General features: G+C 63.3%; 50 protein-coding genes, 8 pseudogenes and 1 riboswitch (2 of these 59 only partly in view). Of the genes and pseudogenes, 31 read left to right on the top strand and 27 right to left on the bottom strand.

Features of this window, described 5'->3' with window-relative positions:
• Positions 1-916 (top strand): annotated as a pseudogene (locus AC5Y2L_RS25200) (site-specific integrase) (it extends 490 nt beyond the left edge of the window).
• Positions 898-1299: a class I SAM-dependent methyltransferase gene (locus AC5Y2L_RS25195; protein WP_499945055.1), complete on the top strand. Its 402-nt coding sequence runs from the start codon at positions 898-900 to the stop codon at positions 1297-1299. Before AC5Y2L_RS25200 ends, AC5Y2L_RS25195 begins: the two are co-directional and overlap by 19 nt.
• 552 nt (positions 1300-1851) lie before the next feature.
• On the opposite strand, the gene AC5Y2L_RS25190 is transcribed toward AC5Y2L_RS25195, so the two are convergent.
• Complete coding sequence (locus AC5Y2L_RS25190) at positions 1852-3816, bottom strand: SIR2 family protein (RefSeq protein ID WP_499945052.1); 1965 nt, start codon at positions 3814-3816, stop codon at positions 1852-1854.
• Between the two features lie 173 nt (positions 3817-3989).
• Positions 3990-4940, bottom strand: a complete 951-nt coding sequence (locus tag AC5Y2L_RS25185; protein ID WP_499945049.1) for a zeta toxin family protein — start codon at positions 4938-4940, stop codon at positions 3990-3992.
• A gap of 374 nt (positions 4941-5314) precedes the next feature.
• Between AC5Y2L_RS25185 and AC5Y2L_RS25180 the strand changes: the two genes are divergently transcribed.
• The 3 genes from AC5Y2L_RS25180 (at position 5315) to AC5Y2L_RS25170 (ending at position 7937) form a co-directional block, all read left to right on the top strand.
• Positions 5315-6043, top strand: a complete 729-nt coding sequence (locus AC5Y2L_RS25180; protein WP_499945047.1) for a cysteine desulfurase family protein — start codon at positions 5315-5317, stop codon at positions 6041-6043.
• A gap of 317 nt (positions 6044-6360) precedes the next feature.
• Complete coding sequence (locus AC5Y2L_RS25175) at positions 6361-6768, top strand: ArsR/SmtB family transcription factor (RefSeq protein WP_499945045.1); 408 nt, start codon at positions 6361-6363, stop codon at positions 6766-6768.
• Positions 6765-7937 carry a cation diffusion facilitator family transporter gene (locus AC5Y2L_RS25170; RefSeq protein ID WP_499945043.1) on the top strand — a complete coding sequence of 391 codons (1173 nt, stop codon included), beginning with the start codon at positions 6765-6767 and terminating at the stop codon, positions 7935-7937. Before AC5Y2L_RS25175 ends, AC5Y2L_RS25170 begins: the two co-directional genes overlap by 4 nt.
• Positions 7938-8828: 891 nt before the next feature.
• Here the strand turns inward: AC5Y2L_RS25170 and AC5Y2L_RS25165 are convergent.
• The 5 genes from AC5Y2L_RS25165 to AC5Y2L_RS25145 all read right to left on the bottom strand — a co-directional run bounded on the left by AC5Y2L_RS25165 (position 8829) and on the right by AC5Y2L_RS25145 (position 14522).
• Positions 8829-9971: an NAD(P)/FAD-dependent oxidoreductase gene (locus tag AC5Y2L_RS25165; protein ID WP_499945041.1), complete on the bottom strand. Its 1143-nt coding sequence runs from the start codon at positions 9969-9971 to the stop codon at positions 8829-8831.
• A 275-nt stretch (positions 9972-10246) separates the two neighbouring features.
• Positions 10247-10432 carry a hypothetical protein gene (locus tag AC5Y2L_RS25160; RefSeq protein WP_499945040.1) on the bottom strand — a complete coding sequence of 62 codons (186 nt, stop codon included), beginning with the start codon at positions 10430-10432 and terminating at the stop codon, positions 10247-10249.
• Positions 10433-10496: 64 nt separating this feature from the next.
• Positions 10497-10733 carry a YgaP family membrane protein gene (locus AC5Y2L_RS25155; protein ID WP_499945138.1) on the bottom strand — a complete coding sequence of 79 codons (237 nt, stop codon included), beginning with the start codon at positions 10731-10733 and terminating at the stop codon, positions 10497-10499.
• 490 nt (positions 10734-11223) lie between these two features.
• Positions 11224-14061 (bottom strand): MMPL/RND family transporter, encoded by a 2838-nt coding sequence (locus tag AC5Y2L_RS25150; protein ID WP_499945136.1) that lies wholly within the window; start codon positions 14059-14061, stop codon positions 11224-11226.
• Positions 14062-14090: 29 nt separating this feature from the next.
• Positions 14091-14522, bottom strand: coding sequence for an MmpS family transport accessory protein (locus AC5Y2L_RS25145; RefSeq protein WP_499945038.1), 432 nt, complete (start codon positions 14520-14522; stop codon positions 14091-14093).
• 506 nt (positions 14523-15028) lie between these two features.
• Between AC5Y2L_RS25145 and AC5Y2L_RS25140 the strand changes: the two genes are divergently transcribed.
• Positions 15029-15349, top strand: coding sequence for a metal-sensitive transcriptional regulator (locus AC5Y2L_RS25140; protein ID WP_499945035.1), 321 nt, complete (start codon positions 15029-15031; stop codon positions 15347-15349).
• 744 nt (positions 15350-16093) lie between these two features.
• Complete coding sequence (locus AC5Y2L_RS25135; protein WP_499945033.1) at positions 16094-17482, top strand: HAMP domain-containing sensor histidine kinase; 1389 nt, start codon at positions 16094-16096, stop codon at positions 17480-17482.
• Here the strand turns inward: AC5Y2L_RS25135 and AC5Y2L_RS25130 are convergent.
• Positions 17471-17821: pseudogene (locus tag AC5Y2L_RS25130) on the bottom strand (winged helix-turn-helix domain-containing protein); the annotation flags it as partial. The gene AC5Y2L_RS25135 and the pseudogene AC5Y2L_RS25130 overlap by 12 nt on opposite strands.
• On the opposite strand from AC5Y2L_RS25130, the pseudogene AC5Y2L_RS25125 reads away from it, so the two are divergent.
• The 3 genes and pseudogenes from AC5Y2L_RS25125 to AC5Y2L_RS25115 form a co-directional block, all read left to right on the top strand.
• Positions 17814-18437, top strand: a pseudogene (locus tag AC5Y2L_RS25125) (DUF190 domain-containing protein); the annotation flags it as partial. The pseudogenes AC5Y2L_RS25130 and AC5Y2L_RS25125 overlap by 8 nt on opposite strands.
• 182 nt (positions 18438-18619) lie before the next feature.
• Positions 18620-19309, top strand: a complete 690-nt coding sequence (locus AC5Y2L_RS25120) for an ATP-binding cassette domain-containing protein (protein ID WP_499945029.1) — start codon at positions 18620-18622, stop codon at positions 19307-19309.
• 55 nt (positions 19310-19364) lie between these two features.
• Positions 19365-20032: pseudogene (locus AC5Y2L_RS25115) on the top strand (NUDIX hydrolase).
• Between the two features lie 130 nt (positions 20033-20162).
• On the opposite strand, the gene AC5Y2L_RS25110 reads toward AC5Y2L_RS25115, so the two are convergent.
• The 3 genes from AC5Y2L_RS25110 to AC5Y2L_RS25100 all read right to left on the bottom strand — a co-directional run bounded on the left by AC5Y2L_RS25110 (position 20163) and on the right by AC5Y2L_RS25100 (position 24930).
• Positions 20163-21494: a VTT domain-containing protein gene (locus tag AC5Y2L_RS25110; RefSeq protein ID WP_499945026.1), complete on the bottom strand. Its 1332-nt coding sequence runs from the start codon at positions 21492-21494 to the stop codon at positions 20163-20165.
• 207 nt (positions 21495-21701) lie between these two features.
• Entirely contained in the window at positions 21702-22244 is a 543-nt protein-coding gene (locus tag AC5Y2L_RS25105; protein ID WP_499945023.1) for a Chromate resistance protein ChrB, read from the bottom strand.
• A gap of 25 nt (positions 22245-22269) precedes the next feature.
• Positions 22270-24930, bottom strand: a complete 2661-nt coding sequence (locus AC5Y2L_RS25100; protein ID WP_499945021.1) for a cation-translocating P-type ATPase — start codon at positions 24928-24930, stop codon at positions 22270-22272.
• A gap of 123 nt (positions 24931-25053) precedes the next feature.
• On the opposite strand from AC5Y2L_RS25100, the gene AC5Y2L_RS25095 reads away from it, so the two are divergent.
• Complete coding sequence (locus tag AC5Y2L_RS25095) at positions 25054-26115, top strand: hypothetical protein (protein WP_499945019.1); 1062 nt, start codon at positions 25054-25056, stop codon at positions 26113-26115.
• Between the two features lie 656 nt (positions 26116-26771).
• On the opposite strand, the gene AC5Y2L_RS25090 is transcribed toward AC5Y2L_RS25095, so the two are convergent.
• Complete coding sequence (locus tag AC5Y2L_RS25090) at positions 26772-27755, bottom strand: FHA domain-containing protein (protein ID WP_499945017.1); 984 nt, start codon at positions 27753-27755, stop codon at positions 26772-26774.
• A gap of 97 nt (positions 27756-27852) precedes the next feature.
• Between AC5Y2L_RS25090 and AC5Y2L_RS25085 the strand changes: the two are divergent.
• Both AC5Y2L_RS25085 and AC5Y2L_RS25080 read left to right on the top strand, forming a co-directional pair.
• Positions 27853-27969, top strand: a pseudogene (locus tag AC5Y2L_RS25085) (response regulator); the annotation flags it as partial.
• Positions 27970-28031: 62 nt separating this feature from the next.
• Positions 28032-28184 carry a hypothetical protein gene (locus AC5Y2L_RS25080; protein WP_499945143.1) on the top strand — a complete coding sequence of 51 codons (153 nt, stop codon included), beginning with the start codon at positions 28032-28034 and terminating at the stop codon, positions 28182-28184.
• Positions 28185-28213: 29 nt separating this feature from the next.
• On the opposite strand, the gene AC5Y2L_RS25075 is transcribed toward AC5Y2L_RS25080, so the two are convergent.
• Entirely contained in the window at positions 28214-29377 is a 1164-nt protein-coding gene (locus tag AC5Y2L_RS25075) for a fatty acid desaturase family protein (protein WP_499945014.1), read from the bottom strand.
• A gap of 420 nt (positions 29378-29797) precedes the next feature.
• On the opposite strand from AC5Y2L_RS25075, the gene AC5Y2L_RS25070 reads away from it, so the two are divergent.
• A complete protein-coding gene (locus tag AC5Y2L_RS25070; protein ID WP_499945012.1) occupies positions 29798-30475 on the top strand; it encodes a response regulator transcription factor in 678 nt (225 codons plus the stop codon).
• On the opposite strand, the gene AC5Y2L_RS25065 is transcribed toward AC5Y2L_RS25070, so the two are convergent.
• A complete protein-coding gene (locus AC5Y2L_RS25065; RefSeq protein ID WP_499945010.1) occupies positions 30459-30575 on the bottom strand; it encodes a hypothetical protein in 117 nt (38 codons plus the stop codon). The genes AC5Y2L_RS25070 and AC5Y2L_RS25065 overlap by 17 nt on opposite strands.
• Positions 30521-31120, bottom strand: a complete 600-nt coding sequence (locus tag AC5Y2L_RS25060; protein WP_499945008.1) for a sensor histidine kinase — start codon at positions 31118-31120, stop codon at positions 30521-30523. Before AC5Y2L_RS25060 ends, AC5Y2L_RS25065 begins: the two co-directional genes overlap by 55 nt.
• Before the next feature lie 759 nt (positions 31121-31879).
• On the opposite strand from AC5Y2L_RS25060, the gene AC5Y2L_RS25055 reads away from it, so the two are divergent.
• Both AC5Y2L_RS25055 and phoU read left to right on the top strand, forming a co-directional pair.
• Complete coding sequence (locus AC5Y2L_RS25055; RefSeq protein ID WP_499945006.1) at positions 31880-32125, top strand: hypothetical protein; 246 nt, start codon at positions 31880-31882, stop codon at positions 32123-32125.
• A gap of 465 nt (positions 32126-32590) precedes the next feature.
• Complete coding sequence (phoU, locus tag AC5Y2L_RS25050) at positions 32591-33292, top strand: phosphate signaling complex protein PhoU (protein ID WP_499945004.1); 702 nt, start codon at positions 32591-32593, stop codon at positions 33290-33292.
• 1090 nt (positions 33293-34382) lie between these two features.
• Here phoU and AC5Y2L_RS25045 read toward each other — a convergent pair.
• The 6 genes from AC5Y2L_RS25045 to AC5Y2L_RS25020 all read right to left on the bottom strand — a co-directional run bounded on the left by AC5Y2L_RS25045 (position 34383) and on the right by AC5Y2L_RS25020 (position 39700).
• The gene (locus tag AC5Y2L_RS25045; RefSeq protein ID WP_499945001.1) at positions 34383-36053 is read right to left on the bottom strand and encodes an NRAMP family divalent metal transporter; all 1671 of its coding nucleotides are present in this window, start codon (positions 36051-36053) and stop codon (positions 34383-34385) included.
• Positions 36050-37402, bottom strand: coding sequence for a magnesium transporter MgtE N-terminal domain-containing protein (locus AC5Y2L_RS25040; RefSeq protein WP_499944999.1), 1353 nt, complete (start codon positions 37400-37402; stop codon positions 36050-36052). The genes AC5Y2L_RS25045 and AC5Y2L_RS25040 overlap by 4 nt, the downstream gene beginning before the upstream one ends.
• Before the next feature lie 79 nt (positions 37403-37481).
• Positions 37482-37766 (bottom strand): WXG100 family type VII secretion target, encoded by a 285-nt coding sequence (locus AC5Y2L_RS25035; protein ID WP_499944997.1) that lies wholly within the window; start codon positions 37764-37766, stop codon positions 37482-37484.
• A gap of 25 nt (positions 37767-37791) precedes the next feature.
• A complete protein-coding gene (locus AC5Y2L_RS25030; RefSeq protein ID WP_499944995.1) occupies positions 37792-38088 on the bottom strand; it encodes a WXG100 family type VII secretion target in 297 nt (98 codons plus the stop codon).
• Positions 38089-38142: 54 nt separating this feature from the next.
• A complete protein-coding gene (locus tag AC5Y2L_RS25025) occupies positions 38143-39387 on the bottom strand; it encodes a PPE family protein (RefSeq protein ID WP_499944994.1) in 1245 nt (414 codons plus the stop codon).
• 13 nt (positions 39388-39400) lie between these two features.
• Positions 39401-39700, bottom strand: a complete 300-nt coding sequence (locus AC5Y2L_RS25020; protein ID WP_499944990.1) for a PE family protein — start codon at positions 39698-39700, stop codon at positions 39401-39403.
• 290 nt (positions 39701-39990) lie between these two features.
• Positions 39991-40161, bottom strand: a riboswitch (M-box (ykoK) riboswitch).
• A gap of 329 nt (positions 40162-40490) precedes the next feature.
• Between AC5Y2L_RS25020 and AC5Y2L_RS25015 the strand changes: the two are divergent.
• From AC5Y2L_RS25015 to AC5Y2L_RS24985, 7 genes and pseudogenes are all read left to right on the top strand, one after another.
• Positions 40491-40765, top strand: a pseudogene (locus AC5Y2L_RS25015) (copper-transporting ATPase); the annotation flags it as partial.
• A 426-nt stretch (positions 40766-41191) separates the two neighbouring features.
• Positions 41192-41501: pseudogene (locus tag AC5Y2L_RS25010) on the top strand (IS21 family transposase); the annotation flags it as partial.
• 520 nt (positions 41502-42021) lie between these two features.
• A complete protein-coding gene (gene nicT, locus AC5Y2L_RS25005; protein WP_499944989.1) occupies positions 42022-43164 on the top strand; it encodes a Nickel transporter NicT in 1143 nt (380 codons plus the stop codon).
• Between the two features lie 233 nt (positions 43165-43397).
• Complete coding sequence (locus tag AC5Y2L_RS25000; RefSeq protein WP_499944987.1) at positions 43398-43661, top strand: hypothetical protein; 264 nt, start codon at positions 43398-43400, stop codon at positions 43659-43661.
• Positions 43662-43852: 191 nt separating this feature from the next.
• Positions 43853-45064: pseudogene (locus AC5Y2L_RS24995) on the top strand (NRAMP family divalent metal transporter).
• 8 nt (positions 45065-45072) lie between these two features.
• Positions 45073-45285, top strand: a complete 213-nt coding sequence (locus AC5Y2L_RS24990; protein ID WP_499944985.1) for a hypothetical protein — start codon at positions 45073-45075, stop codon at positions 45283-45285.
• Positions 45286-45431: 146 nt separating this feature from the next.
• Positions 45432-45743 (top strand): ArsR/SmtB family transcription factor, encoded by a 312-nt coding sequence (locus tag AC5Y2L_RS24985; protein WP_499944983.1) that lies wholly within the window; start codon positions 45432-45434, stop codon positions 45741-45743.
• 463 nt (positions 45744-46206) lie between these two features.
• Here the strand turns inward: AC5Y2L_RS24985 and AC5Y2L_RS24980 are convergent, their stop codons facing one another.
• The 3 genes from AC5Y2L_RS24980 to AC5Y2L_RS24970 all read right to left on the bottom strand — a co-directional run bounded on the left by AC5Y2L_RS24980 (position 46207) and on the right by AC5Y2L_RS24970 (position 48347).
• On the bottom strand, positions 46207-47376 hold the full coding sequence (locus tag AC5Y2L_RS24980) for a fatty acid desaturase family protein (RefSeq protein ID WP_499944981.1): 1170 nt from the start codon (positions 47374-47376) through the stop codon (positions 46207-46209).
• A 364-nt stretch (positions 47377-47740) separates the two neighbouring features.
• Positions 47741-48073, bottom strand: coding sequence for a TFIIB-type zinc ribbon-containing protein (locus AC5Y2L_RS24975; RefSeq protein ID WP_499944979.1), 333 nt, complete (start codon positions 48071-48073; stop codon positions 47741-47743).
• Between the two features lie 139 nt (positions 48074-48212).
• The gene (locus tag AC5Y2L_RS24970) at positions 48213-48347 is read right to left on the bottom strand and encodes a hypothetical protein (RefSeq protein WP_499944977.1); all 135 of its coding nucleotides are present in this window, start codon (positions 48345-48347) and stop codon (positions 48213-48215) included.
• A 129-nt stretch (positions 48348-48476) separates the two neighbouring features.
• Between AC5Y2L_RS24970 and lpqS the strand changes: the two genes are divergently transcribed.
• The 5 genes from lpqS (at position 48477) to AC5Y2L_RS24945 (ending at position 53535) form a co-directional block, all read left to right on the top strand.
• Complete coding sequence (gene lpqS, locus AC5Y2L_RS24965) at positions 48477-48878, top strand: putative copper homeostasis (lipo)protein LpqS (RefSeq protein WP_499944975.1); 402 nt, start codon at positions 48477-48479, stop codon at positions 48876-48878.
• A gap of 442 nt (positions 48879-49320) precedes the next feature.
• On the top strand, positions 49321-50385 hold the full coding sequence (locus AC5Y2L_RS24960; RefSeq protein ID WP_499944973.1) for a PPE family protein: 1065 nt from the start codon (positions 49321-49323) through the stop codon (positions 50383-50385).
• 395 nt (positions 50386-50780) lie between these two features.
• Positions 50781-51401, top strand: a complete 621-nt coding sequence (locus AC5Y2L_RS24955) for a cation efflux transmembrane domain-containing protein (protein WP_499944971.1) — start codon at positions 50781-50783, stop codon at positions 51399-51401.
• A 104-nt stretch (positions 51402-51505) separates the two neighbouring features.
• Positions 51506-52468 (top strand): cation diffusion facilitator family transporter, encoded by a 963-nt coding sequence (locus tag AC5Y2L_RS24950; RefSeq protein WP_499944969.1) that lies wholly within the window; start codon positions 51506-51508, stop codon positions 52466-52468.
• A 398-nt stretch (positions 52469-52866) separates the two neighbouring features.
• A complete protein-coding gene (locus AC5Y2L_RS24945; protein ID WP_499945134.1) occupies positions 52867-53535 on the top strand; it encodes a YoaK family protein in 669 nt (222 codons plus the stop codon).
• Between the two features lie 205 nt (positions 53536-53740).
• Here the strand turns inward: AC5Y2L_RS24945 and AC5Y2L_RS24940 are convergent, their stop codons facing one another.
• A complete protein-coding gene (locus AC5Y2L_RS24940; RefSeq protein WP_499944967.1) occupies positions 53741-53953 on the bottom strand; it encodes a methyltransferase family protein in 213 nt (70 codons plus the stop codon).
• Between AC5Y2L_RS24940 and AC5Y2L_RS24935 the strand changes: the two genes are divergently transcribed.
• Positions 53952-54182 (top strand): hypothetical protein, encoded by a 231-nt coding sequence (locus tag AC5Y2L_RS24935; protein WP_499944965.1) that lies wholly within the window; start codon positions 53952-53954, stop codon positions 54180-54182. The genes AC5Y2L_RS24940 and AC5Y2L_RS24935 overlap by 2 nt on opposite strands.
• A 176-nt stretch (positions 54183-54358) precedes the next feature.
• On the opposite strand, the gene AC5Y2L_RS24930 is transcribed toward AC5Y2L_RS24935, so the two are convergent.
• Both AC5Y2L_RS24930 and AC5Y2L_RS24925 read right to left on the bottom strand, forming a co-directional pair.
• Positions 54359-54910 carry a class I SAM-dependent methyltransferase gene (locus AC5Y2L_RS24930; RefSeq protein WP_499944963.1) on the bottom strand — a complete coding sequence of 184 codons (552 nt, stop codon included), beginning with the start codon at positions 54908-54910 and terminating at the stop codon, positions 54359-54361.
• Positions 54911-55020: 110 nt separating this feature from the next.
• Complete coding sequence (locus tag AC5Y2L_RS24925; protein WP_499944961.1) at positions 55021-55719, bottom strand: YHS domain-containing protein; 699 nt, start codon at positions 55717-55719, stop codon at positions 55021-55023.
• 111 nt (positions 55720-55830) lie between these two features.
• Between AC5Y2L_RS24925 and AC5Y2L_RS24920 the strand changes: the two genes are divergently transcribed.
• Both AC5Y2L_RS24920 and AC5Y2L_RS24915 read left to right on the top strand, forming a co-directional pair.
• Complete coding sequence (locus AC5Y2L_RS24920; protein ID WP_499945133.1) at positions 55831-56223, top strand: ArsR/SmtB family transcription factor; 393 nt, start codon at positions 55831-55833, stop codon at positions 56221-56223.
• Positions 56220-56273: the 5' portion of a heavy metal translocating P-type ATPase gene (locus AC5Y2L_RS24915; RefSeq protein WP_499944959.1), read on the top strand. The gene runs 1911 nt beyond the window's last position; the window shows 54 of its 1965 coding nt (coding positions 1-54); it begins with the start codon at positions 56220-56222; its stop codon lies beyond the right edge, outside the window. Before AC5Y2L_RS24920 ends, AC5Y2L_RS24915 begins: the two co-directional genes overlap by 4 nt.

Here is a 56273-nt window from a genome sequence, read left to right as displayed (position 1 = left end):
GCACCACGGTCTGCTCCCCCACCGCGATGAATACCTAGCACGTTTCGAAATCTGGCTTGCCGCCAAACTCGACGCCGTCTCCGAGCCGGCCGTCCGAGCTCCCGTCGAACAGTTCGCCACATGGCACCATCTGCGAAGGCTGCGCGGAAACTCCACACCAGGGCAAGCCTCCGAAAGATCTGTGCTATCGGCCAAGCAACAAGTGACCGAGACGATCAAATTCCTCACCTGGTTGCATGACACCCACCATCGGACTGCAGCTGACTGCCGCCAGCAGGATCTCGACGAATGGCTCGCCAGCGGGCCCACTACACGTCACAAAACGCGCGCATTCTTCGCCTGGGCCAAGAGCAGCAAGATCAACACCTCGGTGCGATTCGAAACCCAACAGCCCAAGCACACTCCTGTGCTCACCCAGGACCAACGGTTGACCTGGATTAAGGCGCTTCTCACCGGCAACCCGGAATCCCTTCACTACCGCGTTGCCGGCCTCCTCCTGCTGCTCTACGCCCAACCCCTGATCAGAGTCGCTGCACTGCCAACCACCGCCGTCGTCGTAACCCCGCATGAAGTGCGGATATCCCTCGGGGCTGAGCCTGCCCCTGTGCCAGAGCCCTTCGCCAGCATGCTCACCGAGCTCGTGCACCGCAGACCCAACCTCAGAACCGTTGGCGGTATGGTCGCCAACCCGTGGCTATTCCCAGCCCGTCGGCCCGGGAAGCACCTGGACACAATAACTTTGGTGCACGACCTCACCCGCGCGGGCGTCAACGTCCTCGCTGCACGCAACTCCGCGCTGCGCAGCCTCGTCGCTGAGATGCCCCCTCCGGTCGTGGCCAAGCTTCTAGGCTTCAGCGACAACTGCACCCAACGCCACGCTGAACTGGCCGCGCAACCATGGGCCCGATACGTCTAATGAGCAGTTCAATTCATTATTCTTCGTATGACCGCATCGGTGCAGGTTATGCACGTTTTCGCCAACCCGACCCGCGAATAGCGGTCAGAGTCTTGTCTGCTCTCGGCGATGCTCGCACCGTTGTTAATGTCGGAGCGGGTAGCGGTTCTTATGAGCCCAACGATCGCGTCGTTCTGGCTGTGGAGCCCTCAGAAGAGATGGTCATGCAGCGGCCGGCAGATGCGGCACCCTGCATCCGGGCGGCCGCCGAGCGTCTACCACTTCTCGACCAGAGCTTTGAAGCGGCTATGGCGATCCTGACGATTCACCACTGGTCCGATCCCGCCGAAGGACTGCGAGAGCTCGGACGCGTCGCTCGCCCGAGTCGTCCTCTTCGCCTATGAACCGGCTATCCACAGCACGTTTTGGCTCTGGCAGGAGTACTTCCCAGCCGCCGCTAACACCTCGGCGTCCTCTGAATTGCCTGTCGAGCAGGTGGCCAAGGTCGTCGGCGCCGACCGAGTCGAGACCGTCCTGGTGCCCCACGACTGCTCAGATGGCTTCGGGCCAGCGTATTGGCGTCGACCGGCCGCCTACCTTGACCCCGCCGTGCGCAGTTGCATCTCAGGCCTAGCACGACTTTCCGCCAACGAGCTTAAACCGGGACTCAGGCGCCTACGCCGGGATCTCGACACCGGCACTTGGCGGACCCGCCACCGAGATCTCCTGAACCTCAACGCCATCGACGCCGGCCTTCGCCTCATCGTGCGCGATGGCTCGTGACTGAGCTCATCCCCGCCACAGAAGAGGCCTTTTTTTGACGGTCAAGATCAGCAGTCAGAGAACGAGAAGCTTTACCCGCTTTAATTTTTCGATACTGTGACTGTGCCGCGACCGCGGACGTGCCAACCCTGTTAAGTTCACGTGGCAACCAGCCCCCCGCTGGCAGGCCCTATCTATCGGAGGTGGGTACCTCCCGTCTCGGGAGGTCGGCCGGTGTCAAGCCACAGTTCGTCGGGTAGCACGCCAGCGCTGCCCGCAGGTATTGCCTGCCACTCGAGCTGATTGGCGGCGCGGCCGGCGGCCGCGCTCACGCCTTTTAGCGCCAGCCACAAGCTATCCGAGGCCACGTTCCATCCGATCACGAGCGGGTGCTTTTCGCCGAGTCGTTTGACGTCATCAGCTAGGCGCTCAGCGATGGGACTTCTCCACCGACGCATACCGTCGTCTTCGGATGCGGTCTCCGCGGTGAAGATGTGGGCCAGGTGCACAGCTCTGCTGCAGGAATCGGCGCATCGGCCGAGCACTCGATCGCGATCGATCCATGCAGCCTGTCTGGTCTCGTCATTCGCTCGGCTGAGTTCATCGTCGCGTTGCGCATACTCCTCTACCAGTGCATGGTGACCATCAGCGGCGAGAGCCACTGAACATGCGCGGAGAACTTCAAATGTCTGTAGGGCGTCGTGAATGGGTCCGTCGCCAAGACCGAGCGCCTCGCTGACAACCTTGACTACCTCGTCATGGTGGCGAGGTGCGGAGATCGCGCCGTCGCAGATGCGGGGCGGTGATAGCAGTGTCGCTAGGGGCTCAGACTTTAGCAACGTCCCGAAGCCACGCAGGGTGAACAGTTTTCCAATCAGGTCGAAACGCTGCGAGGCCGCTCCGGCCACGCCTGCGCAGTAGAACATCAGTGCGCCTGCCACTAACGGCAATTCAAGGAGCGCGACGGCGCCGCTAACCCGGCGCGCCGGTCGAGCGAACCGTTCAATCTCCGGCAACCACCATTGGTCGGTTCTGTTGTAACCCCAGTATGCGAAGGCGGCGATGCTGGCAGCTGGAATGCGTGTGCTCTCGATGATCCGCTCAATGAGCTCTGGCAGATCCGAGGTATCGGAGTAGTTGCTGAGGTGGAACTCCGGCAGATTGCGCAGGCGCGTGAATTCGCTGGATAGCATGTCGTGGGCTGGTATTGCCGGACCGTCGCCCGCCAGCTCCCGCTTGATGCAGCTCACCGCGACGGGCGCGGATAGCGGGTGACGCGCGCGGCGGATGCGCATGGCGTCGATCTGGTCGGCGAGGTGTCCGAACGCATCGTCCGCTGTCGCGGCCAGGATGAGCGCCCGTTTGTTCGCCACAAGTGTCTGGGCAGCCGGGGAAAGCTCGCCAGGAGCTACCCAGCCCATCGTGAAATGTGGATTATGGTGTGCTGCAACAGCCTCGCGTAAGGCGTGGTCATGTTGAACTGACCAGCCGGCTACGATCAACCCGTAGTCGGACATGACGCGGCTCAGCAAGGCCTGCATGCTTGCGCCGTAACCGCTCAGTTCGACCGCAGTATTCCGCATGGACGTTGCGTTCAGATAATCGCCGTGGAGATGGATTATGCAGTGCTGCAAGGTGTGCAATGGAGGCAGCCCTTCAGCGTCTGCTTCTGTGGCAACGATGGTGGGCTCGATGCCGAGTTCGCGAAGTGCCTGCTCAAACAGTCTGTCGAAGTTCATGGTGAGCACGACGCGCACTGTGCCGCTCCGCATCATCCGAGCCACTGCGCGATGTGCAACGGACGGACCAGGCATCGTGACGTTGCCGTCTTCGTCGGTCGACTCAAAGTACCGCCGCAACAGCGTTTGCCGTTCGGTTGGCGTGAGGGCAAGTTGCTCTATGACGTCGCTATAGGTCGGCGTTCTGCCGAACCGGCTTTCGTACCAACCCTCAGCCGTAGCTGCGTCGATGTTGGCCGCCTCGTCATCGCCACCTATCTGCTGGATGAGATCCACAACGATGTCCCAGGCAGTCGGCAATCCAGCACCTCGGGAAACACCGGCTCCGGCCAGAACCGCGTACGCGCCAGCATTCGAGAACAATGAGAACGCCAACGGAAGGAAGCGATCGTCGGAAGTGGCAGGGCCTGAAGCAGTCATCAGAAACGACCGTACAAGTTGCTGCCGACAGATCGCGGCCTCACCCTGCGTTAAAAGTTAACTGATGCACTGCTTGGCGCGGGAGCAATACGACGGAATCGAATATGCAGCTTTACCGGTATAGACGATTCGGCACCTTCATCACAGACGCAGTGAAGGGTCGTTGGCCGCTGTCAGGACCTGTAGACGCGACTTCGTCCAACGCCTGTCCCGATTGCGGTTGGGTTTGTGAGTATCGCCCCACTTTTGATGCACACTGCGCCTAGGGGGGCGCCTTGCGAAGGGTCGATATCGCCGTCGGGTCTGAGCCAGGCCCGGTATTCCCTACCGGTCGACGTGCGACTGACAATGAGAAGGTCGGTTTCGATGCCCGCATGGTTGGCGTCGCTACGGAGCTTGCGGGCATTGACAGCGCATTTTGAGACGCGGCGCTGCCGAGTGTAAAAGCCTTCGAGGGCGGCTTGCGCGATGAATCGGCCGCCGAGCTCGACATCATCCACGATTCGTCCTGCTTCTCGCGCGACCCACCAGCGGTGTTTGGACTGCTCGACAGCAAGCGTGAAGGGAACCTCGACGTCCACGATCGTCAGTCGCTCGTAGTCATCGGCGGCCAAGTCGGTCACATAGCTGTCAATAAGCGGCGTCCAGGAGAGAGTTCCCTCCATAACGAAGTTCTCCCCCCGGCGCAGGGACACTGCACGGACGCGGTTCGCGGCTTCGGTGGAGGCATCATGCACCCATAACGCCAGTTCCCGGGGATGTATGGGCCTGCCATCTGCGAGAACGTAGTTGTGCCGGATATCGAGTAGCCCGGCCCGGTCCAATCGCATCAGTATGAGGTCTTTGATGCCGTCTGGGTCAATGCGACGGTAATCGATGGCCAACATGTCGATCGCGACCGACTTGCCCGCACCGGGCACCCCGGCGGTAATGATCGCGGCACGACCGAGTGCCGGCGCATCGGGGCATTTGCCTCGGTACTCGTGGGCGATCTCGTCGATCAGCTGATCGCTGAGATAACGCTCTACTGAGCGAGGAACAGCGAACTGCCCCCCTTGGTGGAGGGCAGTCAGCTGAGAATGGACCTTATTGCGCAGTCGGCGGTTGGACTGCGGAGCTGACACTCTCGTATTCCTCGTCGCTGAGTAGTCCGAGTTGATGGGCAGTGCTCACCTGGGTCCAGGTCCCAGGTACGGATCCCTCGTGGGGATAGGGCGCAAACTGGGTAAAGGTGTAGTCGAGGCCGCGAAGCTGTTTCAGCAGCTTGCCTCGAGGGGTCCCGTCGACTGTGGCGCGCAAGATGATTTCCTCAGGGCTCGGGGCGTCACCGAGCGCGCTGGCTCCGCGCAACAGCCGCCCTACGCGCGGCTGCGTGGTAGACAAAACGTCAGCGATTTCCCGTTGGCTCATACCCGACCGCTTAAGCTGGCTCGCAGCGCGCATGTCATCAATACGCAGCAAGCGTTCGTGTGCCCGGCGAACCTGCGCTTCGCGGGCAATGGCTTCCACCGTGTGCTCGACTTCAACAGAGCGTTCGATCGTTGTAGGCATAATTCCTCCGTCTGATACAAAGCGTATCAGCATCACCCGCCGCCACGGCATCCTGCTGCACACCGACGCCGCGCAATCCGCGGCTACCGTCGACGTCGACGTCACCACCCTCGGCGTGGACCTACTCACCCGCGTCGGCCACAAGATCTATGCCCCCAAAGGCGTTGCCGCCCTCTACATCCGACGCGGCACCCCGCCACTACGGCCGTTGTTGGTTGGCGGCGGACAAGAACGTGGCCTGCGTGCCGCCACCGAGAACGTCCCAGGCATAGTCGCACTCGGCGCCGCGGCCGTGATCACCCGAGCCGAACGTCACAGCGATGCCGACCGCATCCGCGGCCACCGCGACCGGCTGCACACCGCACTGCCCGACCTGCGGGTCAATGGCTCACTTGCTCATCGGCTTCCAGGAAACCTCAACATCACGCTGCCGAGCCATACCGCCGAACAATTCATGGCCGCCACCCCGGAGCTAGCGTTCTCCGCCGCCAGCGCCTGCTCAACCGGCAACACCACGCCGTCGCGAGTGTTGACGGCCATCGGCCTTACCCCCGACCAAGCCGCTCGTACCATCCGGCTCGGCCTCGGCCGCTACACCACCGACACCGACATCACCACCGCCGCCGCACAACTCATCGCCGCAGCCTTGACGGGAGTATCAAGTTTGGGTGTCTAGCCGAGTACACCCCAACCGGACGTCAAGTCAACGCCGGGAAGCCAGCAGCTTGGTCTGACACGCGGTCGCGAGCTTGGCGGGAAGGGAAGGGACTTGTATCAGGTCAGCTGAGGCACCCAGACGTCTGAAATCTCAACCAATCTGACGCACCGCTCGCCAGAGCGTCAGGCGTACTGTCTGTTGCCAATCTATTTGAGTCAGTTTGAGTCCGCTGACCTTCACTGCCCAAGTAAGTTGGCAAAGTCGGTGCTGTTTGCCCATCTATCTCGGTTGACTCGCGCTTGGGTTTGCGTTCCTGCTTAGGTTACTATCTGCGTATGGATGCAGGTAGCGGTATTGGTGTGACGCTGGCTGAGGACCAGGTGGACCTGGTAGTCGAGGTGTTCCGGATGCTTGCTGATGCGACCCGTATTCAGCTGCTGTGGGCGCTGGCTGGGCAGGAGCGTTCGGTGACTGAGCTGGCCGAGCAGGTTGGTAAGCCGGCTCCGTCGGTGTCACAGCATTTGGCGAAGCTGCGGATGGCGCGGTTGGTGCGCACGCGCCGTGCGGGTACGACGATTTTCTACAGCTTGGAAAACGAGCACGTGCGTCAACTGGTCGTTGATGCGGTGTTCAACGCCGAACACGCCGGTCCCGGGATTCCTTCCCATCACCGTCACGATCCCACCATGCGCGACACCACTTCGACCACTGAAGTTGCGCTGCGAAAGGCCAACCGCCGATGAGCGATCACCCGCACGAAAATCCTTCTGACGCAGATGATCACGATGATCACCCGCACGACGACCACGACGATGACGGGCGCGGCCACGAGGGACACGGTCACGGCGGCAACGGGCACGGCCATGGCGGTCATGAACGTTCCCATGGCGATCACGGCCATCATCACGATCATCCGAAAGGGATACGTGGCGTAATCAGGGAGATTTTCGCTCCGCATTCCCATCACGCCGCCGACAGCATCGACAGTGCGCTGGAGTCGAGCGCGGCCGGAATTCGGGCGGTCAAGATCAGTTTGTTTGGGTTGGGTCTGACCGCGATCATTCAGGTCGTCATCGTGGTGCTGTCCGGATCGATCGCGCTGGCTGCGGACACCATCCATAACTTTTCCGACGCGCTGACCGCAGTGCCGTTGTGGATTGCGTTCGCGTTGAGCACCAAAGCGGCGACCCGCCGATACACCTACGGCTATGGCCGTGTTGAGGACCTCGCGGGCCTGTTCGTGGTGGCGATGATCGCAGCGTCGGCGATCATCGCCGGGTACGAAGCGGTGATGCGGTTGATCCATCCCCAGCCGATCGAGCATGTGGGCTGGGTGGCACTGGCCGGCGTGGTCGGGTTTATCGGCAACGAATGGGTTGCGGTGTACCGGCTCGGGGTGGGCCGGCGGATCGGGTCGGCTGCGCTGGTCGCCGACGGTCTACACGCTCGCACCGACGGTTTCACCTCTCTGGCGGTGCTGCTCGGCGCCGGCGGTGTGGCACTAGGCTTCCCGCTGGCCGACCCGATCATGGGTCTGATAATCACGGTGGCGATTGTCGCGGTGCTGCGCACCGCGGTGCGCGATGTGTTCCGGCGGTTGATGGACGGGGTCGACCCAGCGTTGATCGATGCCGCGGAGCAATCGTTGGCTGCCCGGGCGGGAGTGCGAGCGGTGCGTAGTGTGCGGATGCGCTGGATCGGGCATCGCTTGCACGCTGACGCCGAACTCGACATTGACCCAGCACTGAGTCTTGTGCAGGCCCATCGCATCGCCCACGACGCCGAGCACGATCTCATTCACGCGATGCCCAAGCTGTGCACCGCGCTCATCCATGCCTACCCCGCAGACAGTCCGATCCCGGCCGATCAACACCGCAGCGGTGCGCAAACACAGCCGTTGCACCAGCATTGACCGGGTTGCGCGTCGGCGCCCCCGGTCAGCGGTGCGTGAACAGTCCCGTCATCGCCGGTAGCACTGCGGAACGCGGTGTCGTGCACCGCTTGTGCTGAACATGGGACGCGGCTGATATGTGGGTTGGTGGATGCTAGCGGCGACGATTTGTTGATCATGGATCCATTGCTCGATAGGCAGCGCGTGATCGCGATAGTCAGGGAACCGGTTGGCCACACGCGCATAGACCGAGTCGATCGCCCGGCGTCGAGCCGGAGTTGCCGCAGGTGTGCCCACGATTTTGCGGCCGACATCGGCCAGAATGGTGGCGAGGTCGATGAGGTCGGGGTATGCGCGGATGTAGGTATCGACGCGGGTCCTGGCGGTCGACAACCCCTGGGCCGGTGTGGCGGTCCACCATCGCAGGATGCGGGTGGCGTCTGTGACGACGAATTGGGCGGCGTCGCGGTGGGTTTCGATGCAGCCGGACGTGGCGTAGCGCAGCGGTCAGGACCGCGGATGCGCTGCGTATGTCGCGTTGATCTTCATGCGTGCCGTTGCCCCGGACTGATCATCCATCCGTAGTGCCTTTCGGCCGAAGACGAAAGGGGGATCAGCCATGCAGAATGGGCCAGCCTACGGTTGCTGAGATCACACATCCTTTCCGAGCGGCATCGAGTCATCAGGCCCCATTGGATGCTTGCGGCTGGCTATACACCCCTGACGTCGCAGGGCGAATACGCGCTTGCTTCCCGAACAATAACAACCGGTCGATCAGCGCTCGTTACCCAGCAACATTCATCTGGCCGCATCGATTGGCCTCAGCTAATCGATTCTGCGTGCCCGCAGCGCGCATACGACGGGATGGCGGCGACGATCTAGCGCTGAGGGGTTCCGCTTGACTTCTGACCCTCAGCCGCCAAGGCCGCCGAACCAGCGCTGCCGACGGCTACGCGCGAATTCGGCTTTCTCCTCAGCCAATGCGGCGCACGGACCTATCAGCGCGCCCGTCGGTTTCGGCCCGCTGAGGAAGTTGACCTGGACCTTGCCGACCTCACCGCGCCCGAACTCCATGTAGCAGTCGCCCGCTCCGTCATACGGCGGCGGCGCCGGTGTGCCTCGCAGGTTCGCGATGATGTCATCGGCGACGAACTGAGCGGCACGCTCGGCGAATAGGCCCGCCTTCGCGGTATAGGCCGCCGCCACGTCACCAATCGCGTACACGTCGGGGAACCGGGTAGCCAAGTTGGTTTTTTCCACCGGAATCCATCCGTCCGGCGCCAGCCTCGAATCGGCGACGACCGCCGGCACCCGATGCACCGGGATGCCGATGAAAAGGTCGTATGGAAGACCTCCGCCCTCAGCGAACTCGGCGAATTTGCGTTCGGGGTCCAGCCGGCTTACCGTTCGCTTTCCTATGAAGGTGATGCCACGCTCGTTCAGGTGCTGCTGAAGCGGCTCGGACACCTCCTTCGCAACGGGTACTGGGGCACCCATGTAGCCCGTAACAGTTATCGCGACCTGGTCTCGTAGTCCTCGCCCAGCGAAGTAATCCTCAAGCAGGAACGCCACCTCGAACGGTGCTGGCGGGCACTTGTACGGCTCGCCGAGCACGCTGATTACGACGTTGCCGCCGTTAAATGCCGGCAGGGTGTCGCGCAGATGTTCGGCCCCCGCCAGCGTGTAGTACTCGCAGCCGTCCTCGATGAAACCACTGGTGGCCTCCAGGTCGTACTCCGCGCCCAGCGCCACAACGAGAATGTCGGCTTGATAGGAACCGGCTTGGGTACGCACCTCGCGATTTTCCGGGTCGATGGCGGTGATCTCTTCCTGGTGGAATTCGACGTCGGGTCTTGTCAGCGCCGCATAAGGCAGCCGCACGTCGCCGGGTTCGCGTTTACCAAACAGCACATCAAGCTTGGAGAAGCCGAAAAAGAAGGAATCGTTGCGATCGATCAGCGTCACCCGCACCTGGTTTGGTAGTGACCCCGATAGCCGGGTGGCAAGCTCGAGACCGCCGAACCCGCCCCCCAGAATCAGCACGTGCGGCGTCATTCGCATCCTTTCCGAGCCCACACCCGAGGACCCCGTCCTGTCGCTACAGTATTGCCACCGAATCCCAAGACAAACAGTTCGATCCGCCTGACAGTCGCTCTACGACAGACCAATCGTTAGCGGTCGATCATGTGGCCGGTCAGGCCGTGGAACGAAACAGTCATAGTGCAGCGCCCACGACATCGCCGGTGGGCACTTTCGGAATCAGCCCGCTCGCGATCAGGTCCTAACCCGGCACCGAGTGAGCTTCAACAGCTCACAGACGTCGTGGCCGATCAGATGCCCGCTGAGTGGCTCCCGATATGTGCGTCGCGGGCGGGCTCGACAAAAGCACCGGTGTCGCCGACGCCATAGACGAGTGCGGCGGGTGGTGCAAGTATTGAGCCGAGATCATCGAGGGTGCGTCGATCGACAATCCGATCATTAACCCGAATGGAACCGAGGCTGGTGTCGTTGACCATTGACCGTCGGGTGTCAAACCGCCGCCGCACCAACTCGATAGCAGCCGAGTTCACTCGACCACTCCTACGCCCTCGGGCGCAGCGCACACTCGGCCGCAGTCGGGACGCCCAGTCGATGCAGTAGAACGCTCGTGGGGCACCAGCCCACCGCCGCGTCGAGCAGCAGGTTGGCTCCCACAAAACCAGTTAGGATCCTCCATCGCTTTGAACGCATGCGGCCAAGGGTTAAGGTCACCAGCACCACAGAACCGGCGATGAGGTGCAGGGTTCGTTCGAGGGTCCACCCTTGTGGCCGCGGCATCTGAAACGCTCCCCGCTCCAGCGGGGCCGAACCTTGGTTATTCGGCATTGGATCTCACACCCTTCTGTCAGGTTTCGCGCTAAAGCGCGATGGGATTTGGTAACCACCGCTGTTCCCGCAGAGCGAGGAATGAACCGGTGCTATCGCCCGGTTTCTCGGAGATTGCTGGCGCCATGAGTTTCGTTGACACTGCGTGTCGTGTCGGCGACAGCACAGGAGGGGCAAACAATGGCCTTCGACAACGATCACCGCGGTCGTGGTGTGTGAGGTAGGAGCCTGCATCGTCACTCACCAAGGCCCACCTCGCAGAAGCGACACGAACCCGTCCAGCCGGGACGTTGCTCACCACCGGGTGCACTCTGAAATATGAAGAGCCGCATAAGGGCTTGGCCGACTCCTCGCACAGCCATCGGTATGTGGGCAACCTGAAAGACCACCTAAACTCCCAATCGCTTAACCAAGCGGCGGCTTGAGCTTGGTAGTTGCCGCATCAGTTTCCTCCCCCGACAGTAGGGAGCGGACGAGCCGATGCACTCCGAAGGCTCGCAGCATGTAGCTGGCCGGGGCGCGGCCGCACTCGTAGCGGCCACCAGAACCAGCGGCCGAGCAGTGCCGCGATCGATGGCGTCATCAGCGAGCGCACGACCAGGGTGTCGAACAACAGCCCGAGGCCAATCGTGCTGCCGGCCTGGCCGATCGAGCGCAGGTCACTGGCGACCATGGACATCATCGTGAAAGCGAATACCAATCCCGCCGCGGTGACCACCCCACCGGTCTCGCCCATGGAGCGAATGATGCCAGTCTTTAACCCGGCGCCTATTTCCTCCTGGAACCGCGACACGAGCAGCAGGTTGTAGTCGGAGCCGACAGCCAGCAAGATGATCAACCCGAAAACCGGCGCGATCCAGTTCAGATCCAAGCCGAAGAGATGCTGCCACACCAACACCGAGAGCCCGAATGCAGCGCCCAGCGACAACAGCACCGTGCCGACGATCACTAGGGACGCGACCAGTGCTCGGGTGATGATCAACATGACGGCGAAGATCAGCGTCAGCGCCGCGATACCCACGATCAAGAGGTCGTATTGGGAACCCGACTGGATGTCGCGGTAGAGCGCCGCCGTCCCTGCGAGGTAGAACCTGCCGTCGGTCAGGGTCGTTCCCTTCACCGCTTGGTGCGCGGCCTCGAGTTCCGGCTCGACGGCTGAAATCCCTTTCGGAGTTGCCGGGTCGGTGTCGTGGGTGATGATGAAGCGAGCGGCCTTGCCGTCCGGTGACAGGAACAGTTTCAAACCGCGCTGGAAGTCGGGATTCTGAAACGCTTCCGGCGGCAGGTAGAAGTAGTCGCCGCTGCGGGAGGCGTCGAAGGCCTGCCCCATGGCGCTCGCCGTGTCAGTCATTCGGGAGATCTGCGTAATGAGGCCCGAAAAGCTGCTGTGCATGGTTTGCAGGGTGCCCTGCATGGATTTGGCTACGGCGATGATCGGTGGGAACTCCGCGAGCATCTGCGGGATGATCGCGTCGATATTGCCCACGTCCTTGATGAGCGTGCTCATGTTCTCGCTGAACTTGTCGACGCCGTCGATCGCCTCGAATACCGACCGCGCCGCCCAGCAGACGGGGATGTTGAAGCAGTGTTCTTCCCAGTACAGGTAGCTGCGGAACGGTCTCGCGAAATCGTCGAAATCGGCCAGATGGTCCCGCATGTCGTCCAGCGTGGCTTGCATATCGTGCATGTCGCCGACCATGCGGTGAGTCGTGTTGCTCATCTTGCCCAGCACGTCCCGCATCCGCTGCATCGAGCCGATCATGGCGCCGAGGTCGTCGCTCATTTTGAGCATGTCGGCCGAGCGGTCCTTCATGAATTGAAGGTTCTCTTGGATCGGTATCGATTGGGCACTGATCTGGAACGGTATTGACGTGTGCTCGATCGGCCCGCCCAATGGCCGGGTAATGCTTTGCACCATTGCGGTTCCCGGTGAACGGAAGACGTCTTTGGCAAGCCTGTCCAGGATGATCATGTCGCCGCTATTCCGCATGTCGTGATCACTCTCGATCATGAGGATGTCGGGATTCATTGTGGCTGCGCTGAAATGCCGCTCGGCGGCCGCGTATCCGACATTCGACGGCTGGCTGCGGGGTATGTAGAAGCGGTCGTTATAGCTGACCTTCATGCTCGGCATGATCAGGATGCCGACGATGGCGATGGCCAGCGAGGCCGCGAACACGGGACCGGGCCAGCGCACGGTCGCGGTGCCGATGCGTCGCCAACCGTGGACTTTGACGACCCGTTTCGGGTCGAGCAGGCCGAATCGACTGGCCACGACAACGACGGCCGGCGCGGCGGTCAGCGCACCGGCGACGACGACGATCAGTCCCAGGGCGGACGGAATGCCGAGGGCTTTAAAATACGACAGTCGCGCCAAGTGGAGGCAGAAAGTCGCTCCGGCAATTGTCAACCCCGAGCCCAAAATGATGTGGAAGGTCCCTCGAAACATCGTGTAATAGGCCGTTTCTCGGTCTTGACCGGCCTGACGAGCCTCCTGGTAACGACCAATGAGAAAGATCGCATAATCGGTTCCCGCCGCAATCGCCAACGAGGACAGCATGGCGACGACGAACGTCGAAAATCCCAACAGGCCGTAGTTCCCGAGGAGCGCGACGAGCCCTCTGGCCGTGCCCATTTCGAAACCCACCATGACGATAATCAAGAGCACCGTGCTGATGGAACGGTAGGCGATGAAGAGCATGATCATGATGACCACGCCCGTCACCCCCATCATTTTCAACATGCTTTTATCGGCGGCTTCGTTCATGTCCGTGGTCAGGGCTGCCGGACCTGTGACGTACACCTCGAACCCTTGGGGCGGCGTTGAATGGTCGACGATCTCCCGTACCGCTTTGACGGACTCGTTTCCTAAAGTGCTGCCCTGGTTGCCGGCAAGATTCAGTTGGACATAGGCGGCTTTGCCGTCGCGGCTCTGGACGCCAGCGGCGGTGAGTGGATCCCCCCACACGTTCTGGACATGCTGCACGTGCTTGCGGTCGGCCTGCAACTTTTGCACCAAGCCGTCGTAATAGCGGTGCGCACCGTCGCCGAGTGGACTGCTGCTCTCCAGGACGATCATCGCGATGCTGTCGGAGTCCGACTCGTGAAAGGTTGCGCCGATGCGCTTGGCTGCGACCATCGCCGGCGCATCTTGCGGCGACATTGTCACCGCGTGGTTTCGTGCGGCCGACTCGATCGGCGGCACAAGCACATTGAGGGCGACGGTGAGCAGCAGCCAGCCGATAAGGATCGGCAACGCGAACGTGCGGACGAACCGCATGAATCTCGGACGGGCGTCACTATCGGTGTTCATGCGGCCTTCACCAGGCACGAAGTTTGGGCGTGGTGCCCAGCCGTGGATTGCTCGTCCTTGACCTCACCGTTGACCATGATGCGGCATCCAATGTTGTCGCTGTTGCCCTGCGCCACCACGTTGGCGATCACGGCCGGTACCGTCGTCGTGATCGTGTAGTCCCAGGGCAGGCTGGTGAAGCTCGCCTGCTCCGGCTGGGCATTTTTGTCCAAGTAGCTCACGCTTCCTGTTGTGTCGCTGGGCCCGTAAACCTCGTATGTCACGCGCTTGAGATGGGAGGGCACCAGCGGCGCGGCGCTGCTGCCGGTCGCGGTGAAGATCTCGTCGGCGCCGAACACGCCGCGCAGCCGGATGACGGCAACACCACCGAGGACTACTGCCACCACGACGACGAGCGGCACCCACACCCGCCTGAGAAACGCGAACATCCAAGCCTTCCTTCGCTCTAGACGACATCGCTGTCAGTAGTTGCTGTTCAAGCCCAGGCCGCTGCATCGAGCGGCTGGCCCGGCTGGCGGACGCACTGATACCGGGGCGGGTATTCATCGGTAATCGGTCGCCGCATGCATCGTGACGCCGGTAAAGGACCTGCCGGCGGCGAAGAACTCGCTGAACGCCGTGCGGGCGCGCCGTGGACGGTGGCGGGGCCGTCATGCATGAGGAGCGTGACACCGATGCGTCCCAAGCCTGCGGCCCTCACCTTGGCCGCCAGCATAGGCGTACAACGCGATGGCCAGCGCGATGCATTCTTTGACGAGCCTGTCGAGCTTGCGGCTGTCTGTCGTAGCCCGGTTCCACCGTGCAGATCCACTCTATCAACGGAATTCGGTTCCGAACGGCTGCGCGCTTGCGGATTGAGGCCGAGGAGCAACCGATGGTGCCTGATCTGTCCATACTGGACATTACACCATACGGGGTATGGTATAAACGAGCCATGGCAAGCGCAGCTAGGGGCGAGACGCGACAGAAGGTCGGTTACACCGCGCACAACCCGGACGACATCATTGCCGTCCTCAACCGACTACGTCGAGCGCAGGGTCAACTCGGCGGAGTCATCGCGATGATCGAACAGGGACGTAGCTGCAAAGACGTCGTCACGCAACTGGCTGCGGTGTCTCGGGCGTTGGATCGCGCTGGCTTCAAAATCATCGCTACTGGCCTGCGTGACTGCCTCGACCGCCCAGCCACCGGATCCGGTGCCAGGCCGACCCCCTCACTTGATGAGCTGGAAAAACTGTTCATGAGCCTGGCCTAACAGCACCGTAAACGGTTGGAGGAGAAAGCATGTGAGCTCGGCTTACAGGGTTGGCGGACCCCCGTTCAGAGGTCACGATATTGTTCGACACGTGCGCGGCCAGACAACGCCACGAGCAGACCGTCGCCGTAGCGATCGCCGCCCTGCATACCCTCGACCAGACTGCAGCACCGATCAGCTTCGCGGCCGTCACCAAGCTCGCAGCCGTTTTCCCCATCCTGGCTGTACACCCAAACCGACCTCAAAGACGAAATCCGCAGGATAGAAGACTCCGCGAACTGAAATCCCTCCCACTCACCTCGACAAGAACCGCGCCAGCGACGCGTCCCTGCGCAGCCGGCTCAGCTTGCCCGGCAACGCATCCGTGGACTCGACATGAAAATCACCGCCAGTGATGCGGCGACAAGTTGTTCACTTAAGTCCACCGTGGACGATTCGGACGAGCGTCGCCCGGCGAACCGTGCGGTGGCGTTTATGCCCTCGGCCTGGCGCTGATGTCTCAACTAGCGCACTGGTGTTTGTGGGATTTGGGCTCCGCGCAACTTTCCTACCGAGCGATACTCCTACGCTACCGGACGTTCGGGCCTATCAAGTACCTTCCCCGACGTGACTAGCCGAAACCGCCGATGGAAGGTGCTTTTCCCAGTCTCCCTGCAAGACGGCGTGCCTGGTCCAGCTCCTCAGGGTCTTCTTAGCCTCCCATTGGCACCCTGAGGGCAGAAGGGCTCAGAGAGGGCGTGGCACGTGAACGTGTTCGTACGTATACGGCCGCGCTACTGGGGCATTGCCACGCGCGCGGCGGCGGTATCCGCGGCAGTGGTCCTTGCCGCGCTCGCGTTGGCAAGCGCTGGCCTGCTGGCTTTGCTTTACGCCTTGTTGATTTCCGGCGTCGACGACGCCGCCGGCGCCCGGGTCACCGATATCGTCGCCGCACTACGAGTTAAAACTGCCGCTCAGCTCGACGAGAACCTCATGACGACCAACCAGCGGGTGGCGGAGGTGCAGGTTGTCGACGGCGACGGGCACGTGGTGCGCAGATCGTCGGGAGCGCCGACCTCGGCGTTGGCGCCCGCAGTACTATTCGGCCCTACGCTCAGATCAGGCCTGCCCGACGATGTTTCACCGGGTGATGACATTCGGCTGGCCGGTCAGTCCATCGCCACCCCCGCCGGCACCTACACCGTCATCGTTGGCGGCGCCAGCGAAGCCGTTGAAGCCACCGTTCGCACGGTGGCGATTCTGCTGGCGGCCGTCTCCCCGCTCATGATCGCGGTGGCGGCCTATGTCAGCTGTACGCTCGTCAAACGCTCGTTGCGTTCGGTGGATGCGATTCGCAGCCGCGTGGCGGAGATCTCGGCGTCGGATCTGTCCGGGCGTGTTCCGGTGCCTGCGAGTGGGGACGCGATCGCGGCGCTGGCCGGGACGATGAACGCGATGCTCGAGCGTGTCGAGAGGGGTCATCTGGCGCAGCGTCAGTTCGTCGGTGACGCCTCCCATGAGTTGCGCAGTCCGCTGACCACCATCATCTATGCGCTCGAACTCGTCGAGTCACATCCCGAGCTGCTCGACATCGACATGGCCACAAGCACTTTGCTGCCCGAGGCGCATCGAATGAAGATGCTGGTGGAGGACTTGCTGTTGTTAGCCCGCGCTGACGAGAAAGGTTTGGCTTCACCTTGCCAAAAGTCCTCCGAGGAGGTGAGCTTGGCCGACATCGTCGAGTCGGCGGCGTCGCGGCTGCGGCGCGACACCACGTTGACGATCGACACCGACATCGACGAACGCACCCGGGTGATCGGTGATGAGGCCGCGCTGGCACGCATGGTGCGCAATCTCGCCGACAACGCCTCCCGCCACGCGGCGTCGCGGATCGAGCTGTCGGTGCAGCATACCGATGGCGACACGGTATTCGTCATCGCCGACGACGGCCCGGGCATACCGGTGGGCGAGCGCAGTCGTGTGTTCGACCGCTTCGTGCGCCTCGACACGGATAGATCACGGGAAGGCGGAGGCAGTGGCCTAGGGCTGGCGATCGTCGCGGAAATCGTCCGCGGACACCACGGCAGCATCACCATCAGCGACCCGGCGGGTGGAGGTGCCCGCATCACCGTTACGATTCCGTCAGGGCAATAGTCGGTGACCGACGCCCCGAATCGTCTCAATACTGTTGGTGCCGAACGGGATATCGATCTTGCGCCGCAAATAGCCCACGTAGACTTCCACCACGTTGGCCGGCCCCCTGTAGTTGACGTCCCACACGTTGGCCAGGATGTCGGATTTGGTGAGCACCACGTCCTTGTTGCGCATCAAGTACTCCAAGACACCGAACTCGCGTGCTGTCAAAGAGATCTCAGCGTCATCGCGGGTGACCAGACGGCGGGACGGGTCCAGCGACAACGTGCCTGCGGTGAGAACCATCGGGCGTTCCGGCGCACCGCGCCGCACCAATGCGCAGGCTAACCGAGCATCGGTTTTCCTCGGCGTCGACGGCACTGCCTACGGCAAGCGACAACGTGCACGATTCTTCGGTCGCAACGTCGGCGTACCGGTGATGATCATCGCAGTCGGTTCCGGCGGACAGGTTGTGCGTGTCATCGACGAACTGCCGCCCTGATGAGACATCCACTGATAACCGTTGAGAGACTTCAGGTTTGCAAACGCGACGGCTAACTGTTCTCCCGGCCGCACGCATTGCCCGGAGTCGACGAACACGGCATGCCGCTGTGGCAAAAGGTCATGATCTACACCTCAGAAGCACAACGTCACGACGGCCTTCCGGTCCACCGCGCCCCGATCCGCCGTCTGCGCCAGTCCTACCAAGCACGATGCGCTACCACGCTGCGTGGTATCTGGGGCTTCCACGGCGACCACCTGGCCCCACGGCGATAAGCTATCCAACTTGTCCGCGATGTCCCGGTCACGACGATCATCGTTGATACCCCGGATAACATCGCGCAAAGCTTCGACATCAATCGACGAACTCACCCAAGAACACGGACTAGTCACCTGCGAGATGATCTCCGCACTGCTCGTCGTCGACGGTGATGACGACCGACGCGGAACCATGCTGGCCCGCCACGACTACTGAGTGACACCGGTGAGTGCAATGTCAAGATCGATGGACAATCGCTTGGAGCCCAGAGCGATTGGTCCGCACACAGCATATTCGCGAGTGCCAGTGTATCGACGTCGATCACGCATGGGTCGAGTTTCCGATCTTCGACGCCAAAACCCGCTCCTTCAAGCACACAGTGCTCGGCAAGGCTGGCGGTGCCATCGGCCGCAACACCTCGACCTCGTCGTGATCGAAGCACTACGCGACATTACCCTGTCACTCACGTGGGCGACCGAGTAGGTCTGGTGGGACACAACGTAGCCGGCAAGTCGACACTGTTACGGCTGCTGTCCGGCATCTACGAGCCGACAGCGGGCACCGCCGGTAAAGGGCAAAGTAGGCCCCATCTTCGACCTCGGCGTCGGCATGGACCCCGAAACGTCCGGCTACGAGAACATCATCATCCGTGGGCTGTTCCACGGCGAAACGCACAAGGCAATACAGTCTTAAGTCGACGAAATCGTCGCGTTCGCCGGGCTCGGCGACTACCTTTCGATGCCGCTGCGCACGCATTCCATGGGATTGCGGGTCCGGCTCGCGCTGGGCGCCGTAACCAGCATCGAACCGGAGATACTTCTACTGGACGAGGCCATCGGCTCAGTCGACGCGGAGTTTTTGAGAAAGGCCGTCACACGGCTGCAGAGCCTCATCCAGCGCTCCGGCATCCTGATGTTCGCCAGTCATTCCAAGGAGTTCCTCGCCCGGCTTTGCAGGACTGCGATCTGGATCGACCGCGGCCAAATCTAGACGATGAGCGTGTCGAGGAGGTGGTACTGGCTTACGAAGGCGAAGAGACCGCTCATTACGTCGCCGACCTCTTGGCGGAAGCAACGCCTCGTGACTGAGCCGTAGCGTGATGAAGGCAAGCTTCGGAAGCGCCGTGGCAGACGCCGTTCGCGAGTGGATGCGTCGGGCGACAACATCGGCGGCCAGCCCTCGCGCCTTCGGACCCTGCATGGATTCTCCGCTGGCGGGCTCGTCGTCGATTGCCTCGACGCGACATGCAGATGGCTGTCGTGATCGGCGCATTCGATCGTCGAGGCCGCATTCGATGGTTTTTGCCCAGGCCACATCGAGGTTGGTGAAAGGGCCGAAGAGACTGCAGTAAGGGAGATCGCGGAAGAAACCGGAGTTCGCGCCGATGTCCTCGCTGCGCTGGGCCGTATCGAGTACCGGTTCGGCGCGGAAGCCCACCTGGTGCACAAGACAGTGCATCATTACCTGCTGCGTTTTCGGGATGGCGAACTCACGGCCGGTAACGCCCATGAAGTCGCAGACATGGCAGGGGCACCGATCGATGAGCTGCCTTCCAGGCTGGCTCACGGTGACGAACGCCGCCTTGCGAAGAAGGCCGCGGACCTGATTACCACACTGCGCGAGCACGGGCAGGTAGCGCTGCCACCGTTGCCGCCCAGCTCGCCGCGGCCCAGCCACAGACGCACTCGATCGCCCGACACAACAGCAATCCGGGCATCACATACGGAGGTATCAACTGTCGATCAGCGGTCAACGTCGACCACATTGAAGGAGATGGCGCGAGCAGGCGGCCGCAGCAGCACACCCGGTAAGATTCTGAGACCCACCCGACCGGTCGCACGTGAATTGGCCACGATCCTGCTGAATGCGAAATATTATGGGACACAATCGGAAACACCTTCGATGGCTGAAAACTGCGTGTATCCGCGCGCCACAACCGCATCAGTCGACGTTGTCAACCGTATCGAGTTCTTCACTTAGTCTGTGACGCTTACCGGCCGCTACGGTATGGCTGCGCAACAACGATAACGCGGCGACGGCCAGGGTGAGCAGCAAGCCGCCGAGGGACCAGCCGGCGACAACGTCGGTGGGCCAGTTAGTGCCGAGGTAGGCTCGCGTAGCGCCAGCGATGGCGGCGATCACGACGGCAGCTGTGACGGTCATGACTCGCTGGCCGCGGCTGCGCAACCAAGGCCAGACCAGGGTGACCACCAACCCCCAAGCCAGGACCGACGTTGCCGCATGGCATGAGGGGAAGCAGCGGCCGTAAGCGCTTGTCAGCCAGTCAAATTGCGGTGGACGCTGCCGGTCAATAAGCACCGACACCCCGGCGCAGATGAATTGCCCGCCGATTAGTGCCGGCAGAGCCAGGGCGGCTGCCCAGTCATGCTTGCGCCAGATGACCAACACCACGGCGATAACAAGCAGCAGATAGGCGACAGCGCTGCTGCCCAGATAGGTCAGGACGCGGGAGAGGCCGGAGAGGGCGGCCAGGCGATGGTCGACCAGGAGTTGGTGCCAATGCGGGTCTTCCTGCGCTACTTCCTCATGTCCGACAACGTCTTCGGTAACGCCGCCGAACAACCAGCCGGTTGCTCCCGAGGCCGCGACGGCCAACGTGAGTGAAAGCCCGGTCCAGCGCTCGGTTGACAGTCGCGCGTCGATCAGCGGCGCCACCCGGGGGTGTCGGCGCAGGTGAACCAACAGGTAACCGCCGATGATCAAGGCGAGTACGCCAATGCTGAATATGCTCATCCGCTGTTCGGCGGCGTGGTAGCTCTTCCCGGCGACGTATCCCACAGCGGACGCTGCCATAGCCCAGGCGATGCCGCCGATGGCGTTGAATACGAGAAATGTCGGATACGGTAGCCGGCTGATTCCTGCCATGCCGGGCACCAGCACCCGGAGTGCTGCGGTGAACCGCCCGATTAAGACGGCCGCACCTGCGCGGCGTCGCAGCAACGCGCTGGTGCGTTCGACGTGTTCGGGCTTGACCAGCCGTTTGGGCAGCCGGTTGAGCAGGCGCTGTCCGTAGCGCTTCCCGATCTCGTAACCGACACTATCGCCGATGATCGCGCCCCCCGAGGCCACGAGCATCACCAGCCAAAGCGGCAGAGCGCCTTGGCTGGCCACAACGCCCGCAATGAGCACCGCGGTTTCGCCGGGAAAGACGATTCCGACGAACGCCGACGATTCCAGCAGCGGAAGCAAAAAGGCGGCGCCCAGGACCACGCCGGCGGGCAGCTTGACGAGCCAGTTAATGACCTGATCCATCCCGCCTCTACCTGTCCTCTGAGTCTGTCGTCATACACCATCACCAGGGCTGCGGACCGCGACGGGCCAGTGGGAGCAACACCATCAAAGCGACAGTGTGGGCGGCCGCGGTGAAGACGATCACAGCGGTGATGCTGGTCGGCAAGCGTACCCGCCGTGTCTGGCCGCTCAGCGCGATCTGCAACGTATCCGCATCAACACAAGGGGTCAGGGTGCGTCGGTGTCGGCGGCATAAACGGCTTCGGCGAACCCGTCGAGAGCGTGGCCGCACTCCTCAAGGGCTTTCGCGGCCGTCTCGCGGCCGGCAGCGCCGAGGCGGTCGCGGGCGGCGACCTTGTCGAACCAGCGGCGCAGCTTAGCTAGGTCCTCGTCGTTTTCCTCCAACTCCCCGTAGGAGAAGTGGGCGGCGGTGGTCTCCATGTCGATCTCGGCAAGAAAACCTTGGCAGCGCTCGACGATTTCGGCGTATTCGTCGTCGCGTGCGGCATTGTAGGCGTCGGTCAAGTCGCGACCGCCGACTAGAGGGTCGGCGCATAGGAGTTGGGCGGTAGCGCCGTCCATTTGGGCGATCTCCGCCCGCAGTGCGCGTAGCGCCCGCTCGGCGGTGGGGTCTTCAGGCACGGCAGCCACCGCGTTCTGCACATAGATCGCGCCGAGCGCCTTCAACGCCCGCCACACCCCGGCACGCAGCCGGCTCGGCTCACTGGGAATGCGGTAGGCCAACAGCAGCCACCTCACTGACTCGCTCACCGGACCGATTCTGCCCTGCGCACCGTCAAACCTCGACGACCTCGCGCGTGCTGGTGGGGGTAGTGCGCCCGGCAGTAGCGGCGGCTATTGTTCGGCGAGCCCCGATCCACTTTGCCGCCTCGTTCCAGAGGGTTCCGGTGGCCGCAGTGCCGATCACGAGGGCCCAGTCGAGGCCATGCAGGGTTGTGGTGTACGTAAAGGTTTGGGCCGCGGGGAGCACCGCAATCAGTACAAGCACGATCGCGACCCCAAGCCCCCATCCTGCGATCACCCGATTCGACATCAGCCCGACCCGAAGCAGCGGTTGATGTGAGCGCATGGTGAGGGCCAGCAGCACGTGTCCGATCAGCCAGGTGCAAAACGCAACTGTTTGGGCCCGTACGGCGCTGTGTGAGCCATACCAGGTGATCAAGTAAGCGACGGTGACGGCGCCGAATAGCCCGAGCGCGCCGGTGAAGATCGACTGGATCGTGTGCCGATTGAGGACGCGTTCGTGCGGGTCGCGCGGCGGGCGGCGCATGACGTCGTACTCCGGGGGCTCGGCCACGAACCCGGCCGAGGCCGCGAGATCCATGAGCAGCTCAATGAGGATGATCTGCATCGGCACGAACGGGAGCGGGATGGCCAGCAGAACAGCCAGCAGGCAAGAGACCACCAGGGCGATCTTGCAGGCCAGGTAGTAGCGGATGCCCTTCTCTAGATTGGCGAACAGCCCACGGCACTGCCGAATTGAGCGCTCCAGTGTCGCGAAGCTGTCGTCCATCAGCACCATGTCGGCGGCCTGCCGGGCCACGTCGGTGCCCGTCTGTCCCATGGCCACGCCTACCTGCGCGGCCGCCAGGGCTGGCGCATCGTTGATGCCGTCGCCGGTCACCGCCACGTGGTGACCCTTTTCGGTCAGGGCGCGCACGATCCTTAACTTCTGCTCGGGGGTGGTGCGCGCGAAGACCGAGTGCTGATCGACGGTCTGTCGAAATGCGGTGGCGCCAAGCGTCTGCAGGTCCTGGCCGGTAAGGACACCATCGCTGGTGGGAAAGCCGAGCTCGCCGGCGATGGCGCCGACCGTTTCCGGGTGATCGCCGGACACGATCACGGTGCGGATGCCAGCCGCGCGACAGGAGGCGATTGCCTCGGGCACATCCGCACGCAGCGGGTCCTGCATCCCTACCAAACCCAGAAAAGTCAACTTGGCCTCCGCCTCGGCTTGGCTGAGGCTGGAAGCGTTGCTTTCCTTCTCCGCCAGCGCCACAACGCGCAACCCCCCGCTGCCCGTGAGGGTCCTTAAGACCGCTGCGCGCCGCTTATTCGTCAGCGGCTTGGCTTCGTCGCCGACGAGCACCGTGGTGCACACGTCGAGTACCGACTCCGGGGCGCCCTTGACAGTCACCCATAGACGGCGACCACGCCTGACCGTTACCGACATTCGCTGGCGCGCCGAATCGAAGCTGTACTCGTCGACCAGCGAGTGCGCGGTGCGAAGGGCATCCACGTCGATTCCATGGGCTTGCGCCGCCTCGACCAGCGCCCGATCGAGCGGGTCACCGGCCGCGCCGAGCCCGTCAAGGGCGACGTCGTTGCACACGACCCCGACGGTGAGAAGTCGGGTTGTCTGAGTGGCGGGCCAGAACTTGGTCGCCCGCATCCTGTTCTCCGTGAGAGTCCCGGTCTTGTCGGTGGCGATGACCGACACGGCACCCAGCATCTCCACGGCCCGGTGGCGCCGCATGATGGCTCCTTGTCTGGAGAGCCAATAGCCGCCGAACGCGAGGATCAGGGTGATGATCACCGGCAGCTCCTCTGGGACGCTGGCGAAGAGCAGCGCGAACCCTGTCACGATCATCTCCACGAGCGGCTGACCGGTCAGCCACCCGATCAACGGGATCCCGGCGCTGAACCCGGCGGCGACCCAGATCATCCAGCGCGCCAGCTGGTTAAGCGCCTCCTGAAGCGGGGTTGGACCCTCTTCTGCCTGCTCAGCTAGCTCGGCGATGCGGCCCAGCTCCATGTGTTTACCGGTTGCGGTCACCACCGCCGTGCCACGACCACGAAGCACCGTCGTGCCGGCGAACACCATGTTGAGTTGCTCTGCCAGCGGAACTGCGGCAGGCAGGACCATGTCTGCGCTCTTATTGACGCCGATCGACTCGCCGGTCAGCGCGGACTCATCTAGCAAGAGGCTGTGGTCCTCCACTAGCCGCGCATCTGCGGCGACGCGGCGGCCGGCCTCTAGCAGCATCACATCGCCAGGGACCACCTCGGAAGCGACCACTTGCACCGGCCGTCCGTCGCGTCGCACGAGCGCCTGCGGCTCGGCGACCGCATGCAAGGCAGCGATCGCATCATCGGCTCGGCGCTCGTTAAGGACCTCGATCATTGCAATCGCCAGCACGATGGCCCACACAAACCCCGCCTCGACCAGCCGTCCAAAGAGCACGTAGAGCACCCCCACGCCGAGCAACAGCAGAAGCATCGGTTCGGACACTTCCTCGACAAAGTCTCGCCAAAAGGGCTTCCGTCGCTCCTCCCGGAGGCGGTTGGGCCCGTACTGGGTCAAGCGCGTACTTGCTTCAGAGGCACTGAGACCCAGGTCAACCCGCACACCCGCGCGGTCCTCGACGGCCGATACCGGCAGGCTGTGCCACGACGTCATCGCGCTCGCCGCTGTATCTTGTTGCGCATTCGTCACGACAGTATAGTAACAGCTGTTAGACTGTTCGTGAGTCGCCTGTCTCGTCTTGCAGCAATCAGGGCATCTGGATTGCATGCATCTGAGATTCGCTGGTCTGCACGTCGGAGCGAAGGAACAGACATGAGCTCATTGCGCGAGGTACTGGATCTCGTGGACGCGGTGGCCGAGCGTCCCTTCCAGCTCACAGGCAGCTATCCGAGGGTCCACACCAATCGCCTGGGTCCTCTCGCGACGAGGGCGTTGCAGCGCCGTTTCGCGAACGGATACCGACTGCCCGAAAAGCCCCAGCCTTCGATGGGGGGTGTGCGGCCGGTCTCCGGCCGGCAATCACGAAGGGTTCGGTTATCCGACCACGCGCCCTGGAAAAAAGACGCTTCGTTTGTGCGCCTGCGACCGTTTGGTCGGCTGGTGCCACTTGCCGACGTGACGACGTTGGCCGTGGTAATGGTGGCCGCGGCGGCGCTGATCCGTGTAATCGGCGCCCACTGGGCGGTGTCGACCGCGGCGGACACGTACATGCTGTCGTGCTTCTGCGCATACGCGGTGCTGTACTTCGGCGGTATCACCGCGGGCCGGCAGACGATCAAACGCGCCGCGGGTTACCGATGGAGCAGAGACGCTGTCGAATATGTGCCGTGGGCCGACAGTCCGGCCAGGTACTCAGCCGGGCCGGATCTTGCGATTATCGCTGTGGCAGAAGCGATCTGCGCTGACATCCAGTGCTGCGCAGTCACTTTGAACGATTGGCAGCCCGCTCTCGATGTTGACCACGAGCTGCATGAGATCGCCTGGAGCGTCGCAGGTTTGTTGCAGCTACGCCAATGCGACGCCCAGGAAATCCTGCAGACACGCGCCGAACGTACCAAGCTGCTCGAAGAATGCCGTACCGCCGTGTTGTCACGCGTTGCCGCCCTCTACAACTATCACCTCGCACTGCAGCGGACCCGACGAGACGCCGAGGAACTACGGGCACGGCGCCGCGCGAACACCTCGACCACCGCTGACGTGGCGGTTGCAGCTGCCGGCGAATTCCTCAACCGGCAAGCAGCCGCCCGTATCGCTTACCTGACCGCGGACCTGAATACCACACGCGTGATTTCCACTCACCTGATTTCGGCCGGCCTGAGCACAACCATGGCGGAAGGGGGCAAGGAGCCCTCGGCGGGCTCAGAGCGCCGCTGATGGCGCGAGGCCGGTCGCGACGTGTAGCTCGCGACACGGTGCCGCCAACGTAGCTGCGGTGACCATCTGCGTCGCTGGTGCGGAAGCGGCTGTCCGGTTCGCCGGCGCCGATGCGATCGCCGCGTTGTTGGTGGCCGCATTAGATGACCCGGGGGCCGGTCCCCCGGGTCCAGGCCCCCATACCTCGCCCAAAAATCGTGACAAATCCTGTGAATTAAGCTGTCTCATTCAAGAAAGGATGTCGATCAGATCTCTGTTTCAGATACGCGGGTGCATATCGGAATCAGCCGGTGTTAATGCGGCCAACCGAGCTGAGGAACTCAACCGTCGGGGAGCCGATTTTGCAGCTCGTCGGCCTTTCGCAGCGAGGATGTCGACCTGGCCGCCGAGGTACATGACCGAGCACGGTCGCTTGGTGTACTGGGAGACAGCATTGCATGAAGCTGCGCCAAGGAACACAGTCAAGCCGATGCTTTAAGCGACCGCGTTCATGCAAGCGTTGCGGGCATAGGCTCCAGCCCATGTCCAACGCCCTGGGCTTGCGCATCGTCGCCATTCTGCGCGTTCGAAAGTCTCGTCCTGCACTGGCCGACGGACGCCTTTGCGCCGGCCAAGCCGTCGCTCGGTCGGTGACGACATGCCCGACTCAACTGGGGTCAGCGCCAGTGCGAGGGCGGTGCACCCGCTGGCGGGCGCGGGTGCGGTACCAGAGTGTTGCCCCACACTATGAAACCGGTGTTGCCGACGGTGACGTTGTCACCGTCGCGCAACAGGGCACGAGTGATCGATACGCCGTTGACGAATGTGCCGTTGCGGCTGTTTACGTCGCGGATCTCGAGACCCGCGGGGTTCGGCAGCAGCACCGCGTGCATGCGCGATACCCGTGCATCGTCGACGACGAGGTCGTTGGTCGTGGCGCGACCGACTGTCCCCCTGAGGAAGGGCGGTGGTGGCGAGAGTCGCATCGTGTCGCCGACCCGTTCGGAGTCCGGTTCGCCGCGACGCGGCTCGATCAACGCGAATCGGGTCTTGCTGGCCGTTTGACAGCTCGGCGTGCACGTCGAGGTGGGTATGCGCTCCGGCCTGGCCAGGTTGCAGGGGGTGGACGGTCCGGTAAAGGTACCGACCCGGAAAGTCAACCGCGGTCCGTGCGGACTACCGAGCGTGATGTTGTGCCGGTCGCGGACGATGAATGCGCGGACGCGACTACCGCCGACGAAAACGCCGTTCCGGCTGGTGTCGATAACCTGCCACTGCGTGCCGTCGAATCGCAAGATCGCATGCCTGCGCGATATCAGTTCGCGGGCCGGGCCGCCGCACAGACAGATGTCGCAATCGCGGTCGCGGCCCACGGTGACGTCACCGGCGCGGAAGGTGTACATCTCCGCGCCGAGCCAGACAGTCAGCCGCGATGGGCTGACCTCGCTCACGTTTCTCAGGCCACGCGGCGTGCTGCGGTGATGGGGCACTGTCATTCGGCGCATATGCCCGAGTTCGGTCGAACTATCGGTGCGGCCGACGTGATGCATGCGAGAGCGGTGTCGCTGTGCCCGTACCTCAGCTGCGGCCAGCGATGCCGCGGCCGCGGTGATGCCGGCGGGTGCTTCCTGCTCTTGTAGTGCGGCTCGAACATCGGTCATGAACACAGCTTTGCGGCTGGCGGCTGTGGGGACGCTGAGACCCCGTCGAGGCTTCATCCTCTTCTGGACATCAGCAACAGCCCGGAGGTGAGGTGGCGTGCGCGTGCTGGTCGAGGACGAAGCCCGGCTCGCCGAGACGGTGCGTGGTGGGCTGGCCGCTGAAGGATTCGTTGTCGACATTGAGCACGACGGCCTGCACGCATTGGCGGCCGCCTCGAGCGATCTCGCCGAAGCCGACGCCGCGGTCAAGCCTTTAACGGTCATATCGGGAGACGAATGGGCCGCCGCGACATTCTGGTGGTGCGGCTGCGCACGTTGCTGGCCAAGACTCGCCGCGACGATCCGGCCTACCAAGAGGTTCCGCATCGTTACCGCGCGCTGGCCGAATCGCTGGACTTCGCGGGCCATTGCACTGGGTCAAAGCGATGACTGTCTAGGGCCAGTTCAGTGCCCTGAGGCTAGGCGGCTGGGCTTCCGAAGACGGCACGGGTGAGGTTGGCAGGCGACAATGCCCCAGTCGCCATTGTCGCCTTGCGTGCGAAGTCGTTGGGCAGCGACAGCCTGAAGACCTTCTTCCACGCCGATGCAACCTGTTTGTGCAACGGACCGCTGGTATAGGTGAGCCCATACCGCTCGAATAGGTCCTGCACCTTCGGCGCTATCTCCTGGTAGCGGTTGCTGGGCAGATCAGGGAAAAGGTGGTGCTCAATCTGGAACGACAGGTTACCGGTCATGAGGTGCATCAGCGGACTGCCACTGATGTTGGCCGAGCCGAGCATCTGCCGCAGATACCACTGACCGCGCGTCTCACCGACGATAGAGGCCTTCTCGTAGGTCTGCACGCCCTCGGGAAAGTGCCCGCACATGATCACCGAGTGTGTCCACAGGTTACGCACCAGATTCGCCGTGAAATTTGCGGTTAACGTGCTGAGGGCCGATGGACCCGACAGCAACGGGTGCAGCACATAGTCTTTGCGTACCTGCTTCCCGACCTTGGCGAGCACCTCCTTAGCTTGGCGCCGGAGCACGTCCTTATCGGCCTTGCCCTTCAGATAAGGGCCGATCTGCAGGTCGTAGATGGCGATTCCGTACTGGAAGATGCAGGCGTTGGCGAGATTGGTCAGCGGCTGGACCAGATAGACCGGATTCCAAGGCTGATCCTCGTCGACCCGCATCACCCGGAAGCCGAGATCGTCGTCCTTGCCCAGCACATTGGTCCAGGTATGGTGCAACTCGTTGTGCGAGTGCTTCCACAGTCTCGACGGACAGGCATGGTCCCACTCCCAGGTGGTCGAGTGGATCTTGGGATCGCGCATCCAGTCCCATTGACCATGCATAACGTTGTGGCCGAGCTCCATGTTCTCCACGATCTTAGAGACCGACAACCCGGCGGTGCCAAGGACCCAGGCCGGCGGCAACAACGAAAACAGCAGCAACGCGCGGCTGCTCAATTCGAGCTTGCGCTGCCCGTAAATGACCGTGCGGATATAGGTGGCATCGCGCTCGCCCCGGCTGGCGATCACCTCGGCCCGGATGGCGTCGAGTTCGACGCCGATGTCCTCGACGTCCCGCGCGCTCAGATGCGCGGTCGGATCGTCGCGGTTTGGTTGGATAGCAGTCATTTGAGTTGTCTTTCTTAAGGTTCGATGTCGCAGGCGCCGGCCGCCGCGGAGATGCAGGCCTGGATCTGGATTCCGTCACCCACTGCGACGGTGGGTGATCTCCCCAGTGCGCAGATCACGATTACTGTCCCGTCGCAAAGGTGCAAAACAGCCGTACCCAAATGCCCATCCGGCAACCCAGAGGGCATCAGCACTCCGGAGGCCTCGCCGGCATCGAGCAGGGAAGAAAAATGCGACGACGATGAACGCGGCCGGCGATGCCGCCGTGGCGGTGATGCCGCGCGATTGCTTCCTGCTCTGGTAGTGCGGCTCGAATATTAGTCATGAGAACAGCCTTGCCGCTGGCAGCTGTGGGAACGCTGAGACCCGTCGGGGCGTCTGCTCTACTGGACATCAGCAACAGACCACAGGAGGGTTGTCGTGCGCGTATTGCTCGTCGAGGACGAAGCCCGGCTCGCCGAGACGGTGCGCCGTGGGCTAGCCGCTGAAGGATTCGTTGTCGACGTCGAGCACGACGGCCTGCACGGATTGGCTGCCGCCTCGACCGCAGAATTCGACGTGGTGGTGCTCGACATCATGCTGCCCGGACTAAGCGGCTATCAGATAGTGCGGGAGATGCGGACGCGTCAGGTGTGGACACCGGTGCTGATGCTGTCTGCCAAGGACGGTGAATACGATCAGGCCGACGCGTTCGACATCGGCGCCGATGACTACCTGACCAAACCGTTCTCATTCGTGGTCCTGGTGGCCCGTCTACGGGCTCTGTTGCGCCGTGGGGCCCCCGAACGCCCAACCGTGCTGAGCGCGGGCACCCTGGCATTGGATCCGGCTCAGCGACGGGTAACCCGCGACCAGACGGTGCTGGACCTGACTCCCCGTGAATACGGGTTGCTGCAATTCCTGTTGCGCCACAAGCGAGATGTGGTCAGCAAGTCAGAAATCCTGCGCTCGGTTTGGGATTCACACTACGAGGGCGATGACAACGTCGTGGAAATCTACATCGGCTATCTGCGGCGCAAAATCGACACTCCATTCGGGCTGGCCACCATCGAAACCGTGCGCGGCGCCGGTTACCGGCTGCTCACCGATCCCTGCTAGTTGCGTCCGAATCATGCTGACGCAGGGGCAATGTCAGAGTGAACATCACACCACCTTGGGCAGCATCGGCGATAGTGACAGCACCGCGGTGAGCGCGCACGACCTCTGCCACGATGGACAGGCCCAAACCGGATCCGCCGGAAACCGGGCGCTGGTGGGATCGAGGCGAACGAACCGTTCGAAGATGCGTCCCCGCTCCTGCGTCGGGATGCCGGGCCCGTCATCGGCGATCGTGATCACGGCGTGCGCAGCGTCGCAGTGGCAGTCCAAATCGACCGTACTCGCGGCGTGCCGCGCGGCGTTGTCGACCAAATTGCGGATCACCTGGGCCAAGGCGGCGCGGTCGCCAACGGTGCGGCATGCCTCGACGCGGGTGACGATGTGCACCGACCCGAGGGCGCCTAGCCGGTTCGCTTCGGCCAGCAGCAGATCGTCGAGGTCGACGTCGTCGTGACGCAGGTCCAGATTCTCGATCAGCTGGTGCATGCGGCGGGCTTCAGGCAGCAGAGATTCGTCGATCAACTGGTTGTCCATGAGTTCGGGCGGGCTCAGCGGCACCGCGAGGGTGCTCGTGATGGTGGCGCTCTCTCGGTCGGGCTGAAAGTGTCTGGTTTCACGACGTAGTTGGCAGCCGTCTCGCGACATAGTTGACACCCTCTGCAAGTCGGAAGGTCAGCCACGTCGAAGGCGCAGCTCATCGTCACCGCCGTCGTGCTAGAGGGACGCAGCAAAAGCGAAGTTGCCCGTGATTATGATGTCTTCCGCTACTGGGTCCAGCAGCTGGTCAAGCGCTAGCTAATTTCGCAAATTAACTTCACGAATTACATTTAAACACAACGATATTGAGGGTGATCATGGCAGCAGGGGCAAGGCACGCGACATCGCAATAACGAGGGCTCTCACTGCGATTGCACTGCGCCAATGCGGCTTACCAGGAATGACACCGTCAGCGGCCGGATCAAAGTGTCGCAGATCTGCGTTGCCTTAGAACACGCTTCGGCACAACAAGGCTGAACGACGAGAAGCGGACTGCACCAAATCGGAGCCTTGCGAGGCCCTGTCGAAATAGCCGTAGGGAAAGAGATCTCGGGACTACCGAGACGCGGACCGGTCTGGCCAGGCTACGTGGCGCTGGCCAGGCTTACGAACAACCCGCGGGCCCCCTCAGCCAGCCAGCTGCCGCTACGTTGCCGAACAAACTGACTGCGGTGCCGGTGGGTGATCGTCGCGGGAATCTGTCGTTGATTCAGACGATGACTCTTGCGTCTTCTGATTACGGAGTAGAGAACGGCGGCAGCCTGAGATGGCGCTGGTACCGTTTAGTCACCAACGGGCGGTGCGGTTGGACGGGGTAAGGTGCGACGACTTAACTCCAAGCACTGCGGACGCACCCACAATCTCGGCATGCAAGAACCGATATCGCAACGCGTTGAGGAGTTGATTGACCTCCTCGATATCTGCTTTCCACTTCCTAAGCTCTACGTCCGGTTGCTGCTCCTTGCTGCCGGGCCCCACCTGATGAGGCGTCGCAAGTTTCTCGACGAGAACATGCTGCAATCGGTGAAGCTCAGCTTGCAGAGTGGTCACGAAGAGCCGTGCCTGTGCCACCTCGGCAGGGTTTACCGGGGCCGCCACGACCTGATCTACTGAGCGGATGTGGCGCCCGTAAGGGGGCTTCGTCAATGAGGGGCCGTTCTGGCGTCCTGGGGGCCGCGCGCCCGTGGGGCCCCTGTCGCTTACGGTTTGATGGGGCGAAGCCACCGGCCCCCACTGCGAGCGATAAACCATGTGAATCTCCCTCAGCCCGTTGTTATTGGTGCCCGCGCCGGGTAACAGCCATGCTCGACACCATGGCTACCCGCCGCGTCGCAGTACGGTGGGGAGCTATCGCGGCTGTTGCTAAACCGTGATGCCGTCCACACGCTAGAACCATCCAGAAATGACTGTCAAGTGAACAATAGAAGAACCAGCTCGCTGCCGTTCGGACACGATTAACCGATGCCGCCGACACTATTTGCTAGTAGCCGCAACGACATTCGGAATGCATGGCATCGTCACGCAACGTTCATTTGACATGTCATCTATTTCCATGTCGGAGGAACGTAGACTCACGACATGCGAACTGCTTACCAAGAGCAACTTTCCGAGTTATCCGCGCACTTGGGTGAGATGTGCGGGCTAGCCGGGATCGCGATGGAACGCGCGACGCAGGCCCTGCTGCAGGCTGATCTGGTGCTGGCCGAGGAAGTATTCACCGATCACGACCAGATCGCGACATTGGGTGCGCTCGTGGAGGAAAGCTCTTTCGGTTTGTTGGCGTTACAAAAGCCGGTCGGCGTAGGCCTGCGCGCGACTGTGAGCGCTATCCAGATGGTAGCCGACATCGACCGGATGGGCAGCCTTGCCATGCATGTTGCCAGGACCGCCCGCCGTCGCCATCCTCAGCACACGCTTCCGGACGAGGTCGCTGGATATTTCGCCGAAATGGGCAGAGTCGCAGTTGAATTGGGCAACAGAGCGCAGGAGGTGCTGCTCACCTGCAATCCGAGGATGGCCGCCCGAATCCGCGAAGAAGACGATGCGATGGATGAGCTACACCGACATTTGTTCACCGTGCTGATGGATCGCGATTGGACGCATGGCGTGGTGGCCGCCGTCGACGTGGCGCTGCTGGGCCGGTTCTACGAGCGCTTTGCCGATCACGCGGTCGAAGTGGCGCGCCGCGTTATTTTTCAGGCGACTGGAGAGTTCCCCCAACAGCACGCCATGCCGACGCTTCGGCTCGCGGACGAGCGCGTTATCCGAAGCAGCCCATAGCCTCGGCCTGGACCACGGCGCGGGTGATGCACGCCGGGAAATACCGGTTCCACCTGAAAGCAGCCAACGAACCGATCGTCGCCAGCAGCCAGGTGGGTTGCGGTGGTGGCCTTGGTCGCCGCCCTCACGACGCACGACGACAATGCCGCACCCGGCCGGGATCGGCGACGTCGACCGCACCGGCGTCGCGGGTGGCGCCGTTCAAACGCCCCAGTGATCTGGGTGCCAACTGCCAGTACCCGTCGACACGCGTGGGCCGGACAGCAAGTCGGCCAAGCCGCGGCGATCGGGCAAGGTGTCCTACCACCCCGGGTGGAGGTGCATGCGAACATCGTGACCGACCATGGCGAGATCAGCTTGAGCCTCGACAACGGCAAGTCGGCGTGCACGGTGAACAGTTTCCTCAGCTTGGCGCAGCAGGGATTCTTCGACCGCACGCAGTGCCTCCGGCTGACACCTCGCCAACGCTCCGCACCCTGCTATGCGGCGCCCCCAACAGCGACCGCACCGGTGACCTGGCGATCCGGCGCTACGCCAGCCAGTGCTCTACTCCCGCGGGACGCGGGCGATCTGGAACAAAGCACCGAACACCAACGGCAGCCAGTTCTTCCTGGTTTAACGGGACTCCCAGCTACCACCGCAGTACACGCTTTTCCGGCAGGATCGACGAGACGGGCCTGCCCATCATCGACAACGTGGCCAAACCCGGCGTGGTCGGGGCCGTCAGGACGGGAATCGCGGTTACCCGGTCACGATCAAGTCGATGCGCATGGAATGACGATCGCCCTTTGAGAGCCAGGGCCTCAAAGTCGGCGAAAGTGTTAAGCATCGGCTGACACCAGGTGAGTGCAGCCTCGACGCGACTGTGCGGGGCCGGCGGCCGAGTCCAACGCGCGCGGCTGCCGGACCCTGTCCGGTGCCGAGCCCGCGGTTGCGCAGCTCGGCGAGTCCGTTGGGCGATGGTTGTGACCGCGCGCCGAGTATGCGCCTGAGGCCGTCGCTGCTATCTGGCCCGGACCCGGCCGATGGATCCAGCCCGAGGGAAAGCTGTGCTGCCCGAGCCCGGCCTGACCTACGGCCTCCGCCGAGACTAGGCGCTACCGAGTTGGACGGCTTTGACCACCAACAGGATGGCGCCGATGACAAGATAGCCGCGCAAGGCCAGCATGCCCAGCCGAGTCTGCACCGACCAGGTGACCGGCTGCAACAAGGTCAACGGCGGCATCCGCCATGTGGCCTTATCAGGCGTAGCCATCGCGCGGGAGAGCTCTTCGGGCGCCCGTGGTTTGGGCCGCCGTTGACCCGACCACCGCAGCATGCCCAAAGCGACTGCGGCGCAGATGGCCAGACCAACGGTGAGAAGGCCAGCGATTGAGACGACATCGAGGTTGGGGAACAACGTTGTTGTCATCAATATCCCGGACAATAGCAACAGCACGGCGATGATGACACCGGCCACCACGTTGAGCCAGGGACGGTTCACCCACGGGCCCAGGACTTCCCGGTCATTGCACAACAACAACAAGAACACCGTCGCGCTGGGCAGCAGCAGTCCGGCCAGCGCTTGCACGCCGGTGGTGATCAACCCCAACGGTGCGCCGGGGATCAGCACGATCACCGCGGCGACCACGACCATCGCGCTGTAGGACAGATAGAACGGCTTGGCATCAGCGAAGCCGCGGTGCAGCGAGTGTTTGAGCCCGAACACGTCCCCGAACGCATAGCTGGTCGCGAGGGTTACCGCGGCCGCCCCAATGATGGAGCCGTCGAGCAGCACGATCGCAAACACCGACCCGAGGATCGTGTCGTGTTGGCCGAGCAAGTGCGCGAGCACGCCGGCGTCGATAAACGCCCTGCGGCTATGGGTGGCGCGCGCGGCCCAGTCGCCGGTCATGATCAACGCCGCCGCCCCGATCACGACAACGAAGGCGCCCAGAGTGGTGTCGACACGCTCATAGCCGATGAAGCGCGGTGTGATGCGCTTGTCGACGACGTTGGACTGCTGAAAGAACAGCTGCCACGGGGCGACCGTGGTGCCGACCATGGCGATGATCAACAGCACCGCGTCCGAGGTGACTCCGCCGCTCACGCCGGGAACGACGGCGGATTTCGCTGCGTGCCCCCAGTCCGGGTGGGACATCAACAGCATCGGAACTTGCAGCAGTGTGATCGCAATGAAAGCGAGCATCGCGCGTTCCCAGCGCCGGAAACTGCCGGTGGTCATGATGACGATCAGCGCGACCGCGGCCAACGGGACGACCATATATCTGGGGATGCCTAGGTAATCGGCGGCCAGGGTGATGCCGATGAATTCGGTGACGAGGGTAAGGAAGTTCAGGATGAATAGGTCACCGACGGAAAACCAGCCCCAGGCGCGGCCGAACCGTTCGTTGATCAACCGCGCGTGCCCGACCCCGGTGACCGCACCGAGTCGAACCACCATCTCCTGGTTGACAATCAGTACTGGGACCAACAGCACCAGCACCCACAGCAGGCTGTAGCCGTGATTCTGTCCGGCCTGCACGTAGGTGGCGATGCCTCCGGCGTCGTTGTCGCCGACCATCACGATCAAGCCGGGTCCAATGATCGCCAGCAGGGTTGCCAGACGGGCCTTCAGGGTGCCCGGACGGCCGGTATCGCCGAGGCTGACCCGGCCCAAAGCGCCCTCGATGTCACCGATGTGGGCGCTGTCCAAAACTGCGGTGTGCCCCAGCGCCTGCGCTGGCGTGTCGATGTTCGGGCGGTCGTTCAGGGTGGTCATAGCCAGTCACTCCCGTCGCTGCCGATCGGCTTGTGGTCGTTGATCGCGGAAATTTCGTTTGCTGCCCGTACTGGGCGTGGCCCGGGTTCTCGCCGACGCCAGTCGTCGGGGATGGCGGCCTTGAGCACGTCGTCGACGGTGACGACGCCCAGCACCCGATCCGCGTCGTCGACGACCGCGATGGCGTGCAGGTTGTAGTCGGCCATCAACACTGCGACGTCGGCCAGGTCGGCATCGGCGCCTACCCGGATCGGATCCGAATCCATCAGTGTCGCAACTGCATCCGCGGGATGTGCCTGCAGCAACGCGATCACCGACACCGCGCCGGCGAGCCGGCCCTGCTCGTTGAGGACGTACATCTGCAAGAGCGCCTCGGGCTGTACGGCGTGGGCGCAGCCGATGACGGCCAGCGCGGCTCCTGCGGTGGCCCATGTTCGGCAGGAGATGATGTCGACGTTCATCAATCCGCCAGCGCTGTCAGGGTTAAACCCCAACAGGGTGATCACTTTGGTGCGATGCGCTGCCGGCATCAAGTCCAGGACCCGCCCGCGGCGCGACTGGCGCAGGTCGCAGATCGCGTCAGCCGCGTCGTCGGCGCCCATCCGGCTGAGCAAGGCGGCGACGTCGTCATCGGGCATGTCGTCGAGCAGCCGACTGGCTTTGGCCGGGTCGAGTTCCTCGAAAACGTCGGCTTCCAGCTCGGGGTTGCCGCGCACCCAGTCCAGGATTTCTCGGCCCTCGGCGCGGTCGGCGTCTTCGAGCAGGTCGGCGACTTGTGCGGCTTTGAATGCACCCATTCGCCCGGAAACGCGACGCACGGCCATCGTCTGGCCATGCCCGATCAATGGTTCGAACGTCGTCCAGTCCCGGGCATCGTCGCCGCCACGTGCTTTCAGCATTCCGAACAGCCGACGCGGGCGCCGGGTGTCCAGACGCACCGCCACCCAATCCTGTCGGCTGAATTCGAGTTCGACATCGTGGGCGCGCACCAATTCGCCCGCAGCCAGGTCGATCAACCGGTACCCAAGCACGTCGGAGCGCAATAGCACCTCATCGTGGCGGCGTTCGAACCGCTGCAAATCAATCTCTTTGCGCGCCAGCTCCACCCGGCCTGGCTGGAACCGTTCAATGGATCCGCTGCCGACGAACACTCGCCGATCGCCGACTTCGGCTACGACGCCGGTCACCTTCGGATAGGTGCCTGCACCGCGTAGCCGCACGATGATGTCGTCAACACGGCCGACCGCCTCGCCAGACGGAGTCACCACGGGGGCGCGCAACAGCTGCGACAGGCGGATCAACGACATCCTGGCACCGGCATCGCGGGGCCGGGCGACCGGCTTGCTCATGGCCTTCCCTTCTCGCCGCACAGTGTGCGTCGCTGATTGATGTGGCAAGGGCGCGGCAAAACCATTGCCGCACAAGGTGTTAAGTCCAGCTGGAGCCAACGGCGGAGTCGGTGGACGCCATGTTGGATCCGGAGGTTTGCACCTTTTGCCCGTGGGCGTTGGCTTGTTGGTAGATGACCTGGAAGTTGCGGCCCAACTCGGTGACAAATTCCTGGCAAGCCGTCGACCCGGCGCCGCCCCAGAAGTCGCCGGCGGCCAGCACATCACGAATGATGGCCTGATGTTCGGCCTCCAACGCCGCAGCCTGGGCGCGGATGGTGGCACCGTGGGCGTCGACGTCGCCGAACTGGTAGTTGATGGTCATGGTTGTCTCCTAACGATTTTCAGGGCTAGCTGCTCAGGAGATGCTGGGAGGCTTGCTCTTGCTGCTCGTAGTAGTTGGTGTCGCGGATCAGCCCGTCGCGTACCTCATGAAGCATGTTGACGATGTTGCGAAACGCGGCGTTCGTCTGGCCCATGCTGTTGTAGGAGCTTGCCTGAGCGGTTCCGCTCCAGCCGGCACCGGCGATGTTTTGCGAGGACGCCCACATCGTGCGGGCCTCGTCTTCAACGGTTTGGGCATGCACGTCGAAACGGCCTGCCATGTCCCGCATCTGGGTCGGGTCTGTCATGAAACGCGCGGTCATCGCGAATCTCTTCCCTTCTCAAAATCGTGTGGTAGCCGCGGTGGCCGCGGACCGTTACCCGACGGCCGACCAGGCTGGCACCATCGGGGGACGGATCAGAAAGCGGGTATCGGGAATCGCGCTACCCGTCGCCCCGCGGCCGGCCATGCCCATCGGTGCCATTCCGGGCATGCCTGCCGCGGCCGCAGGAGGCGCGGCGAGCGGGGAGTTCCCCAACGCCGAGCCGAGGGGGCTTAGCGGGGGCGCGGCGGCAGTCCAGCTCGGCGGCACCGACAACGGACCAATCGAGGCCGCGTTTCCGAGCCCGGCCGATACTCCGCTGCCCAGACCACCCAGGCCGCCCAAACCGCCCAGGCCGGCGGTGGGGCCGGCCAGCGCAGCACCAAGCCCTTCGGTCGCCGCTCCCAACGCCTCCGCAGGTTCAGTCGCGTGGCCCATCAGCCCCGTGAATGCACCTAACGTGTTACTGGGCATGTAGAAGCCCGACGAGAAGATGGTGTTCCAGATATTCGCGTTGGGCCCCCATTGATTCCAGAAGCTGTCCAGCGCAGAATTTCCCGACCCTTGCCCAGTCAGGAGGCCAGCGATTTCGCCGAGCCCGGACGTCGAGGCCGATGAGGACGACATTGGTGATGCCATCCCCTGCAGCGTGGTGGGCATGGTGGTGACCAATTGGGACAGCGTCGCCTGTGTGCTCGTCGTGCCCGCCGATGTTCCGGCGGCTTGGGTCACCACGGCAGCCTGGTTGGCCAGAGCGCTCGGGTTGGTGTTTTGCTGCGGCGCACCAAAAGGCGTCAGCTTGGATGCGGCCGCCGACGATCCGGCGTAGCCGTACATTGCCGCCGCGTCCTGGGCCCACATCTGGCCGTAATGAGCTTCGGTGGCCATGATCGCCGGGGTGTTCTGCCCCAAAACGTTGGTCGCCACCAGCGCTGCCAGCTGCGCGCGGTTGGCCGCGATCACCGGCGGCGGTACCGTCATCGCAAATGCGGTTTCATAGGCCGCTGCGGCGGCCGTGGCCTGGCTCGCGGTCTGCTCAGCCTGGGCGGCGGTGGTGTTCATCCATGCGACATAGGGTGCCGCGGCGGCCGCCATCGAGGCCGATGCCGGACCGCGCCAGCCTGCGCTGGTCAGCCCCGAGATCACCGATTCGTAGGTTGTCGCCTGCGAACGCAACTCAGCGGCGAGCCCATTCCAGGCCGATCCGGCAGCCAACATCGATGTCGCTCCTGGACCGGAATACATTCTGGCGGAGTTGATTTCCGGTGGTAACGCGCCGAAGTCAAATATCGTGGTCATCGCAGTACCCCCTTTAGAGAGTCGCAGTAGCGTTGGCTGCCTCGGTGGCAAGATACGAAGCGGCACTGGCAGCTAAGATGCGCACGAACATGTCGTGAACCGCCAGGGCTTGGGCACTTACCGCCTGATACATCGCCGCGTGCGAGCCGAATTGCGTTGCAGTCAACGCAGATACCTCGTCAGCAGCGGCGGGTACCACTGCTGTCGTCGGCAGCGCGGCGGCCGCGTTCTGGGCGGCTAGCGCCGAACCGATACCTTGCAAGTGGTTGGCCGCCGCCGACAGCATTTCCGGCTGTGTGGTCACAAAAGACATCGGACTTCTCCTTAAGGAAGGCAGACTGAAGCTGCGGCTGTGGCGGTGTCACAGCACGCGAGGACCACGCACACCGACGAAACGATGGCGTGCGTGTGTTAACCGAAGCGGCGCAAGCCGATTCAGATGATGGAAACGGTGCCGGGGCCGGATCCGAACGACATGGTCATTGGACTCGGATAGGGACTATCACCGCGACTCATCTCGCTCTCACCTCCTCACGGCCAGGACACACGGGGGTGCCGCCATAGTGCACAACGGGATGAGGTCACCCGGCGAATCAGCCAGGCGCGGCACCCCTCTCGTCAGAGCTTTGGCACTGCACGGCGTATCCGGTTGAGCCGGAAGCCACTTGGGCTCAACCCTTAAGCCGGGAAGAGCTGTCCTGACCGGGGGCGTCTTTCGACGTTCGAGGTCAGTGGCCTATATCCGTGCAGACGCCTCACCTAGCGAGGTGCATGCACGGCAATGCTCACACCAAAACCGGCGCCCGTCAACCCCCTTCACCACGTGAACCCCTGTCAATCCCCTGTGGGTCGGAGTTCGGCGACCCGAATCCGTGATGCAGGATGACCGTGAAATCAGAGTGCGGTTGTGTTTCAGCATGAATATTGTTCTCGGGATTCGGCATTCAGGGCTGTACCTTGACTTGCGTCTTTTGATTTATTGAGCAGCCTTCGTGGCCAAACCGGTAGTTTCCGCTTTTGCCTGAAGCAAGTGAGGTGAGGCAGATGGTCGATAAACCCGAGCCCGGGGGCACCCAGGCATCCCACCGAAGGATCGGCCAACGGACAATCTGCAGCGCCTGATCCACGTGCCTGATCTGGGCGCACATGCGGTCAAAGTTATTCCGCAGAACTACGGATGTCGACCGCCGTCAACAACGTTCGCTAATGGTAGGTGCTGGGGGTGTCCTTTTCACCGGTGCTTGCCGCGATCCTGCACAACGCGCCGTCGGCGGCAGTGGCCACCAACAGCTCCCGGCTGATCCGATACCGCCTCATCAACGGTCAATCACGATCGCCCAACGGGCAGTCGGCGACTGAGCCATCCCTCCTCGATTAGAAAGCAACGCTGCCCTCGGGCAGTCAGTGACGGGCAGTTCCACCACCTAGGCATCGGTCACAACAATCAGACCCGGCCGTCGTGGTTATTGCCGCAGCAGGCGACGGTCGGCATTGAAAAGTGGGGCATGCGCTCATGAGCACAGATACGCACGCGGCGACCGCGAACATCTGGGATCGCTGACTAACAAACTAATGCGGCGCCGGCAGCGGCGCCGGCGGGGAAGCTGGCCCACGACAACAAGTATTCAAGCCGCGTTGGGCCGTGCGCGTCTTCACAGTGCTCCCCCGGTGGCACCCTTACCAAGCCCGATTCACGGGCCTCAAGCTTGTCGACGGCACGTGAAACTGATCACCGCGTGGCATCCAAATTTTGACCCCATGTCTGGTGATCCTGGCTCTAGTCGAGTCAGGAAGGACGAAATAGATGCTGGCCGAGGAGGATTGGGCTGAGATCGTCGTTTGCAACCGGTCCGAGGGGTTGCCGATCAAGGCGATCGCGCGGGTGACGGGTATTTCGCGCAATACCGGGTGGGCAGCGCTGGCCTCGGACAAACCCCCGAAGTATCAGCGGCCGCCGAAAGGTGGGATCCGGACGCAGTTGAGCTGCAGATCCGACAATCGCTGTGGTTGTATCCGACGATGCCGGCGACGGTGATCGCCGAGCGGATCGGTTGGACGCGGTCGATGCGACACTGCCGGGCCGGGTGGCCGAGTTGCGGCCTGAGTCCCTTCCGGACACGGGCGCGAGGGAATATCCGGCGTCGTCGAGCATTAATTCACCCGTGTGGAAGAAACTCACCGCCTCTTCAGTGACAACGAAGTTCTGATACGAGTCTGGGTCCCACCCGATGCCCGGGGATAACTGGAAATTCCTAGGGAGTTGTCGCCTCGCCAGCTCCGTCGCGACCGCCGGGCAGATCGGGTCCATCGGGTTAGCGCCGGGCCCGAATAAGGTTTCGAACGCCACGGGCCGATTCTGGTCGAAGTCGAAGGTAAAGGAGTCGTACGTGCCTACCTGTACCGCAGGCTTCGTCCACTTAGCAGCAGCGCCACGCGCTCATCGCGCTCACCAGTCGTCCAGCCGTTTGGCCTGACGTGGCTCAGCGCCGCGCTGATGATCGCGGAACCCGCCATTAACTTTTGCGAATTCATTGCAACCACGCTTAGCCCGATCTAGCGTCATCATCTTGTGTGTGTGAACGACCCATACCAGTGCGCAGACGTGCAGCACGACTCGGCGAAGCAAGGACGCCCATGACCAACGCCGTTGCCTCGGATGTGTCCGGTTGGGGATTCGCCCGGTTCCGCGCCAGTCTGTCCCGCCGGGACGGGCTGACATTGGCCGGGATGGCCGGCTTCATCCTGATGCTCAATGTCGTCGGTTGGTGTGTGCTGGCGCTACTGGTAGCGCCAAAGAATTATGACCTGGGGCCATCGGGAGTGTTCGGCGTCGGCTTGGGTGTCACCGCGTTCCTGCTCGGGGCTCGGCACGCTTTCGACGCCGACCACATCGCCGCGGTCGACAACACCACCCGCAAGCTGGTTGGCGAGAACCGCCCGGCGATGTCGGTGGGTTTCTGGTTCTCGTTGGGCCACTCGACGGTCGTGTTCACCATTTCGCTGCTGCTGGCCTTGGGAATCCGCGCGCTCGCCGGGCAGATCGGATCCAAGGACAGCAGGTCGGCGTTGCAGGAAAACCTGGGTGTGGTCGGCACCGTCGTTTCCGGGACATTCCTGATGCTGATCGGGCTGATCAACCTGGCGGCGCTGGTCGGTATCACCAAATTATTTCGCCAGATGCGCGGCGGCGAGCTCGACGAGGTGGAGATGGAACGCCAGCTCAACGCCCGCGGTTTCATGGCCCGTGTCCTTGGGCCGATTATGCGCGCGGTCGCCAAGCCGTGGCACATGTACCCGGTCGGGCTGCTGTTCGGGCTCGGATTCGACACCGCCAGCCAGGTGGCGCTGTTGGTACTGGCCTCCGGCTCGGCGGCGTTCGCGCTGCCCTGGTATGCGATCCTTGTTCTGCCGATCCTGTTTGCCGCCGGGATGTGTTTATTCGACACCGCCGACGGGGTGTTCATGTCCCGCGCCTACGGCTGGGCCTTCCTCAAACCGGTTCGCAAGGTGTTCTACAATCTCACGATCACCGCGCTGTCGGTGGCGGTCGCCCTGATCATAGGACTGGTCGAGCTGCTCGGGCTGCTCGCCGAGAAGGCTGGTATCGATTCCGGGCCGCTGGGGTGGGTCGCGTCCCTCGACCTCGGCGTCGTCGGCTACACCGTCGTGAGCTTGTTCGTCTTTACCTGGCTCATCGCACTGGCGATCTGGCGCTTCGGGCGTATCGAGGACAAATGGACCGCCGGCATGCAACGCGCCATCGGCAACGCAGACTAATCACGGCAGCGCCTGACCGGCACGTTTGAGGTATCCATCAGGTAACACCAGTAGATGGCTGAGTCTAGCCAACGACCTCAGTGGCTGACGTCGGCGCCAGAGCACGCGACCCCCTGGCGGCATGGTGAGAATCGACCCCCTGGAGTGGTGGTTGGTGTGTTCAGTCCGGACACATAGCTGATGGACCGCTCCAAAGACATCCCTGGCACTCTCCGAAAGTGAGAGTGCTGATCGTGAACGAACCCTGGTTGGAAATTCTGCTGACCTCGATGCGCGACCAGATCACGGTCGCCGCGACGTGCCGTCGCCACGGCATCTCGCGGCAAAGCTTCTACGTCTACCAACGTCGCTTCTACGTCGTCGTGGTCCTCGCTAAAGAGGGTTGGATGCGGGCGCCGTCGGCGCGGAGCTTGACGGTGGCCAGGAACGCCTGCTCGGCATGTTCCTCGTGGGCGGCGATGGCCCCGGAATCTCTCGGTGGATTCGGCCTGCCGTAGTTTAATCTACGGCCGTACGAACTTTGTCTGCGGACCTGGCGGGGCGTGATATCGGTGAGGTGGGCTAAATCGTGTTGATAACCCCGGAGGACCGGGCCCGATCAGACGACCGCGCCCTGGTCGAGCTGGCCCGCCGCGGCAAGAAGCGACACCGACTGGCCTGGCTGCTGTTGGGGCCGGGAGTGTTGGCCATGCTCGGTGAAAACGACGGGCCGAGCATGATCTCCTACACCACCGCTGGGGCCGCCTACGGGCTTGGTTTCTTCCTGCCGTTCACGCTGGCGCTGTTCGCTATGGCCTACGTTTGCCAGGAAATCTGCATGCGGGTCGGCGCCGTGACGCACCGCGGCTACGGCGAGCTCGTGCTCCAGCGCTACGGCCGTCTATGGGGGTGGTTCGGGGCGGCTGATCTGGCGGTGACCAACCTGGTGACGCTCATCGCAGAGTTCGTGGCCATCCGTGTCGGGCTGGCCTACTTCGGCATAGGAGCGCCGGTGGCCGCGCTAGGTGGAGTGGTGCTGGTGGCCGCGGCAGCCAGCGGGGGGCGCTACCGGCGCTGGGAGCGGACCGTGCTGGCCCTTGCGATGTTCAACGCGCTGTTCTTGGTGGCCGCGCTGCTAACCCGGCCGCGCTGGGTGCCGATCGGCCACGCCTTGGCGACGTTCACTCCGCTCCCGCACGGTCCGATCAACACGATCCTGCTGCTGATCGCTTCCACGATCGATGCCACCGTCACGCCGTAGATGATCTTCTTTCAGCAAAGTGCTGCCGCCGACAAGGGCATCACCACCCGCGACCTCGGGCACGGACGGCTAGACACCGCGCTCGGAGCGGGCCTGGCCGCCGCCTTCGGATGTGGCGCGCTGATCGTGGGCTCGGCACTGGCGGGCCATGACGGCGGTAGCATCCAGGGCCTGGCCGGCGCCGGCTTCCCCGCCGCCTTGGCAAGTGTATCCGGCAACGCGGTGGCGTCGATGTTTGCGCTGGGGCTCATCGAATCCGGTGCAGTCGCGGTGCTGACCATTTCCGCGTCCACCGCCTACGCGGCGGCCGAATGCGTCGGTGTCGCGCGCAGCTTCAACATCGACCCGCAACGCACGCGGCTGTTTCTCGGGGCCAACCTCGCCCTCGCGGTTGCTGCGGCAGCGGTGATCCTGATCCCCAACGCTCCGCTGCTGGCGATCGCCCTCAACGCCAACGTACTGGCGACCGTCTCGCTACCGGTGACGCTGATCTTCCTGATGATGCTGGCCAACGACCGCGGCCTGATGGGCCTCCACGCCAACCCCCGCAGCACCAACATCGTCGCCGGCACGATTGTCGGACTGATCATCCTTGCCGCACTCGCCTACGCTATCGACTCATTCCTGCAGTCCATCCAGATGTTGCCCACCGGTACCTAGCCGCTGCCATGCCAGACCCGACCGGCCACCCTGCGACCACCCACGGTAGCGACCTAGGCGAGTTCCTTGAACCCGGCCAGCTGGTGAGCAACCGCTGCACACCCGTGCCGCCCGCTCGCCTGGGCCGCGCCGCACAAGTCGGCCTATGGGTGCTGCGAATCACCGTGCTCCTACTGGTAGGCATGGTCAGCTACGCCTTTATCACCGGAGTTTGGCGCTAACACCTCGATCTCTGCCGTTACGATCGCCGGTAACTGACCCCGTTCCTCCGTCAGATGTGCATCGCTAGGGTAGACGGATCGATGCGGTCGACTCGTGTGATCTCCTGTGCCTGGATTTGTTTCGGGCAGAGGCGATCCGTGCGGCGATGCCGGGCCTGGATCAAATAGGTCGCGCTGCAGCTGGTGCGCGCGCATTAGCCGACCCAACACGGCTGACGATCGCGACTTCACTGCTGCGTGGCGGCGAATTGTGCGTCTGCGATATGGCGTGGCTGGTCGGTCATGGGCAGGGCTTGGTGTCCTATCACCTTCGCCAACTCAAGACCACGGGGATGGTGTCGTCGCGTCGACAGCGACAGTTGGTGATGTACCGACTCACCGAACGAGGCCGGGTCCTCACCCAAGCGGTAATCGCACCGATCATCGACATCGCCGATAAGGACCCCAATCATGTCTGACGCCATGCTGGGGCGCCGCCGATACCCAACGGATCAACGCATCCGTCCCGAGCGGTTCTGTCAGGTGCGCCAACTGCAGTTGGCGCAGTTCGCCACCGTGCTCTAACCCACCGGATCCTCAGAGCGGCCCTGCGTGAGGCTCGCTGACGAACACGACATATGACCGACCATCGGCTAACAACTTGTACGCGTTACCCTGCGCAACAAAAGAATTCATTGCTATCTTGGCGGCGTTGCGGCTTTGGGGACCAGCCGCGGGCGCCAGTCTCAACGCTGTCACGCCGAAAAGTCATGCGTAAATTCACTCATCACCGAATACCCAGGGCGCTAGCCTTAGCGGACTCCGCGGTATGCATCGTTTGCGGCATCTCATCCTGCCGTCTAGCGAGACATTCGGATTGGCCTCCAGAAGTCGTTGGGGCGATTCACATTTGGTGCAAGGGTCTCATGTGGTGTCCACGACCTAGGCCGCTGCGGCCCAATCGCTCGGCTTCCCGAAGACGGCACGCGTGACGGCGGCGGGCAAGAGTGCCGTTGTCGCCTTGCGGGCGAAGTCGTTGGGCAGCGACAGTCTGAAGACCTTCTTCCACGCCGAGACAACCTGTTTCGGCAACGGACCGCTGGTGTAGGACAGCCCGTAGCGCTCGAAAAGGTTCTGGACCTTCGGCGCGAGCTCCTGGTAGCGGTTGCTGGGCAGATCAGGGAAGAGGTGGTGCTCGATCTGAAACGACAGGTTCCCGGTCATGAAGTGCACCAGCGGGCTACCGCTGATGTTGGCCGAGCCGAGCATCTGGCGCAGGTACCACTGGCCGCGCGTCTCACCGTCGATGGAGGTCGTCTCGTAGGTCTGGACGCCCTCGGGGAAGTGCCCGCACATGATCACCGAGTGCGTCCACAGGTTGCGCACCAGGTTGGCCGTGAGGTTGGCGGTCAAGGTGGTGAGGGCCGATGGACCAGACAGCAACGGGTGCAGCACATAGTCTTTGCGCACTTGCCGCCCGATCTTGGCGAGCACCTCCTTGCCCTGGCGCCGGAACTCATCCTTATCGGCCTCGGCCTTCAGATAGGAGCCGATCGGCAGGTCGTAGATGGCGATTCCGTACTGGAAGATGCAGGCGTTGGCGAGGTTGGTCAGCGGCTGGACCAGATAGGACGGATTCCAGGGCTGATCCTCGTCGACCCGCAGGATGCGGAAGCCGAGGTCGTGGTCCTTACCCAGCACGTTGGTCCAGTTGTGGTGCAGCTCGTTGTGGGAGTGCTTCCACAGTTCCGACGGACAGGCGTGGTCCCACTCCCAGGTGGTCGAGTGGATCTTGGGATCGCGCATCCAGTCCCACTGACCGTGCATCACGTTGTGGCCGATCTCCATGTTCTCGATGATCTTGGAGACCGACAATCCGGCGGTGCCGAGCACCCACGCGGGCGGCAACAGCGAAAACAGCAGCAGCGCGCGGCTGCTCAATTCGAGCTTGCGCTGACCGTCGATGACGTTGCGGATATAGGCGGCATCGCGCTCACCCCGGCTGGCGATCACCCCGGCCCGGATGGCGTCGAGTTCGATGCCAATGTCCTCGACGTCCCGCGCGCTCAGGTGCGCGGTCGGATCGTCGCGTTTGCGTTGGATAGCAGTCATTGCTTTGTCTCCGTTGAATTTAAAGTCCGACGCGGGCGTCGGGGCGCTGATCGGGCCAAACCGGTCAAGCTTTGGCACATCATGGGTGCGAAGGACAACGCCGTGTTTGTCCGGTGACTGACGCCACTACTTTTCATTTCGGGTCAGCCTCGGGAGTCCAGGGTCTACGCCGACGTGTCACGCCCATTACCACCTACGGCCGCACCCACTGCTGCCAGCAGCTTGTGCGCCGAGCACGGTCATCCAAGCGTGGATAGGATCGCCGCCGATTAAGGCCGCACGACCATGGTCGGTGCCGACGAGGCCCGAAGGTCGAGCACAGTCAGCACCCGGCCGACGGCCGACATCGGCGAAACCGGGGCGTTCAGTGATGTCCGCGCCGCCCGTAGTAGCCGTCGCCGTGATGTCCCTCGCCGAACAATCCGGCCAGGAAACCGCGCCGCGGTGGCCCGTAGGTTGCGGGCGGATATTGTTGTTGCGGTGGATACGGCGGTGCGGGCGTCTGCTGGGGGACCGCGTAAAAACTTGCTTCGGCTTCGACTAGCGTCTCAAGTTCACCGCGGTCCAAGAACAGTCCTCCGCAGCCGGTGCATTGGTCGACAGTCACCCCGAATCGTTGCACCGGCAGCATCTGCGATGCGCACCGCGGACACAACAAAGGTGACTCCCCGCTCTTCCGAGACTCCTCGTCGGCCATGATGACTCTCCTGCCTCGTGCTGCCAACTCCAGTCGCTACGATAGCGAAGAATAGTGATATGCGCATAACTCCTTGTCAGCAGGTCGGTGGCGGTGGTGTCGTTAGCTCGAACTCGGCAGCGACATGTTCGGGTGTGTTCTACGGTGCTGCCAGCACTCTGGCGTGCCAGGCATTGGCTTCGGTTTCGGCGTCGACTAGTGCAGCGGTGATCGCCTGGCCGGCCCAGTCCTGAACGGAGGGATCTGGGCGTAGTTGGGGAAGAAGCACCGGCACGGTGATTCGCCTGCCCGCGCACTGTTGGCTTGAGGCGGCAGTGCACTCGTTTCGATCAGATAGACACATGACGCCAGGGCTGCAACGTCGAATGCCTACGCGGCAAGTGCTGCTACATTTGAGGGCATTATGCGCAGCGACCTCGGTAGACAGTCCTCGTTGCGATGGGCCATCGCCATCGTCGCGGCGATCTGGTTGTTGGGCGGTGCGGCCGAGCACGCCTGCCACGCGGCGGTCACGGTTGATTCGGCCCATGGGTCCATCAGCTCAGCTGGTGGCCCACTGGCGGTTAATGCAGACCACACCCAGTGTGATAGCGGATGGTCGCCGTCGTGTCTCGTAGCGGCGGCGGGGGTGGATCTCCCGCGCCGGGACACGGCGTGGGTGTTTTTCGCTGTGGTCGCGGCGGTGGCCGCTGTCGGTTGCAGCCTTGACCGGATACAGCGGACCAGACGTGGCCCGCCTCGGGAGCCCGCCACACCGGTCACTGGTCAGGACCTGTTAACACGGGTCTGTCTCGCGCGGCGCTGATAGGTCAGCGTCAGATCATTCGACGCTGCGCCTTCTGCCGGCAATCGCTGCCTATTTGACGACACCGGCTTATCGCCGGAATCGGTTGCCGTACTGGCGAGACGTTGAGGCACGGAATCGGACCGGCGTCGAGTGATCTGATGTACGCGCTCACCGCGCGGCCCGGCGTGATCCGAGAGCCTGAGAACACTCAAGCCACGCCGAGGGTGTTGCTTCGTCAAAAGTCACTGTCGCCCAGGAGAACTCAATGCACTATCACACCATCACACGCCAGTCACCGGCAGCAATTTGTGCTACCGCCGCCAGCGGGCTGCTAAGCCCAACGGCGGGCGTCGGGGTGGCGTCTCAGTCACAAAAATCGTTGGGTGTGCCGCCGGCGTCGGTGCGCTGGTGACCACCGCTTCGCACATCACTGTGGTCCGCTGAGCAGGGGGCAGAAAACATGGATTTTGCAGCGTTACCACCGGAGGTCAACGCCGCCAAACTGTATTTCGGACCCGGGTCGGGACCGATGTTGGTTGCTGCTGGCGCCTGGGATGGGCTGGTCGACGGGCTGTATTGCACCGCCGCCTCGTTCGAGGCGGTCGTTTCTGGTCTTGCCGACGATTCGTGGCAAGGCCCCGCGGCGGCGGCGATGGCGGACGCGATCGCGCCCTACCTGAAATGGATGGCCGGCACCGCCGCGCAGGCGCAGCAGGCCGCCGCGCAGGCCAGGTCGGCAGCAACGGCCTATGAAACGGCGCTGGAGATGATGGTCTCCCCGCCGGTGATCGCGGCCAACCGCGACCGCTTGGCGTCGCTGGTAGCCGCTAACTTTCTGGATCAAAACACTCCAGAGATCGCGCTCACCGAGGCCCACTACAGTCAGATGTGGGCCCAGAATGCCGATGCGATGTATCGCTATGCCAGCAGCTCCGCGGCGGCTACTCGGCTGACTCCCTTCGCCGCGCCTCCGGTCGATTTGACCGCCGTTGCGCCAAGAGCGTCGGCCGACGGTACGTCGTCGGCGACGAACACGCTACCGATGCTGACAGCCGATCCAGGGTTGTTCTCCGCGGTACCTGCTGCCCTGAACCAGCTCGCATCGCCCGCCGACTTGTCGTCTGGGTGGGCTGGCTCGGAGCTACTGACATCGGCTTCCATCGACGATCAAGCAGATTGGGATTTGGGCTCGCCTTTCTCGGCGTTATCGTCTCTGCGTTCTCGGGTGATGTCGGCGGTACGTGGTGTGGCTGGCAACCGCTGCGGTGCTCGGGGCCGGCCGCTGTCGGTGCGGGCATGGTTTGGGGGTACCCGTGCAGGCTGGATGAGCCGACGGGCCGGTTCGGCAGGCCACGATGAGGCCGTAGCGCACACAAGCGTCGGTGCGGCGGCGATGGTCGGCAAGTTGTCGGTGCCGCAGACCTGGCTTGTCACCGCCACGCCAGAGCACGCTGAACCAACCTCGGGGCCAACCAAATTCCTCCTCCCGTCCGAGGTGCCGGCCATGATCGGGTGGGGCAGGTAGCCGTGAGGAGACAACCACCCAGCGCAAGACGGATCCCGATGACCATCCCGCGACGCCGGCCGATCACGATAGCTGGGTGCGCTAGCCGATCGTCAAAAGATGGGCGGTCGCCGCACCGGCGGGCGGCCCGGCAGAGGCGGTGGCGGCCCGGCTTGGCGGTTGGCGCCGGTCCAAACATCTGTGCGGCGGTCTTGGGCCAACCTGGCGCCCGGCAGACTCCGACGAGAGAACTTTTCAGGGCATACGACTGCAGGCTCACACCGCGGACAACACCTCGCTGGGTGATGATGCGCAGTGCAGTGGTGGGAGCCGGTCTCATGACACCCCTTGGCTCCGCCGTCAGCCAGACGATCGATAACGACATCTGTTGTACCCCAACCGCTTGCGGTTCGGGGATGGCACTTCAACGCGATGCCCGGTGGCAGCGGGCCGCACGATGGGCGCGGCGACTTGCCTGGGTCAGCCTGGTCTTTGTGGTCACCGACGGGGCGGTCGGCTTGTGGCAGGGCGTGGCGGCGGGATCTGTCGCGTTGACGGCATGGGCATTAGGAAGCGCGCCTGAGGCCATGGCCAGCCTGATCGTGATTTGGCGATTCAGCGGCGCGCGGACCCTCTCGCAGGTGGCCGAGCGTCGCGCGCAACGAGGTGTGGCGGTGTCGTTTTGGCTTAGCGCCCCGTATATCGCCGCTGAATCCCTGCATCACCTGTTCAAGGAACACGTGTCGCACGCCACGCTGGTCGGTGTTGTGTTGACCGCGGCCGCAGTGGTGCAGATGCCGATCCTGGGCCGCGCGCAGCACAAACTCGGTGCACGGTTGGGTTCGGGGGCCACGGTCGGCAAAGGCATCCAGAATTATCTGTGCGCCGCCCAGGCGGCCGCGGTTCTGCTTGGGCTGGCGCTCACCCTCAGGTGGCCCGGCGGGTGGTGGTTGGACCCCGTCATCGGCCTGGCCATCGCCGGGATTGCCCTCTGGCAGGGCTTGCGGTCCTGGCGCGGCGAGGATTGCGGATGTTAAGGAACAACGGTGGTAAACAGTGCCCGAATACTGGGCATCCTTATTGCATATATGGCGATGTACGCATAGTTTGTGGGGATGTTTCGGGCAGAGAGGGCGCGGCGATGAGCGCTGGGCACAGCCACACACACGGGCATGCGTCGGCGGATTCTGACCGGCGCTGGCTCGGCGGTGCGCTGGCGGTGATCACGGGCTTCATGCTGGGTGAGGTGGTGGTGGGGATCGTCGCGGGGTCCTTGGCGTTGCTTTCCGATGCGGCGCACATGCTGACCGACGCGGCCTCGATTCTCTTGGCGTTGTGGGCGATTCGGCTGGCCGCGCGCCCGGCATCGGGGCGGATGACCTACGGGTGGCGGCGCGTGGAGATCCTCTCCGCGCAGGCCAATGGCGTGACCCTGCTGGTGTTGGCGGCATGGCTAGCCTATGAGGCGATCAAAAGGCTGATTCATCCGCCGCAGGTCACGGGCATGCTGGTGCTGATCACCGCGCTGGTCGGTGTGGTTGTGAACCTGGCGGCAACGTGGATGATCAGCCGGGCCAACCGGGCAAGTCTCAACGTGGAGGGCGCTTTTCAGCACATCCTCAACGACTTGTTCGCGTTTATCGCCACCGCGGTGGCCGGGGTGGTGATCGTGGTCACCGGGTTCGGGCGCGCGGACGCGCTCGCCACGTTGATCGTGGTCGCGCTGATGCTTCGAGCCGGCGTCGGATTGGTGCGTGCAGCCAACCTCGTTCTTCTGGAAGCCGCCCCGGCGGGTATTGAGCCGGGCGCGATCGGGCAGGCGATGGCCGCACACGACGCTGTCATCGAGGTTCACGACCTGCACGTGTGGGAAATCACCTCAGGGACACCGGCGCTGTCCGCGCATGTGATCGTCGCCGCGGGGCGCGACTGCCACACCACTCGAAACGACTTGGCGCAGCTGCTGGCCCACCACCACGGCATCTCCCACACCACGTTGCAACTTGACCACCCCACATCTGGAATCGGCAACCCGGATGCAGCTGGCGGGTCCGCGCACTGCGATGGTCCGCACGGCCCGACGCATCGTTCCACTGCCACCTAACAGACAGACACCGACCGTAACCGTGGCATCGTCGCGCCCAATGCATGTCGTGGCCGGCGCCCAGGGCACAGACCGGCCGGGATCATCACTTAACGCCGAGCAGCAGCGGTTGCCCTGACCATGACCAACGGGCGACTATCCATAAGAGCGAGAGGGGTTCTGCTATTCGTATCGCTGAGCACGGATCTGATCCAGATGAGCAATCACGCCTGCAGTGTGGGCGCTGCGATACCCAGGTGCTTGCGCGGCCACGGTGGGCGATGACCGTTCACCAGTGCACCGGCTGTGGGGACGCCGTCGTTGACTGGGCGGAACTAAACCCACCGGTCTATACAGCAGCGGTGAGCAACCCGCGGCGGCACTCCACGGTAGCTTCGCCGGCTTCCGCATACACTGCGATCTTCAGCCGTGAAGCACGGTTGTCCTGGGTGTTGGCGGCGTTGGCGGGGTTAATCGGGGCGGCGGCGTTCACCCACTCCGCCGGCTACTTTGTCACCTTCATGACGGGCAACACCGAGCGCGCCGTATTGGGGTTCTTCCGCAATGAGCAATGGCTGTCGATCGCTGCAGCATTGGTGTTGGCGTCCTTTGTCGGTGGTGTCGTAATCGCCTCGCTGTGTCGCCGCCACTGGTGGCTGGCGCACCCGCACGGCCCGACGGTGTTGACTGCCCTGTGCCTCATCGTGGCCGCTGGCGTCGATATCGCCGTGGATGGGTGGTCCACCAATCGGGTTTCCTTTGTCCCAGTGCTGTTCGCCGCGTTCGGGATCGGTGCGTTGAACACCTCCTTTGTCAAAAACGGTGAGGTCTCGACCCCGCTGAGCTACGTCACGGGCACGCTGGTCAAAATGGGTCAAGGAATCGAGCGCCACCTCAGCGGCGCAACCGCTACAGAATGGCTTGGCTACTTTCTGCTGTGGTTCAGCTTTGTCGCCGGCGCCGCGATCGGCGGCTGTATCAGCTTGATCGTCAGTGGATCCCAGATGCTTGCGGTCGCGGCCCTGGTGTGCACGCTCACCAGTGGTTACACTTTTTTTCACACCGACCGCCGCGCGCTGCGCCCGTAGTGGGGCGCGGCGTCGATCCCCGCCGCCAACATCTGGCCAGCCTCTCGGTGGGCACCCGCTGCACCAGCAACCGGAATTCGATCCAGCCACGCCTGCTGCGACGGCTTATCTGTAAGACCACCCTTGATTCTTCGAGCCCTTGCTGGTCACAGTGTTCACGGCAGGTGTAATGCGAGCTGCGAAATATGGTTGTGGCGTACGCATCTCACCGACGTGTCGACTGCAGCCGGCCGATGCCGGGGAGGAATCGGCCGACCCGTGAGGCGTAGGTGGTGTAGGCGGTGCCGTGCGCCTGGCGCAGGTACGGTTCCTCGACGAGCCGCACTTGCGCCTCGTTGCCGATGAGCATGACGACGAAGCCCGTGATGGCGACCCAGTTGGGCACCATCAGTGCCAGGCCGAGGAATGCGAGCTGCATGGCGCCGAAGATGGGGTTGCGCACGATTCGGAACGGGGCCGCCGGTTACCAGGGTCGTCGTTTCCGCGGCGTTCACGCCGATGCGCCAAGAAGCTCCCATCGCGACTTGGGCGGCGAAGGTGGCGAGGATGCCCAGCACGGCGAGCATCGCGCCGACTCCGCGGGTGAGGGGATGGTCGAGAATGCCCAGCGCCGCCAGACCGATCAGCTCGGCCATCGGCGCAGCTAATCCTATTGTGAGGCCGCCGATTCCGGCGCCGTAGTGCGCCCACCATTGCACGGTTTTCGGGCGGGCCGAGATCACCCGGATCCCCGCGTCGCCGGTGTTGCGTCGCTGCAGGATCGGGCGCGCGGCGCCGGCGATCACGACGAATAGCGCGCACAGTATGAGAGCGGTAATGGCCATCACCGCTCACCCCCCATCGGGCAGGGCTTGGCGGCGACCCCGAACAGATAATCACCCTGGATGCGGGTCGTCGACCCCAACACGCCCAGGCCGCGGCGGGCCACCTCGTCCAGGAATTGCTCGGCGCTGAACCGATCCTCGGTGGGATGGTCGAACAGCAGCCGGTAGGAGGGCCGGGCCAGGGCGTGGGCGGTGACCTCCTCAAAGTAGAACCTTCCCCCAGGGGTGAGGACACGGGCGACCTCGGCGATGGCTGCCCGCCAATCGGGGATGTGATGGATGATGCCGAAGTCAAACACCGCCTGATAGGCGCTATCGCCGGCGCCCAGCGCGGCACGCAGATCGGTGGCGCTGCCTTCGGCAAGACGCACCCGATCTCCGTAGCGCGCCAGACGCTTTCGGGCGCGGCGAATCATTGCCGCATCCAGGTCCACGGCGTCGATCGTCTGCGCGCCGAACCGTTGCAGCACCAGCTGGGAGCCGTAACCGGAGCCGCAGCCGATCTCCAGTGCCCGCGCCCCGGGTGGCAATCGGCCGCCGAACCGCAGCAACAGCTGGATTCGTAGAGGCGTGCAGCCAGCGCCGCGGTGGCGAGTTGACCATGATGGTCTCGATCGCGTTCATCAGCCTAGAGATGCCCTTCGGGTTAGGTGGTTGCGCCTTACTGGCACCGGACCGCGTTGGTGAATTGCTGCGGGCTGGAGGCGAAGCGGTGCGCGCAGGTGTCCGAGCAGAACCGGTACCTGGTGCCGTGGAGGGTTAGCGTGGTTGTGGTGGTGCGGTTGTGCAGCCGCATGCGGCAGACCGGGTCGACGTCGGGGCAGGGACAGTCGGTCCCCAGATCGATAGCGAACACTTCCAGGGGTTGGCTTATGTTGCGTAGGCGGGTGAGACCGAGGCCGGCCACCGCCAGACCGGCGTCATCGGCCGCTTCGGCGACCGGTTCAGTCGCCAGGACCTGGGCGGGGCCTGCCGCTGCGGCCAGGCGTGCGGCGATGTTAACGGTGCCGCCGTAGATGTCCTCGCTCAGCGTCACGATCGGGCCGTAGGTGATACCGGCGCGCAGCACAGGGAATCTGTCAGTGCGTTGTGCGTCCTCGGTGATGCGGTCAAGCAAGGCGAGCGCGGTCCGCGCGGTGGGTGAGGTGACCAGGATGGCGTCACCGAGCGTTTTGATCAGCCGGTCACCGTCGCCCAGGGTGGCGCGGGCCAGGTCGGCGAAGGCTTCGGCCAGTTCGGCGGCCCGCTGATCACCGTGTGCTTCGGTCAGGGCGGTGAATCCGGACAGGTCGATGAAAACCACTGCCGCCTGGCTGGTGGTCGTCGTGTGGTCGTGTGAGGTGTTTGGGCTCAGTGTCATTGGGTCATCTCGTCGGGTTGGGTGTGGTGTGGGGTGCTGATGATTCATTTTGGTCGTTATCAATGGGATTTCTCGATCAATGCCTTTTTACGCTATCATCGGTTTATGTCGATGGAAAGTGTCAAGCCAACAACCGTCACGGCGCCGTCTCGCGATGAGCTGGCGGGCGCGGTGGCGTTGTTTCACAGCCTGTCCGACCCGACCCGGTTGGCGATCGCCCGTCATCTGGCTGAGGGGGAAGCCCGGGTGGTGGATTTGACCCGGGCGCTGGGGTTGCCGCAGTCCACGGTGTCCTCGCATTTGGCCTGCCTGCGGGATTGCCGACTGATCAGCGGGCGCCCGGAGGGCCGTCAGGTGTTTTATGTCCTCGCGGTCCCGGAGCTGATGGACCTGTTCGCCGCCGCCGAAATCCTGTTGGCCGCGACCGGCAACGCCGTGGCGCTGTGCCCCAACTATGGCATCGACAGCACCGTAACCGAGGAGCCGACTGAGGTGCTGCGGTGAGTGACGCCTGCGGCTGTGGCGACGGCGGGGCCCGCACCGGCGAGGCCGCC

It is taken from the genome of Mycobacterium sp. NGS66, assembly GCF_059812225.1.
This window is presented reverse-complemented; position numbering and strand designations above follow the sequence as displayed.

Coding starts and splice junctions, on each gene's coding strand:
- AC5Y2L_RS24955 (WP_499944971.1), top strand. CDS start 50,781: ATGGCACTTCAACGCGATGCCCGGTGGCAGCGGGCCGCACGATGGGCG.
- AC5Y2L_RS25075 (WP_499945014.1), bottom strand. CDS start 29,377: ATGACTGCTATCCAACCAAACCGCGACGATCCGACCGCGCATCTGAGC.
- AC5Y2L_RS24980 (WP_499944981.1), bottom strand. CDS start 47,376: ATGACTGCTATCCAACGCAAACGCGACGATCCGACCGCGCACCTGAGC.
- AC5Y2L_RS24935 (WP_499944965.1), top strand. CDS start 53,952: ATGGCGCCGAAGATGGGGTTGCGCACGATTCGGAACGGGGCCGCCGGT.
- AC5Y2L_RS25080 (WP_499945143.1), top strand. CDS start 28,032: ATGGGCCGCCGCGACATTCTGGTGGTGCGGCTGCGCACGTTGCTGGCC.
- AC5Y2L_RS25170 (WP_499945043.1), top strand. CDS start 6,765: ATGAGCGATCACCCGCACGAAAATCCTTCTGACGCAGATGATCACGAT.
- lpqS (WP_499944975.1), top strand. CDS start 48,477: ATGCGCAGCGACCTCGGTAGACAGTCCTCGTTGCGATGGGCCATCGCC.
- AC5Y2L_RS25020 (WP_499944990.1), bottom strand. CDS start 39,700: ATGTCTTTTGTGACCACACAGCCGGAAATGCTGTCGGCGGCGGCCAAC.
- AC5Y2L_RS24940 (WP_499944967.1), bottom strand. CDS start 53,953: ATGCAGCTCGCATTCCTCGGCCTGGCACTGATGGTGCCCAACTGGGTC.
- AC5Y2L_RS24990 (WP_499944985.1), top strand. CDS start 45,073: ATGCCAGACCCGACCGGCCACCCTGCGACCACCCACGGTAGCGACCTA.
- AC5Y2L_RS25155 (WP_499945138.1), bottom strand. CDS start 10,733: ATGCCGCGGCCACAAGGGTGGACCCTCGAACGAACCCTGCACCTCATC.
- nicT (WP_499944989.1), top strand. CDS start 42,022: ATGACCAACGCCGTTGCCTCGGATGTGTCCGGTTGGGGATTCGCCCGG.
- AC5Y2L_RS25030 (WP_499944995.1), bottom strand. CDS start 38,088: ATGACCGCGCGTTTCATGACAGACCCGACCCAGATGCGGGACATGGCA.
- AC5Y2L_RS25095 (WP_499945019.1), top strand. CDS start 25,054: ATGAGCTCATTGCGCGAGGTACTGGATCTCGTGGACGCGGTGGCCGAG.
- AC5Y2L_RS25025 (WP_499944994.1), bottom strand. CDS start 39,387: ATGACCACGATATTTGACTTCGGCGCGTTACCACCGGAAATCAACTCC.
- AC5Y2L_RS25035 (WP_499944997.1), bottom strand. CDS start 37,766: ATGACCATCAACTACCAGTTCGGCGACGTCGACGCCCACGGTGCCACC.
- AC5Y2L_RS25045 (WP_499945001.1), bottom strand. CDS start 36,053: ATGACCACCCTGAACGACCGCCCGAACATCGACACGCCAGCGCAGGCG.
- AC5Y2L_RS24920 (WP_499945133.1), top strand. CDS start 55,831: ATGGAAAGTGTCAAGCCAACAACCGTCACGGCGCCGTCTCGCGATGAG.
- AC5Y2L_RS25060 (WP_499945008.1), bottom strand. CDS start 31,120: ATGTCGCGAGACGGCTGCCAACTACGTCGTGAAACCAGACACTTTCAG.
- AC5Y2L_RS25150 (WP_499945136.1), bottom strand. CDS start 14,061: ATGCGGTTCGTCCGCACGTTCGCGTTGCCGATCCTTATCGGCTGGCTG.
- AC5Y2L_RS25090 (WP_499945017.1), bottom strand. CDS start 27,755: ATGACCGATGTTCGAGCCGCACTACAAGAGCAGGAAGCACCCGCCGGC.
- phoU (WP_499945004.1), top strand. CDS start 32,591: ATGCGAACTGCTTACCAAGAGCAACTTTCCGAGTTATCCGCGCACTTG.
- AC5Y2L_RS25160 (WP_499945040.1), bottom strand. CDS start 10,432: ATGGTCAACGACACCAGCCTCGGTTCCATTCGGGTTAATGATCGGATT.
- AC5Y2L_RS25165 (WP_499945041.1), bottom strand. CDS start 9,971: ATGACGCCGCACGTGCTGATTCTGGGGGGCGGGTTCGGCGGTCTCGAG.
- AC5Y2L_RS25180 (WP_499945047.1), top strand. CDS start 5,315: ATGGCTTCCACCGTGTGCTCGACTTCAACAGAGCGTTCGATCGTTGTA.
- AC5Y2L_RS25140 (WP_499945035.1), top strand. CDS start 15,029: ATGGCAAGCGCAGCTAGGGGCGAGACGCGACAGAAGGTCGGTTACACC.
- AC5Y2L_RS25190 (WP_499945052.1), bottom strand. CDS start 3,816: ATGACTGCTTCAGGCCCTGCCACTTCCGACGATCGCTTCCTTCCGTTG.
- AC5Y2L_RS25110 (WP_499945026.1), bottom strand. CDS start 21,494: ATGGATCAGGTCATTAACTGGCTCGTCAAGCTGCCCGCCGGCGTGGTC.
- AC5Y2L_RS24925 (WP_499944961.1), bottom strand. CDS start 55,719: ATGACACTGAGCCCAAACACCTCACACGACCACACGACGACCACCAGC.
- AC5Y2L_RS24960 (WP_499944973.1), top strand. CDS start 49,321: ATGGATTTTGCAGCGTTACCACCGGAGGTCAACGCCGCCAAACTGTAT.
- AC5Y2L_RS25145 (WP_499945038.1), bottom strand. CDS start 14,522: ATGTTCGCGTTTCTCAGGCGGGTGTGGGTGCCGCTCGTCGTCGTGGTG.
- AC5Y2L_RS25040 (WP_499944999.1), bottom strand. CDS start 37,402: ATGAGCAAGCCGGTCGCCCGGCCCCGCGATGCCGGTGCCAGGATGTCG.
- AC5Y2L_RS25175 (WP_499945045.1), top strand. CDS start 6,361: ATGGATGCAGGTAGCGGTATTGGTGTGACGCTGGCTGAGGACCAGGTG.
- AC5Y2L_RS25195 (WP_499945055.1), top strand. CDS start 898: ATGGGCCCGATACGTCTAATGAGCAGTTCAATTCATTATTCTTCGTAT.
- AC5Y2L_RS25055 (WP_499945006.1), top strand. CDS start 31,880: ATGCAAGAACCGATATCGCAACGCGTTGAGGAGTTGATTGACCTCCTC.
- AC5Y2L_RS24985 (WP_499944983.1), top strand. CDS start 45,432: ATGCCGGGCCTGGATCAAATAGGTCGCGCTGCAGCTGGTGCGCGCGCA.
- AC5Y2L_RS24950 (WP_499944969.1), top strand. CDS start 51,506: ATGAGCGCTGGGCACAGCCACACACACGGGCATGCGTCGGCGGATTCT.
- AC5Y2L_RS24975 (WP_499944979.1), bottom strand. CDS start 48,073: ATGGCCGACGAGGAGTCTCGGAAGAGCGGGGAGTCACCTTTGTTGTGT.